Consider the following 57,671-nt stretch of genomic DNA (forward strand, 5'->3'; position numbering starts at 1 on the left):
ATTTTGGTTTCTAGTTCACCAATCTTACTGTTATACATATCAATAACATCTAAAATTTGTGCCAATAAAAACTTGTGATGACTTCTGAAAAAGCCAGTAAGTCCTTCCACTAATTCCGGCACTTTAAATTTTAAAGAAGTATAAACAGCCGCTTCAACTTTTTCTGCAGTAATATCTTCCTCATTAATCAATAGATTTAATAAATTTCTTCCAGATAATCCGAATATATCTGTCATGTAAGAAGTTATTTTAATTCCGGCAGTCTGTAAAATTTTGTGCGCGCGATTCTTTTCTCGATTTCTAGATTCGATCCACATTTTTCTTAACCGTGTGAGTTCACGCAAATCTTGTATAGGTTCCTCTGGAACAAAACTTTTGGGAATCAAACCTACTCGCAGCAACTTAGCAATCCAACTTGCATCTTTTTTATCCGTTTTTTGCCCAGGAATATTTTTAATTTTATACGGATTAGCTAGAACTAAGTCGAAATTTCCTTGAAGAATGTGCCAAACCGGTTTCCAATAAATACCTGTACTTTCCATAGCGACAATCTCACAATCAAAATCCGTTAGCCATTCATGTAGGGCTAATAATCCTTTGGTGGTCGTATCAAATTTTTGTAGATGTTTTTTTGGTCTGGTAGAAGTAAGCGGACCTTGTAAAACACAAGCAACAACATTACTTTGATGGACATCTAATCCAGCACAGCATTCGTAAATGATTTCCATAAAAAGGCACTCCTTTCCCATGATTTTAGGAAAGGAGTGCTTTATTTCATGTAAAATCAAATTTTTATACACATGCTCATTGGCAATATTTCAAGGTTCTCGAGAAATAAAGCAAGCCAGTTTGACAATCGGCATCACTTGCTTTTCCAAAATAATGGCGGCTTTTTTCCTTTCCCCTATAATTGTACTACAATCTTACCTTTCATTCTTCAGGGTGAATGAGTTTGCGAATTCATGTGTGTTTGACAAAGAGCCAAGAATAATAGGATTCAAATAAACAAAAAACTGATCTTCCATAATGGAAGATCAGTCGATCAGTTATCGTTTAATTAAGCTTTAACGATGTTTACTGCTTGTGGTCCACGTTGACCATCTTCAACATCAAATGTTACTGCTTGGCCTTCTTCTAAAGTTTTGAAGCCTTCGTCTTGGATAGCTGAGAAATGGGCAAATACATCATTACCATCTTCCGCTGTGATAAAACCAAAACCTTTATCTGCATTAAACCATTTTACTGTACCGTTACTCATGTATATTTCCTCCTGTTACGTATCAATTTACGTGTTTGATTGCAATAACTTTGATTAGCAAAAGGAGTCCTACACAGATTAACTGTTATAGCTCAAATTACATTTCAAAATAGATTACTTATTTACTATAGCATGGGTAAAATGAAAACACAAGTATAAACACTTGTCTTACGAACTCTTTTTAGCGAATAAAAGCACTGATATCGTAGGTGAAAATAATGAACACTCATCCTTTGTTGAACAGCAAGCTGTCTTTACCATCTTTGTAAGCAGAGGTTTAACATATCCCACTAAATGGAACCCTTTCCTCTGTAATTAAGTGGCGACCTCCTTATCTGGCAGCTTTATACCGACATTTTGGAACTATGCTAAATTAAAACACAACCTATTTTTAGTTAATTTATAGTTATGTATGGTTAAAGTTGCGACTGTAACTCTTTTTTTTTCTTGCCTGAACGTTGGCTCAAAGTGGTTTTATTTCTAATATTGCTTTCTTCTATACTAGTCACTTTAAGATTTAAAAAACTTTTCATCCTAGTGGTCGTTTGTTTTATCTCACTAGATGTCGAGTTGCCAGTTATACTTGACGAAATAGCACTTTCTGACGTCACTTCTACTTGTTCTTGTGACTTGATTAATTCAAGATCCTTCTTTAATAGTTGGTAATTGTATATATGATCCAAAGCTAGTAGTTGAATCATAAAACCCTTTCCTAAGCCTAGCTTATCCGTGTTTCTTGTGACACGAGTTGGAACTAGGTCGTCATAGCTTCTCCCCTCAACAAAATCTCTGAGAATAATTGTAACAACTTCCGCATCCGTCAACAAAAAATTAACCTTTAACATTGGATCTACATCAATTGCTCGAGCAACAGCTTCTTTTGATAAATTCGGTAATTTTAGCTCCTTAGCCAATTGTGCAACAAATCGTTCGAAGCCCTCAGATTCTACTACGGCTTGAAAATTTTCATGGATTGAAGATAATATACTTTTTCCAGAAAAACGAAAGCCTTTGCTTGGAAAACTGTATCTCATTAAATCGACTGTTTTTGAAGTAAGATGTGTCGTTTCATGCATAACTGCTTCTTCTATAGGTGTTTTCAGCTCAATTGCTGGGTCAAAATCTGGATTAAAATGGAATGAATCAGCTAAAATCATCATTCGACATTCACTATCATATCTCATTGCGAATGCCCGCGGTATAAACTTATTAAGTGATGTATAATAGACTTGTGAGTCTCCTTGCTGAACCAAGTCACTTGAGACAACCCAAATATTTTCAAAACCCCAGTCCCTGGTTTGTTGAAGGAACTTCTCTCCTTTTTCCGCTATCGCTAACAATCGTTCGAGGCTTTCTCTTAAGATTTCTTCTTTATTGACCACTTCCTCCAAGTTAAACATTTTTGTCAAATATTCTCCTAACCTAGTTTCCGAAATGGTTGCTTGACAGAGAGTAATATTACACTTTAGTATTGCTCGATCGAAATAGTCCTGAGCTGTTCTAAATTCTTCTGACAGTTCTTCGATAAACGGCTTGAGAAAGGGTGGGACCGTATTTGACTGAAGCCCAGTAAATACACGGAAATTTATATCATAATATTCTTTAATCCTTTTAATAATACCCTCTCTAATCGGTGCATCGTTCACTAGATAAGCAGGAGTTGGTGTCGAGATAAATCCAGACAACGGCGGAAGTACGACATTAGGATTTTCCGTTCTTTCAGCTACTTCTTCATAAACTATTGCGTTTCTGTGTTTGGTCCATTCCTCTCCTTTCCCAGCGGATGGTGGAAGTTTATTATAGTCCGTAACCACCCCAGTTTCACTCATCTGTAATGACCCTCCATGTGAAGTACTTGGCATTTCTCCTAGTGAAGAACTGCTGGACGATTTTTTTTTAGTGTCACTTTTCCCTCCATAAAATAGAAGTTCTCCCTCCTCTTCAATTCCTCTCATCATTTGTTGCTTTTCCAAGGCTGTTTCCATGCGAAATTGAGTCATTTCCGTATCAAATTTCAATACAGTCATCGCCTCATTAAAATTTTTTTTGACTAAGTGATACCGATTTCTCTCCTTATTCAATAAGATTAACGGAATGTAGTGATCTACGATTTTGATATAAGACCTTCCTAACTCATTCCATAACAATCCTTTTTCATCTGGAGCAGAAAGTCCACTTGGATTCTTCAACGTCTCAAACTGGTCTAGCATCCCAGCGATTTGTTTCTCTAATTCCTTCGACACAAAAGGAGAAGTTGGTGCTTCGAAATACCACTCAACTCCATTATAGTTCACCGAAAATATCTTTTCCCCATCATATACATCAAACCGTACTCCGTGCTCCTTGATAGGTGTGATCTTCACAGGAATCAATTCCCCATTCATTGTAATAAAATGCTGTGTTTCTTCTCCTTCCTTTGCCACTGTCAGGATTGGACCCTCTCCATAAGCCTTTGAATTCATGTTTTCTACGATAACAAACACTTGCTTTTCATCTAGTTTGACTTTTAGTCGATGAAGCAACGCAATTTGATCGGCCCTAAAGGTCACAGGCCCTTTAAAAGTTTCTAATTGCTTTCCCTTTAGCATATATAACTTTCCAAATACATCCTCAGTTTCTAGATTCGTCACTTGCATATATAGATGATCTTTCACTCGCCTCACCGGCACCTCCAGTCCGTTGCCCGGCAAATGTGCCATCACAATTTTTTGAGAAACAGGCGCTCTGTTCTTTTCCAGTGCTTCCAGTCGTTCTAAAAGTAGTTTGATCTCACTACTCACACGTGCTTGGTTTTGCCATTTCAATAATGCCTTGGTAACGAGTCGTCCCCCATCTATTACTAACTCAACCCCTGGATCGAAGTATCGTACAATATTGATCAAAACTTTCCTGATCTCAGCCATTTTAGGAACAAAATGCGCACTCTTCTGAATAGCATTTTTTATTCCTCCTTGTATAATAGCTCTTGCCATCCCTAAAGCGAATTTCGTATTAAGGGCGGTAATCTGCCCTAAAACTGGGATCAAGAGTATGGCATCGATTATACAAGAAGGAACTGCTTCAGCCGCATCTTGATTGATGATCCCAGTTACACAATCATAAAATGGAATAAAATGCTTGATTACATCCCAAATTTGTTCATTGCGTGTTTTGTCATTTCCCGACTCATACAGTTGTTGATACAGATGATCACTATGCGTGCGACTAAGTGTCTCAATCAGCCCTTGCATCTCCGTACCATGGGATAACTCCTTGTCTCGATTCACACGATTGGTAAATGTGTAGAGATTTTTCCCAATCCGGATCATATCTCCTTCTTTTTTGTAACCATGGATCCATATGTCTTGATGATCTAATAATCCATATTTAAGGTATAACAGTGGATCCTTATCGACTCGATATATGACATAGCCACCTTCTTTATCCAATCTTTTCAACGCATACCAGCGCTCTTTATCTCCCTGAATTGCCACGAATAGATCCGTTTTGTCTAGATTCAGCGTTGTATCCCACCACGTCACTCGCCCCTTAACATTAATAAGAAGCATTCCACCTGTCCCAGGTGCACCACCTGTATAATGAATTTCATTTTTCAACTCGGCTTTCCCCTCGTAAAGATGGGTCTCTTCGGAAAAAATAAAATCGATTTCCTGTTGATCGATCGACCTCAACGCAAATTCAATCAGTTTTTTATCAAAAAGAAAATAGGATTCTGACACGGCTTTGGTCAAACGAGTATACCATTCTTCTAAATTAGGTGGTGTCCATTGCTCAGGACAAGGCTCTCTTCCACCAAGATATACTTGCTCTAACATATACTTGGTGTAAGGAAACCCACGTTCAAGACATATATTCGCTACCTCTTCTGCTAACGCCTTTTTACGGCGCCATTCAAGCATCGCTTCTTGATATTTTTTAAACAGATTATTGATTATCTCTTGATTTTCCATGAGTTTGAAATAACCTCTTTGCCAATAGCCTATAAATGTTTGAAGGATGACTTCTTGATGGTTCCCATTTTTTAAAGCCTCACGTAACAAATCCGGTTCTAGTTGTACAGTGGCGAGCAATGCTGGTATCAGGAGAATCCGCCACTCTTCAAGAGTGTTTGCTCCTGCTTCCATCACTTTTTCCAAGAAAAATGCGCCTAAGATACGAATCTCTGTTTGGTTGAAGTGCGTGAGGTGCCCAGAACTTTTTAAAAAAGTTGCCCCCATCAACTGCATCAAAGAACCATAATCAGAGACCAACAATTCATCTGCCAAAGCACTTGTCTCAAGAAAATAATTGGGTAACACTTGATTGACACATGCTACCCACAGCTTTTTAAAAATGATTTCTTCTTTTTCTAAATTCTTTTCCTGCTGTAAAGAGACACTAAGAGGATGAAAACTAACAAAACCTGTCTTTTTCAATTCATCGACCTCAAATAAATTTCTAAGATGACCAATGGTGAATTGAGATGGATTTTCGGGTGACTCAAGGATCTTCTGTAGCATGTACGTTTCAACCGAGCTTCCTAACACATTTTCAATGACCCATTTCATCACTGTTGATTTAGCATCATTGACAGATATGTTCTCTCCTACTTTTCCCCCATAAAGATTCAATTCATAAAGGATCACTTTCGTTAATGGTTGGAGCTTCTCATTCGTAAAAACCATTCCGCTACCTTCTTGTGTGAACCATTTCCCCACAGCGACCATTATCTGTTCTTTTTTAGGATCTTTAGATAGTAACCCTTTATTGATAAAAAAATGTTTGACTTGTTTCATCACATTTGGATTACGCCATTGACCAGTATCATACGTAGCGTTTGTTGTTTTTTGGGGATTCTCTGTGGTTACTGGAATTTGTGTACTCGTCACTTCTTGTTGACTATCTTCATATGGTTTAGGAGTACTCAAAGAGGAATTATCATTTTCAGCTATGCTATTCATCCATTTGAGTAAAGTTGATTCTGCTTCTTTTTCTGAAATCACCACGTCCTCTTTCAATCCAAGGAGGCGTTTAGCTAATGGCTTCACTTTAGTGAAATCCAATGTCTTTTGCGTTTCTTTTTCAAGTAATACCCAATGCGTGATCGTTTGAATCAGTTCATTTGGACTATCTCCCTTGAGTTCTACGCCTCTTTCAATTAAAAAATCAATGACACTTTTGCGTAACTGACTTTTTTGTTTCTTACTTAATTTAGTAAGGGGAGTTTTCTTAGGTTCACTTGCTACTTGCTTGATGGGATCATCCGCATTTTTACTTAGAAATGTCCTGATTTTTTGATTTATCTCATGATTTTTTTTGTTTCCCCCTGCTTGTACCTTGTCAATCTCAGCGATACTGATTTCCTTGTAGGTATAACCTGCCTGGGCATTGTTATTTTCCCATTGAAGTAAGAGCTGTCGTGCCTCTTCTTCTGTTACTTCTTTCACTATAATTCCGTACTCCTTTTGAAGGAGTTTTGCGACCTTTTTTTCTCTTTCTGAAATGGTTGCGTATGTTTTTCCTTCAAGGATCCAGCCTTGCATTCCTCGAACCAATTCACTTGCGGACAGATTCCTAAAAGTAACATCCTGCTTAATGAGTAATTTTCTAACAGCCTCATTCACTGCTGATGTTTTGTCTCGCTCCTTAAAGAGAAGTTCATTATAATAAACAGCGATGATTGGTTGAGACTTATCAATTGTCGGTGGTCGATCATTGATAAAGTCTACATAAATTTGATCACTTTCTTTTTTTTGATTTTGATATTGAGTAATCAGAGAGGTCTCTAATTGCGATAATTTATATGGGAGCGTGCCCTCAGTGACTTCTTTATAAACATAGTCTTCTAACAGCGTGTTGACTTTCCATTGCATAAAAATTCTCTGTAGTCTTGTAGGTGATATAAATTCCCCCAATCTTAGATTTTCAATGCCATAAGCTTTCAAAATGAAATACATCCAAAACTGTTCTTTTGCTGTTTGGTCAAATTTTTCCTTCCTAACCCATTTCTGATACGCTCCCACTAGTTCATTTACAGAAATATTGTGGATCTCAACCCCTTCGTTAAGGAAAAAATCCTTCATTTTTTTATTCACACTACTGGTTTTATTTCGTTTTTGAAAAAGCTCATAATCATAATAGAATATTGGCAGGGGCTCTTGAAACCGTGTCGGTGGAATAGCAGAGGTTATAATACTTCCAACGATTTTATTGACTTGTTCCAATTCAGAGTCGCTTGTGGACGTTTGGTTTACATTCGCCTGACTGATTACTTTGGTTGTCTCCGCATAAATTTGTGGTTCGTTTAGGGACGCTTGCATCTCTTCTTCAAATGTAAAACCCATCAAAGCATTATTATTTTTCCATTGTTGGAAAATATCTTTTCCTCTAGTATCTGAAAGGTTTTCTTCAGCAAGTCCTGATGATTTGAGAATCATACGAGCTATCTGGTTACGTCTATCTTCTGCATTCGTTCCACCTTCATCTACCCATTTCTGTGCAGATAAAATGATCTCAAGATTGGACGAATCATTACACAAGATCTTCTGTTCACATAGAAACGACTTGATGTTTTGATTAACCGTATCTGTTTCACCACGCTTTTGAAAAATATCAGCATCATCCCAGACAGGGCTCAGTGACTCACTCGTTGATAATAAAAGTGTTTGATTATTTAAATAAGCACTAACTATGCGATTTATTTTTGCTTTTAATATGGTATCTATAGAAATTTTAGCAATTTTCTCTTCAGAAATTGGACTTGCTTCAGCTCCTAAGAATTGAAGAACATCTAAATGTTTTATGTATTGATCCATCGTTTTTGAAAAATCCTCTGCCAACTGCCAAAGTTGAGTAAAAAAACTCACTTCTTCAACATTCAACACAGGTACATTTTTCCCAGTCGTCTCTCGTAGTTTTCTTTTTTGCTTGTTTCTTTTTTGTTTGTTTCTCTCTTGATTTTTCCACTTTTGATTTTTTGGTTTCTTTTTTGAATTATTTGTTGACATCGAGTAGTTAACTGGGAGAGTATTCACTAAATCTGTTAAGTTCTTTTCTCTTTCTAAACTTGCCGATACTTGTTCCCCATAGTCCCCTGAAAAGCTTCGACTTAGCAACTCTAGAAAATAATGGATCACCGATCCACTACTTCTTCCTACTGGCTCTTGAGTATAGGATGTATGCTCATGTTGATTAAGAAAATGAGCAAATAGGTCAGCTAATCCGCCCCAAAATATTTCTATTAGCTGATTATGTAAGTTTGTAGGCATACCTTTTATGTCATATATACTTTGATTTTTCCTTTTTTCTAAGTATGTTTGAAAGGTGGCTCTTAATTTTTGAACCAAATCCCCAGCAAAAAAATAACTAGCCCCTTGATCGGGCATATTTGGCTTGCGTTCAAAAGAAAAGTGTTGATTTCCACTTCCTTGTTCCGGTAGTTGATTATTTTTTTGCTGAGCTTTAGCAATTGCTTTCTGACAAATCGTTTGAACATGGTATTTTCCACTAGGATCTTTCGAATCATATTTTTCCCAAAGTCCCCATTTTTTCTCTAAATCTGCTCTAGTAGTCGTACGACATTCTAACAGTTCTGCAAGCTGATGGGCTTCCTTATGGATATGTAGACTCCAGTCATGGGTTGCATCAACTAAATTGAAAAATAGTTGCGTGAACGTTTGTTGGTGAAGCATTACTTGGGTGGTATTCTCTGGAAAAGGAGGAGTGATTCGAGTGCGATTTACGATAGAATGTGAAGCAAAGGAACGGATATTTGTTTGATTGTCTTCATGTCTGACAACTATATATGTATTGGCTTCAAAAGCTGCGGTGGTTTGTTTGACAGCAGTTTGTTGATTTGGTCGATCCCTTACTGGTACAAGTGTACTCAAAAGGAGGCTGGTATAAAAAAGCCCCACTGGCGTCCTAATTCCTTCAGATGACAGCTGTTGTCCAGAATGTTTAGCAATAAAGTTCAACGTCTTTTGTGCGTTTTTCGAACCATTTTTATCATTAAGTATGTTGTTGTACAAACCGATTACTTCTCTGTGATTTTTCCCTGGCATTTTCTTCATTCCTTCCATTAAGTTTAAAAAGGATATTTTGTTACTAAAAACTTAACCTGTTTTAAAGCTCCATACAATTACTCTCCTAAAATTAAGTGTTTTATTACTTGATTTAAAATCTCTGATTAGAGATTATCCAAAAGCATCATTTATTTTTGCGTAAAAACAGGGTTCAACAATGAAAAAGCAAAGATTAAATAAACGTTTATATTTCCTTAAACAATCGAACGTATCCAGTACTAAAATCTATGGCTCACATTTCCTTTCTATGTTTTTTTTTTAATGATTCTTTTTTAATCTGTATTCATACCAATTATAAAACAAGCAGCATCAAACGGCCTTCTAGAATTTGTGACATTTTTTATCTTTGAGATAAGTCATATGAGTCACTAAAGCTCCACTAATATGAATGAAAACTTAGAATTTTCCAACTGATTATACGGTTGCAAGGGATTTGACACTCCCCTCTTAAAGCCTTGAAAATAAAGGACTTATCGTAATGTTCTCGTCATATTTCTCTATACGATTTCGCAACATTTTATACTTCCCACACCCACTCATAAGAGAAAAATCATGGAAGAAAAATCTCACAACAAGCTATAACAGGTTGTGGCAATCTGGAAAATGTGAGGTATGAACAGATTATTTTAGAGGACAGCGCAATGGAAAAATACATCTATGGCAGCGACAACGGTTTATGGTAAGAATTACAAGTCGATTGTTATATGCCTTCCCTGACACTTTCCGAAGAATAAAACAATCCTATCGGCATTTGGGAACAGCGACATAAGGCATACTTAAAAGAACATAGGAAAACCTCCTACACTACAATGCTGATGGAGGACAAGGTGAACAGTTTCTAACCGACATTTATAAACAGGTAAACAGGCTCAGGAGATGTCTCTCTGTCTGATTTCAGAGATGGCAAACGAACAGGACGTGGCGGAACAGCTTAAAGCAGAGAAGCTTATGGAATAGATTGCAAAGAAGGAAAATATTTAGAGCTGTGCAACGGAGATTATCAACAGTGAATTGATTTACGCATAGCATAACAACAAGGCGAAAATACTTTTTACGGTATCTTCGCCTTGTGTGATATTCTCGTGAATGTAACAATTTTGGGTTCGTTTTTCCAATATATCAACGCATTTAAGGCGTATTTTCAGATGGGTAATGTATTTCGCTTCCCATTCAATTTTCACCTTTCAAAGCGTTACAAAGAGGAGGTAACACATACTGCTTTTCGTACAACTATCTTATACATTATACATATAATACATGAGAAAACAAAGAACGAATCGCGGTAAGTCAAGCGATAATTCATCTTTTTTCCCTGCCCCATGGAGAAACAACAGAGGAAATAGGCTTTCTCTATGTAATCATCACCACCGCTTGTGTCGGTGTTGTGGTAATGACGAACTCACCTTTATCTGTCTTGAGACTTCTTACGTTGTTTGCCTTGCTCTTGTATTGCTCGACCTTCAATATCTGTTCTTACGATATGCTTGTGATAAGTGCCATATCAGCGGTACGGTTCCATTTTATTGATTAAAAAAAGAAAAGTGGCTCTATACTTTTTGATGTTGGTGGATTCCACTGACATCTTTTTTATTGAGAAAAAAGATAGAAAAGACACCTTGAAATCCTTTAGAATTGATTTGGCTTAACCATTCATAAGGAGGATTCAAGATGTCTCATACTCAGCTTATCAAAGATACTCGTCTCTTATACACATCTAGATGTGTATAAGAGACAGGTTAAAAAGCGGGAAATTGACACGTTTAAAGAATATTTAAATGTGGGAAAAACAGACCTTCCTGAAATCTATGATCTGTCTCTTATACACATCTAGATGTGTATAAGAGCTCTGGTTATCAACTCTATCAAAATCTACTTTATGCAGTTAAAAAGCGGGAAATTGACACGTTTAAAGAATATTTAAATGTGGGAAAAACAGACCTTCCTGAAATCTATGATAGAACTTTGAAAACCTTTAAAAAGTTTCTTCCACAAATCGAGAACGCCCTACGTTATGGCTACTCAAATGGCCCTTTGGAGTGTTTGAACAATCATATCAAGGTATTAAAACGAAATGCCTATGGGTTCCGAAGCTTTTACAACTTTAAATTACGAATCATGACTCGGCATGGGAAAGCATTACTCATAAAATAAAAAAAGGAACAGAAAGAAAAATAGTTCTTTCTGTTCACCAATCATTCTAGGATTTCTCTTCACCAACATCGTTTGACAAAGAGCCAGAAAAGTACAAAGCCAAATTTGTACTTTTCTTTCGTGGAATGCTTCGCTATTCATCTTAAGAATGTATTCATTGTCACTGTGCCGTTCCCACTAAACATGCTTTGGCAAAGAGCCTCTAGTTTCTAGATATGTCAAATAAGTTTTACTAGATGCTCATCCATCACAATACAAAAGATACATTGGAATTGGCTTAGTGTCACTTAATTTTTTGACCAATTCTCAGGATCTTGTTTCCATTCTTTTAGTAATTCTAGTTCTGTTTCGTCGATTGTTTTATTTGCTAAGGCAAATTCAATCAATACAGAATAATTGGTTAAGGTAACTAATGGTAGCCCTGCTTGTTCGAAATTCATTTTTCCTTTTGGTAGTTCGTACGTGAAAATCGCAGCAACACCTAAAACGTTGGCTCCTTCTCTTTTCGCTGCTTCAGCTGCTTCCAAGACACTACCACCTGTCGAGATCAAATCTTCAATGATCACCATTTTTTGTCCTTCGAAGATTCTTCCTTCAATTTGATTCCCTTTTCCATGATCCTTTGCCTTGCTTCTGATGTAAACCATCGGTAGATCTAAAATCTCAGCGACCCAAGCAGCATGAGGAATACCCGCAGTAGCTGTACCAGCGATCACTTCTACATCAGGAAAAGTTTCTTTGATTTTAGCTGCCAAACCTATAGCAATTTCTCTTCTTACTTTTGGATAACTCATCGTAATCCGATTGTCACAATAGATAGGACTTTTAATTCCACTCGCCCACGTAAAAGGCTGGCTTGGACTTAAAAACACTGCCTCAATTTCTAATAAGTCTTTAGCAATTGTTTGTTCAATATTCATTTGATTGGCTCCATTCTGCTTTTATTGTTTGGTATGCTTGGTAAGGATCTTGAGCTTGTGTGATTGGTCTACCAACAACGATGAAGGTAGATCCGATTTCTTTTGCCTGCGCAGGGGTCACAATTCGTGTTTGATCCCCAGCTACTGTTCCTTCTGGTCTGATCCCTGGTGTTAAACAAACGAAGTTATCTCCTGCTTGTTGTTTGATGGCTTGTACCTCTAAAGCAGAAGAGACTACCCCATCTAAGCCTGCTTTTTTAGCGCAGTTCGCATAATGGATCACACTTTCTTCCAGTGGTACTTCAATCAGTTGATCCTGATGCATTTCTTCTTCGCTAGTGGAAGTCAATTGCGTAATCGCCAATAACAATGGTCGTTTTTTTCCTTCAGGCGTGCCTGCATTCAAGCCGCGCATCGCAGCTTCCATCATCCGTACTCCCCCTGCAGCATGGACACAAGTCAGATCAACTCCCAGTTTGGCTAATCCTTGCATCGCTTTTTCGACAGTGTTAGGTATATCATGTAGTTTCAAATCCAAAAAGACATCATGTCCGGCATCTTTCAACCAGCGAACAATGACTGGCCCTTCTTGATAAAATAATTCCATCCCGATTTTCACAAACAGTTTTTCATCTTCTGGAAAACGTTGCATAAACGTTTCAACCTCTTGCCAAGATGAAAAGTCTAACGCAATTATTGGTCGTTGATTCATTCTTCTCGTCCCTCTCTCACTTCTTTGATCAGTTGCTCTAGTGACTCTATCCCCAGTTCATTCATCCGTATCGGTAATTCCTCAATCAGTTTGGGACAAATATATGGATCCGTAAAATTTGCTGTTCCTACCGCTACAGCACTCGCTCCAGCCATATACATTTCCAATACATCATCTACGGTTTGGACACCACCCATACCAATAATCGGTAGTTTCGAGATACTCGCAACTTGATGGATCAAACGGATTGCTACTGGCTTAATTGCAGGACCAGATAAGCCACCTGTTTGATTAGCTAAAATGGGCCTTCTCGTTTTGAGGTCGATCCGCATGCCTAATAATGTGTTGATCATTGAAAAACCATCTGCTCCACCAGCTTCAATCGCTTGGGCAATCGGGACAATATCCGTTACATTCGGTGATAACTTGACATAAACGGGAACTTTTGCCACTTTTTTGACTGCTTGGGTTAGCTGAAAAGCAATATCTGGATCCGTTCCAAATGCAATCCCACCATGTTTCACATTGGGACAGGAAATATTTAATTCAATCGCATGGACATTTTCTACTTCTGAGATCTTATTACATACGGCTACATAATCTTCTTCACATGCTCCAGCAACATTGGCAATAATAGGCAAATCTTGGTATTCTGCTAATTCTGGCAATAACTTATCCATCACCACTTCCAAGCCCGGATTTTGTAAACCAATAGCATTCAGCATTCCCGAAGGTGCCTCCGCCACTCTAGGTGTTGGATTTCCAAAACGTGCTTGTGGAGTTGTCGCCTTGACCATGATTGCACCTAATTGATTTAAATCATAATACTTCCCATACTCTTTGCCAAATCCAAAACAACCACTTGCCGGCATGATCGGATTTTTCAAATCCAAGCCTGGGAGCTTGACAGTCAAAGGATTCTTACTCATAAAACCACCTCTCCTGCTTGAAATATCGGTCCTTCATCACAGACTTTCAAACTCTTCGTTCCTGTCTCATCATTGGGCACATGGCAAACACACGCATAACAAGCGCCTATCCCACAAGCCATTCTTGATTCTAGTGACAACTGGACATTTGAGTGCTGCCTGAAAAGCTGTTCGACGGTTTTCAATAACCCATTTGAACCACAAGCAAAAACAGCATCTGGGATTTTGTTTGTCGTCATCAAAAGATTACCGACATTCCCATGAATCCCATAGGTACCGTCATCCGTAGCAATTCTTGTGTCTCCGAGTTGCTGAAATTCGTTCTCATAATAAATGACCTCTTTTGAAGCAAATCCCAAAAAGTGGGAGGTCTTGACGCCACGTTCATTTAATTGCTTTGATAATTCATAGAGTGGAGGTACACCAATACCTCCACCTATGATAAATACCTCATCCCCTATTGATAATCCAGATAAATCAAAGCCATTCCCTAATGGACCCAATACATCCAACGTATCCCCTGTAGTTAATTCTGAAAAATACTTTGTTCCGTCTCCTTCGACACGATAAATGATACGACAAGTTTTCTCGTCCTGATCAATATGATTCAAACTAATTGGTCGGCGCAATAATAAATCAGCTCGTGGTACGCGGATATGAATGAATTGTCCAGGATGCTTCATTTCTTTCACTAATTCTCCCGTCAAAGTCATCTCATAGATTCGTGGTGCTAACTGACGTTGCTGAACGATTTTCATTAATTCTTGTTTCATAGCTACACTCCTAAATCGGGAACTTATTTTTTCACATTTATTTTTCTCATTAACTACAGCCTCTCTTCTTAGAGAGAGACTGGAACAGAAGTGGCTAACTCCAAGAAATAAGAAGAAATTCACGAAAATTATTTTTCAATTTTTTGCGAATTTCAGCTTATTGTCGAAGGAGCTGCTTCTGTTTCCGCCATTTATACGTATTTAGAGCATGAAACAAGAGTAAATCATACTTTTAGTCCAATGCTCGGAGAAATCAAGAGTATTGATTTTTTAGGTCTATTTCCTTTTTATTCTCCTATAAGACATATTCTTCTAATTCTTTAAATGGCTTGGGTCGAAAAGGCGCGAGATTCCATTACTCGAATGATCGCATCTGCCGTATCTAAGGAAGTGAATAAAGGAACGCCATGTTCTACTGCTTCACGTCGAATGATAAACCCATCTTTTGAAGCATTTCCTCGGTCTTTATCGATCGTATTAACTACAACTTGTGCTTGTTCATCACGAATCAAATCAACCACATTTCTTTCTGACGTTTTTTCTGAGATTTTTGCTACCGTTGTGACAACCAATCCATGTTCTCTGAAAAAATCCGCAGTATGTTTTGTGGCTAATAAACTGTAGCCGATCTCTGTAAAGCGTCTTGCCAATCCTAGTGCTTCTTCTTTCGTCTCATCGGCAATGGTAAACAAAACTGCGCCATAATCAGGCAACCGTAAGCCAGCAGCTTCAAACGCTTTATAGAGTGCTTTGTCCAAACTGCGATCAGATCCCATCACTTCACCTGTCGATTTCATCTCTGGTCCTAAGTAAGTATCTACTTTGCGAAGTTTAGTAAAGGAAAAGACTGGTGCTTTAACATGGACATTTTTGGATTCAGGATATAACCCAGTTTCATAACCTAAGTCCTTCAGTTTTTCTCCTAAAATGGCTTTCGTTGCAAGTTGTGCCATTGGAATATTTGTGACTTTGCTTAAAAACGGAACCGTTCGACTCGCCCGAGGGTTCACCTCGATCACATAGACCTGATTGTCATGGATCACGAACTGGATGTTCATCATACCAATACAGTTCAAACCTTTTGCTAGACGAATCGTGTATGTTTCAATTGTTTTTTTGATTGCTTCAGAAAGTGCTTGCGGAGGGTAAACAGCCATTGAATCCCCTGAATGAACCCCAGCTCGCTCGATATGTTCCATGATTCCAGGAATCAAGACAGTCTCTCCATCACAAATGGCATCTACTTCACATTCACTACCTATTAAATAGCGGTCGATTAAGACGGGATGCTCTGGCGAAGCTTTAACTGCATGTTCCATGTAATCTTCCAAATCACGCTGATTTTCAACGATTTCCATTGCTCGTCCGCCTAAAACATAACTTGGTCGAACTAAAACTGGATAACCGATCTTTGCAGCAATCGCTACGGCTTCTTGTTTGCTTGTTGCTGTATCACCAAGCGGTTGTAAAATCTCAAGTTCTTGCAATGCTTGTTCGAATAAATCTCGATTTTCTGCACGATCCAAATCTTCAATCGTCGTTCCTAAGATTTTCACACCAGCTTTAGCTAAAGGCTCTGCTAGATTAATGGCAGTCTGTCCACCAAATTGGACGATCACACCAATAGGTTGTTCTAATTCAATGACATTCATGACATCTTCAAACGTCAATGGTTCAAAATAAAGCTTATCCGAAATCGAGAAATCGGTTGAAACAGTCTCAGGATTGCTATTCATAATAATCGCTTCATATCCTGCTTGCTGGATTGCTTTTACGGAATGGACAGTCGCATAATCAAATTCCACCCCTTGGCCAATTCGGATCGGTCCAGAACCTAACACTAAAACAGAAGTTTTTTCTGATTTTTTGCTCTCATTTTCTACTTCATACGTACTATAAAAGTAAGGAGTGTTCGATTCAAACTCTGCCGCACAAGTATCGACCATTTTATATACTGGTTGAATGTGATTTTCCTTTCGGATCTGACGGATCATTTCTGCGGTAGTTTTCCACAAGCTTGCGATTTTTTGATCCGTAAAACCGTTTTGTTTCACGCACTCAAGTAAAGCTAAATTTTGGGACTGTTGACTTAATTCATTTTCTAATTCGATGATATGCAGTAGTTTATCCAAGAAGAAGATATCGATTTTCGTCAACTCCGCTAATTCTTGGATTGGGTAATCTCTGCGAAGTGCTTCAGCCAGATAGAACAACCGATCATCTTGTGCGCGCACGATTTTTTCCATCAATTCTTCTTCACTAACTTCTTTTAATTCGGCTAATTCAAGGTGATGAGTCCCGATTTCAAGGGATCGAACAGCTTTCAGCAATGATTCTTCGATATTTCTGCCGATAGCCATCACTTCACCAGTAGCCTTCATTTGCGTGCCTAGTATTCGCTCACCATTTTCGAATTTATCAAATGGCCAACGGGGGATTTTTGCTACGACATAGTCAAGTGCTGGTTCGAACTCTGCATAAGTTGTTCCAGTTACTGGATTTTTCATTTCATCTAAGGTCAGGCCAAGCGCGATTTTTGCAGCAAGTTTTGCGATCGGGTAACCGGTTGCTTTACTTGCTAAGGCAGAAGAGCGTGAAACACGTGGATTGACTTCGATCACATAATATTTAAAACTGTCAGGATCAAGAGCCAACTGCACATTACAGCCACCTTCAATTTCTAATGCACGGATAATGGATAACGATGCATCTCGAAGCATTTGATATTCGTTATCAGACAACGTTTGGCTTGGTGCGAAAACGATGGAATCCCCTGTATGGATCCCAACTGGGTCAAAGTTTTCCATGTTACATACCACGATGGCATTATCTGCCGAATCACGCATCACTTCATATTCGATCTCTTTGAATCCGGCAATGCTTCGCTCGATCAGACATTGCGTAACTGGAGATAAACTCAAGCCATTTTCGGCAATTTGTCGTAATTCTTCTTCGTTATCACACATTCCACCACCGGTCCCCCCTAAGGTAAAGGCTGGACGAACAATGATAGGATAACCGATTTTATTGGCAAATTGGACTGCTTCTTCAACGGTAGTGACAATTTCAGATTCAGGAATCGGTTGATTCAATTCTTCCATTAATTGTTTGAATAAATCACGGTCTTCAGCTTGATCAATCGCTGATAATTTCGTTCCTAATAGTTCGATCCCCAACTCATCTAAAATACCTGATTCTGCTAGTTCCATAGCCATATTTAGACCCGTTTGTCCTCCTAAGGTTGGTAGCAGAGCATCTGGTCGCTCTTTGCGTAAAATCCTTGAGACAAATTCTAAAGTGATTGGTTCCAAATAAACTCGATCTGCAATTTCTTTATCCGTCATGATCGTAGCAGGGTTGGAATTGACCAAAACGACTTCATAACCCTCTTCTTTTAATGCTAAACAAGCTTGTGTTCCAGCATAATCAAATTCAGCAGCCTGGCCGATAATGATCGGACCTGAACCGATCACCATGATTTTTTTGATATCTGTACGTTTTGGCATTAGAACTGCTCCTTTCCTGCATCCATCATTTCCATAAATTCATCAAACAGATGTAAAGCATCATGCGGTCCTGGTGCAGCATCCGGGTGGAATTGGACACTGAAGGCAGGATAGTGGCGATGACGAATTCCTTCCACTGTGTGGTCATTGACTTCTACATGAGTCACTAGTAAATGCTTAGGATCAATTGTTTTTTCATCCACCGCATAGCCATGATTTTGGGAAGTAAAATCGATTCTACCTGTAGCTACTTCTCGTACTGGATGATTCAACCCACGATGACCGAATTTCATCTTATACGTGTCCGCTCCGTTCGCAAGAGCGAATAATTGATGGCCTAAACAAATACCGAAAATTGGGATCTTCCCTTGAATTTTTTTGATCATCTCGATTGCTTCTGGTACATCTTTTGGATCGCCAGGACCATTGGTCAACATGACACCGTCGGGGGCCAATGAAAGAATCGTTTCGGCATCAGTATCATAAGGCAATACTGTCAGATTACAATTTCGTTTACTTAATTCCCGTAAGATACTATGCTTCAATCCGAAATCGATCACTGCTACATTTCTTCCTGTTCCTGGACTTGGGTACGGCTTATTCGTTGATACTTGTTGCACTTGATTCGTGGCTAGAACAGTCGCTTTTAGTTGGTCATAGGCATGTTCAAAAGAATCCCCTGCATCCACGATACTTGCTTTCATCGTTCCTACTTCACGAATTTTTCGTGTCAATGCTCTCGTATCGATTTCCGATATCCCTGGGATCCCTTTTTGTTTTAAAAATTCGTCTAAAGTCATTTGACTGCGCCAGTTAGAAGCAACTCGTGCGTGTTCCTTTACTACGACCCCTTTACAAGTAGGCGAAATCGACTCGTAATCATCTCGATTTACCCCATAATTTCCGACCATTGGATACGTAAAAGTGATGATCTGTCCATTAAAACTTTGGTCTGTAATTGTTTCTTGGTAACCAGTCATACTGGTTGTAAAGACGATTTCTCCAAATACATTGACCGCAGCGCCAAATGATTTTCCTTTAAAAACTGTGCCATCTTCTAAAATCAGCAACCGTTCCATCCATTTACTCCCCCTTAAACCAAGCAATTTTCCCATTGACAAATGTCATCAATGTTTCACCTTTGACTTTCCAGCCAACAAATGGTGTGTTTTCTCCTTTTGATAAAAATTCATCTTTATCAATGACTGATTCATGTGCAGTAGCAAAAACAGCCAGATCTGCTGGTGCACCAATCCTTAACGTTCCTACATCCAAGCCAAAAATCTCAGCTGGTTTCACAGCCATCCAATCAATGACTTGTTCTAACGTGAATCTTCCAGTTTCGACAAAATGTGTATAGATGAGCTGAAAAGCTGTTTCACTCCCAACGATCCCAAATGGTGATTGTAAGAAACTCCGACTTTTTTCTTCTAGTCCATGAGGTGCATGATCAGTGGCAATACAGTCGATTGTTCCATCTAACAGACCTTCGATCAGTGCTTCTCGATCTTCTTTTCCTCTTAATGGTGGATTCATTTTCCAAAAGCCAAAATCTTCTGGGATGTCTTCATCAATCAAGATCAGATGATGCGGAGACACTTCGGCAGTGACATGTATCCCGGCTTTTTTTGCATCACGAATCACTCGAACACTTTCTTTCGTTGAGACATGACATACATGATAATGGACCCCTGTCGCTTCTGCTAAAAGTAAATCTCGTGCGATCTGTGAGGATTCTGTCACGCTTAAGATCCCCGGAAGTCCTAATTCTTTTGCTCTTTTTCCTTCATGCATCACCCCACCAAACAACAAGGATTCATCTTCTGTATGTGCTACAAGGGCTTTGTTGTTTTTAGCTGCTTCTTTCATTGCTAAGTACATCGTTCCTGCTGTCTGTACACCCACTCCGTCATTTGTAAAAGCAAATGCGCCTTCTTCAATCAACGCTTCTTGATCCACTAACTCTTCACTTCGAAGATTTTTTGTAATCGGAGCATATTGTAAAACATTGACAACCGCATCTTGCTTGATTCTGTCATAGACTTGTTTTAACTTCTCGGCTGTATCGGGAACTGGATCCAGATTAGGCATCGCACATACCGTAGTGAAGCCACCACGTGCAGCAGCCTTTGTTCCTGCTGCGATTGTTTCCTTATAGGTGAATCCAGGCTCTCGTAAATGGACATGGACATCCACTAATCCTGGAGTGATCAATTGCCCTTTGGCATCAAACACTTCATCAAATTCGGCCTCAGGAAATCCAGTGCCGATCGCCTTGATTTTGCCAGCTTCGATCCAAATTTCTGCTGCTGTTGTTTCGTTATTTCGGGTATTGATTCGACCGTTTTTAATGAGTGTTTTCATGATTATTCCTCCTATTGTTTTATCTCTAAGCTTTACCGTTTAAGACTGCTTCTAAGATGGCCATCCGTATAAAGACCCCATTGCTCATTTGTTGAACAATACGTGATTGTAAGCTTTCTACTAAAGAATCTGCTAATTCGACATCACGGTTGACAGGTGCCGGATGCATGATGATCGCATGTTTTTGCATTTTCTTAGCACGTTCAACTGTCAAGCCATACTCTTGATGATAAGCCTCCTTGGAAAAGCTTTCCTTGCCATCATGACGCTCATGTTGGACACGTAGCATCATCATGACATCGACTTGATCCAATAGTTCATCTAACGGAAGATAGTGTCCGTAAACTTCAAACTCTTCGTCATACCATTCTTTCGGACCTGAGAAAAATACTTCTGCACCTAGCCGTTTTAACATCTGCATGTTTGATTTCGCCACGCGTGAGTGGGTGATATCCCCCACGATAGCTATTTTCAATCCTTCAAAGTAGCCAAATTCTTCATAGATCGTCATTAGATCAAGTAAACACTGGGTCGGATGTTGTCCACTTCCATCTCCACCATTGATGATCGAACATTGGATCGTCTTACTTTGGATCAACTCATCATAATAATTCTCGTCACCATGACGGATCACCGCCACATCTACTCCTAATGCTGACATGGTCAAGACAGTATCATAAAGCGTTTCTCCTTTTGATACAGAACTTGTACTTGCTTCGAATTCAATGACTTCAAGACCTAATTTCTTTTCTGCCACATCAAAACTTTTGTGCGTCCTTGTACTATTTTCAAAGAAGAGATTTGTGGCAAAATATTGTGATTTTTGTGGTGTCCAGTTTGCGCCTTGTTTGAATTCTTGTCCGCGCCGGATCAGCCCCATGACTTCTTGGTCAGTTAGTGCTTCAACCGTCAATAGATGTTTTAAACTAATACGTTCTGATGTGATGATCATCGAGTAGTTCCTCCTTAGTTTTCCTCGCTACGAGAAGTTTCTGGTAAGATGAGATTTAAAATAATTCCTAACACAGTAGCTAAAGCCATCGCTGACAGTGTAAAGGTTCCTACTTCAAGAACCAATCCACCAATCCCTACAACTAAAATGACAGAAGCAATCAACAAGTTTTTCTTTTTATCAAAGTCGATTTTATTTTCAATCAGGATCTTCATTCCACTAGCTGCAATGACACCGAATAAAATGAAACTGATACCTGAGATGACTGGTCCAGGGATACTTAAAATCAACGCACTTAGTTTCCCTACGAATCCTAAGACTACCGCAAAGACTGCAGCGCCACCAATCACGAACACACTATGGACCCGTGTGATAGCTAATACACCGATATTTTCACCATAGCTTGTCACTGGTGGGCCTCCTACGAAAGCTGCCACTAATTGAGCCAACCCATCCCCAGTTAATGTTCGATGCAATCCTGGTTCCTCAAAGAAATTCCGTCTGGTTAATTTATTCAAGACCATTAGATGACCGATATGTTCTGTCATTGTTACAAAAGCAATCGGCGCCATTGTTGTGATCGCTCCAAGATATAACTTCGGTTGATATTGGACAAAAGGTATTTCAAAGTTTGGCAGGGCAAACCACGGAGCATCGACGATTGGTTGGGTATCCACGATGCCAAAGAGTAAAGCAACGATGTAACCAGAGATGATTCCTAATAAGATTGGGACTAATCCTAAGAAACCTCGTAAAAACATATTAAAGAAAATCGTCAAGCCTAATGTAATCAGCGCAACCGCTAAATATTTGAAGTCATAGGCATTACCATGATACATCGCATTGTTCGCTGCATTCGCTGCTAAACCAAGGCCAATGACCATGATCACTGGACCAACAACGATCGGTGGTAAAATCTTATCTAGCCAAGCAGAACCGATTTTTTTAATGATCAAAGCAACGATCAGATAGACAAGCCCTGTTGTCATGGCTCCCTGCGCAATGGCAGGAAGACCGTCTGTTTTCATCAATAATTGCATGGCAGCAATAAAAGCAAAGCTGCTTCCTAAGTAAGCAGGAATTTTTCCTTTCGTTGTAATTAAATACACTAAGGTTCCTAACCCCGAACTGACTAAAGCGATACCCGGATCGATCCCTACTAAGATGGGCACCAAGACAGTTGCGCCAAACATCGTGAATAAATGCTGTAAACTCAAGCCTACCCAGTGACCCATACTTGGTCGATCATGAATATCTAAAACAACGTGATCATTATGAAATTCTTTTTTCTCCGACATGTGAACTTTCCTCTCTACTCTTCATCTTTTAAGATCATGATTCGATCTTGTCCATCTAGTTCCTGCATTTCAACTAGTATTTCTTCTGCTCTTGACGTTGGAATATTTTTACCAACATAATCTGCACGGATCGGTAATTCTCGATGGCCTCGATCAACTAATACAGCCAATGAGATTTTTCTTGGACGTCCAAAGTCCATGACTGCATCCATGGCTGCACGGATCGTTCGACCAGTATACAGGACATCATCAATCAAGATCACTTCTTTTCCTTCTAATGACACAGGAATATCAGAAGAATGTAACTCAGCTTCTTTCGGTGTTTCTTTTTTATCATCCCGATAAAGGGTGATATCTAGTTCTCCCACAGGAACTGCGATATTTTCTAATTGCTGCAGTCTTTCAGCGATACGCGCTGCAATGTAGATCCCTCTTGTTTTGATTCCTACTAGCACGATATCTTCGATACTTTGGTTTCTTTCAATGATTTCATAGGTGATTCGAGTAATCGCACGTTTCATTGTTATTTGATCTACTACTTCTTTTCTTTGCATTTTTTCCCCTCCAATTTTTACACAAAAAAACTCCTGCCCTAAGAGGACAGGAGGAATGTTTAGACTGAGCGTATACTTATATACGGATCGCTGACTATGCGACGTCATTGAGTAATCGTCCATATGGCGCACCATATTTCTTCTTACTCACACCCTTCTTAGCCTCACGGGACTAAACTTAAAGGACTTCTCTATTAAGTTTTTCTTTCATTTGATATTACTATACAGAAAATATTCTTAAAAAGCAATATCTTTTCTTAACTTCTCTAAAGTTTTTTCAAACACTTCGGGTAAAGGCGCTTCAAAGACCATATTCTCTTTTGTTACTGGATGAGTAAAACCAAGCAATTTTGCATGGAGGAACTGTCCATTGCCCTTCAGCGTCTTCTTCGGTCCATAGACCGGATCGCCTGCTAAAGGATAGCCGATGTATTTCATGTGCACACGGATTTGATGTGTTCGACCTGTTTCTAAGCGTAATTCGATCAAAGTAAAGTTTTCAAAGCGTTCCAATACCGTAAAATGTGTCACTGCTGGCTTACCGTCTTCTCTGATTGCCTGCATTTTCCGATCGACTTTTGAACGGCCAATCGGTGCATTGATTGTCCCCTTATCATGAGAGATCACTCCATGAACCAGTGCTACATACTTCCTTAAAGAAGTCTTGTCTTTCAACTGTTGTGCTAAAGATTCATGAGCCAGATCGTTTTTAGCAATCATCAAAAGTCCAGACGTATCTTTATCAATCCGATGCACGATCCCTGGACGGATAACTCCGTTAATCGAGGATAAATTTTTCATGTGATACATCAAGCCATTGACGAGTGTCCCATGTGTATGGCCTGCGGAAGGATGAACTACCATTCCTTGAGGTTTATTGACTACTGCCACCGCATCGTCTTCATAGACGATCTCAATCGGTAAATCTTCTGCTACAATCGTTAGTTCCTCAGGTTCAGGGATTTCCACAAAGACAGCATCTTTTGGTTTCACTTTATAGTTAGCTTTCACAGGATGACCATTGACAAAAACAGCCTCTTCTTTTAACCACTGTTGAATTTGTGATCGACTATAAGTAGAAAACAAATTTGTTAGGACTTTGTCAATACGTCCTTTTTCTTGCTGAATCGTTGCTTTTAATTGTGTCATTTTTTTCTTTGTTCCTTTTCATCTAAAATAATATAAATCAATACACAGATCACACCACAAACAAGGGAGATATCTGCTACATTAAAAATCGGGAAATTCATAAAATCTGTTTGGAACATATCAACGACATAGCCTAAACGGATACGGTCAATAAAGTTTCCTACAGCTCCTGCTAAGATCAGACTTAAGCCAATCATTAACCAGCGGTTGCCGTTTTTTCGATTTTTGAACATCAATGTTATGATCACTATGACAGCTATCACTGTCACTATAGTGAAAAACCACATTTTCCCTTCAAGCATGCTCCATGCAGCCCCTGTATTACGGATATGGTTCAACGATAAAACCCCTGGAATCAATGATTTTGTTTCTCCTAAAGATAAATCATTCACGATCCACCATTTCACCCATTGGTCCAATCCAATGATCGATGCACTTAAAATCCAGTATATCACTAACACACAATCAATCCTTTTCTACTTGATGATAAATATCTCTTGGTCGAATAATACCTAATAAATTTCCATTTGGATCGCCATCTTTAGTAATCAATACTGCTTCAAGCGTTCCTTGTTCACGAAACATCATTTCTACGTCAAAAATCGTTGTCTGTGCGGACACGAAACGATAATTCGTGTACTTGCCATCTTTGATGATCAAATCAGACGCTTTTTTCGAAGTTAGATCGATAACTCCCTTTTGACTTTCTCTAGCTAACCAGAAACCGAGCATACGCAAGGTAATTAATGCTTTAAATTTTCCTTTATGATAAAGAGGAAATTGAGAATATCGTTTGTTAGCTACGGTATCCAATAAGTCTAATAAAGGAATATCTTGTTCAAATCCTGTCACGTGTTTTGCAAACCGTGGCAAGATAGTTTCAGGTCGCAACAACTCTTGTTCGATTTTCTGGATCCGCTTTGTTGCCCACTCATTTGGCTCAGCAATGATAAAATCAACAGCAATACGGTCATGCACAATGGCGTTACGCAGTTGTGCCAACTGTAAAAGATCTTCTTCATAGTTACGTATACTTTGATGCTTTTTTTGAGCCAAACGCCGTACTAATTCAGTAAAACCCATATTTCGTGGATTTCCCATTTCTTCTTGCATCCATTTTTCGATACGATTAAAGCTACTTAAAAACACATCAGAGTTTTTCATCTTGTTCCTCCTTGATGGTATATGCTTGGTTTTTTATATAAAAAAAGAAACCGATGACAATGAAAACCATCATAAAATTATAAAGGATACTTTGAAAAACGAGGGCAGTTATTCCCGAAAAGAGGAATAAAAATGGATAGATCTGAAGTAATAAAAGATTCATCGTAATGATATATCGACGTCCTGGTTCTGTCACATGATAAACTGGACTTTTCAGCCAAAAAAATGAGGCTTGCATCATAAACGGTGCCTTTAAATCTAAAGTGATCGTCTGGTTATGGTTTAAACTGATTTTACGCTGATCGATCCGCAAAGTAATGGGACTACCCATAGCGTAAAAACCTGTTTTTCTAGTAAACGTTACTTCCATTTCGTACCTCCTATTATGCGTTAATCTATGGTAAAACACAAGTGCAACATCTGTTCAGAGATTTGTTTTGAGCCAACAACGACTAGTGTTTAGTGGTGATTTCCTATTCCTCTTCTTGATTGATTTTTTTCTCCAATCTTTTTTGCCCAAATTGATTGACTGAAGAAACAAGAAAGAATATCAATGTAGTAAATAAAATAGACGAACAGAATGTGATACCTAATACTGCGAGAAAGTAACCATCAAAAATCCCTGTATATGCCTCTTCATACAGTAGATAGTTTCTGATTCCAGTTGAAAGTGCTACAAGTAGACTGATTCCTAAAATCCCAATGATACGTAATTTCTTCGCATGTTTTGATGGATCCATCATCTCGTGTCCAATCATCACACTACGTACCATTAAATAAATCAATGCAACACCGACAATCAACAACTCTGCCATATAATCAGAAAGCGTGAGATCAAGAAGATTACTTTTGACAAATAGGGAAATACCTATTAAAGCTAATACCAGCAAGAAGGCTTCGCTTTGTATTTTATGATTCATTTGGATGATACGCTCATCTTTGATTTTTTTATGATTCACTTAGTTTCCCTCCCAAAATAATTCATCCAATGTTTTATTTAATGCCTGACAGATTGCCATACATAGTTTAAGTGTCGGATTATATTTCCCTGCTTCAATCAGGCCGATTGTTTGTCTTGTTACTCCGACAGATTGCGCCAACTCTTCCTGGCTCATGTCTTTTGCAAGACGTGCCATCTTTATTCGGGTATTTTTCACGTTTTATATAGACCCTCCTTCTCAGTTCTTATTCCCCATTGTAAATTATATATTACTTTATGTAAACTATATTGTACATAAAGTAATATATAATTTACTAAAAAAGACCATCTCTCAAAAAAAAATCAATTGGCATCTAGATTTTTCCCTAGGAACTAAATAAATAGGATACCGTCACTTGTTAGAACAAGGCTAGTATTCACAAAAAGTTGCTACTTCCTCTGGATGATGTAGCAAGCTATCAGCGAACCACTTGTTTATAAATCGTCTTCTAACAAAATAAGCTGAAACATTACTAGATATTTTCTAGTGAATGTTTCAGCTTCATAATTGGATAACTAGAGTTCAATAGTTAATCGCCCCACCGTAAAAACTGTAGGAAACGAACCTTTTTTTACTAGTATCGAAAGACATGTTTTCATTTTTCGCCAGAATCTGAACACGTGCTTTCATAATCTAAATGATCTTTATGCCTTTGGATTTTAAAACAACCCCTCAACTTCTCCGTCTTTCGTCACATTCATGCCTAATGCTGCTGGTTTTTTTGGTAAACCTGGCATCGTCATGACTTCTCCCGTCAAAGCAACGATAAAACCTGCGCCTAACTTCGGTACGAATTCTCGGATCGTAAGAATGAAATCTTCCGGTGCTCCTAAAAGCGTGGGATCATCAGAGAAAGAATATTGAGTTTTTGCCATACAGATAGGTAGATGAGCCCACCCATTTTTTTCAAATTCAGCAATTTGATTTTCAGCTTTCTTAGTGAAAGACACACCTTTTCCGCCGTAAATCTTTTGAACGATCCTGTTTGTTTTTTCTTTGATCGAAGCAACTTCTTGGTATAAAGGAGTATAGTCAGCTTTATTGGTATCAATCACTTCAATGACTGCTTTGGCTAACTCCGTCCCCCCTTGTGCACCTTTTTCCCAAACGCTAGTTTTTTTTGCTACAACACCCAATCCTTCACATAATCGGATCAATAAATCCATTTCGGCAGCGGTGTCTGTGACAAACTCATTGATTGCGACGATAACAGGGATGCGATAACTTTGCATATTTGCAATATGTCGTTTTAAGTTTTCAAAGCCAATTCTTAACGCCTCAAGATCTTCTGTTTGTAATTGGCTCTTACTCATTCCTCCATGCATTTTTAATGCACGAATCGTTGCAACGATCACAATCGCATCTGGGGCTTTTTTTAAATTAGGCACTTTGATATCAAGAAACTTTTCTCCACCTAGATCAGCACCAAATCCTGCTTCCGTTACGACATAATCCGCTAATTTCAATGCGGTTTTCGTCGCCAATACACTATTGCATCCATGAGCAATATTCGCAAAAGGACCCCCATGAATAAATGCGGGAGTGCCATAAATCGTTTGAACTAGATTAGGCTTGATAGCATCTTTTAACAGCAAAGCCAAAGCGCCTTCTACTTTTAGATCACCAGCACTGACAGGTTGACGATCATACGTGTACCCGATAATAATTCGAGACAAACGTTCTTTTAGATCTTCTAAATCCGTTGCTAGACATAAGATCGCCATAATTTCACTTGCCACAGTGATATCAAAGCCATCTTCTCGTGGCACACCTTGAAGTGGTCCACCAAGGCCTACGATTACTTGTCTTAAAGCTCGATCATTTAAATCCACCACTCGTTTCCAGATCACTCGTCGAGGATCAATATTCAGTTCATTTCCTTGATGGATATGGTTATCAACTAAGGCGGCTAAAGCATTATTAGCAGATGTTATCGCATGCATGTCTCCGGTAAAGTGTAAATTGATATCTTCCATCGGCAAAACTTGTGCGTAACCTCCACCAGCTGCTCCCCCTTTGATTCCCATTACTGGTCCAAGAGAAGGTTCACGCAATGCAATCACTGCTTTTTTTCCCAATTGATTTAAAGCATCCCCTAAACCCACTGTAACAGTTGATTTCCCTTCTCCAGCTGGCGTAGGATTAATTGAAGTGACTAAAATTAACTTTCCATCAGGCTTATTCATCACTTTTTTAATCAATGGAAAATTGATTTTTGCTTTGTATTGACCATATAATTCCAGATCTTCAGGATCAATTCCAATCTTTCTTGCCACTTCAACGATCGGTTCTAACTCTGATTCTTGTGAAATTTCTAAATCACTCTTCATATTTTACCCCTTTTCCCGAACTTTAAATAAAAAAAATGAATTTTCGTTAAGTTATAATCATTATACCTTTTTTTATTCTAAAAAAAAACAGAAAAAATTTAGTTTTAAAATTATTTCATGTATTTAAATTTATTTGACGTACTTATAATTACTCTTTATAATGTAAGCTATGATCAGATTTAAGAAAGGTCGTGAGTGTTTTGACCACAGGAATGGTAAAATGGTTCGATAACAAAAAAGGATATGGCTTTATCCATTACGATGAAACAGAAGAAATCTTTGTTCATTTTACAGCAATCGAAGAAGAAGGATTCAAAACACTTGAAGAAAACCAAGTGGTCGAATTTGACGTTATTGAAGGTAATCGTGGCAAACAAGCGGCTCATGTCAAAAAGATCGACCAATAAATAATGAAAGAAATACGTAAGCGGTTCGCCTATAGGCTGAACCGCTTTTTCTTTCTATTTCTTTTCTCCAGTAACTTGTTTTTCAGATATAAGTTGCTCTTTCGAAGCATCCATCTCTGTCAGATAGTCGAGAAAAATCTTTCGGGCTTTCTTTTTCATTAAATACTTTACTGGTTCTTTATCTCTATCTATATATATTGTTATCCCATACTTTTCTGATTGAAAGGATTTGATTTGCTCAATCGGTACTTCTTTGTCTTTCCAAAATAATGTATATCGAATTTTGATCGAATCTTGCTTTAATACAAAAGACCGTCGCAATCCAAGAAACAGGCAAATAAAAAATAGCCCCATTACTAGATTACTTTTCCAATAAGGTCTGGTGTTTTCCAAAGACATGATCAAACTAAGAAATAAAACAAAAAACGTGAATGACCAATAGATGATCGACTGTGCCATTTCTGGCTGCCAGTGAATAATTTTTTTCATTCTTCAACCTCGCACCTATTCCAGTAATGATATAATTATAGTACCATACTGTTTTTTAAAAAGGAGGACCTTTCCATATGTTAAAAGTATACATTGATGCCTCCACAAAAGGCAACCCTGGACCTAGTGGTGGTGGAATAGTAATTGTGACTGACCAGCAACAGGAACAATTAGCAATTCCACTCTCATACGGAACAAATCACCAAGCAGAGTTTGAAATCTTTGTTAAAACTTTAGAAATTTTAAAGAATAAGAAGGTTATGGAGGAAACAATTCTTTGTTATTCCGATAGTAAAACCCTTGTTTCAACGATTGACAAGAATTATACATCAAATAAAGATTTTATCCCTTACTTGCTTAAAATCCAAACATTACTAAAAGATTTTTCTCTATTGATCCTTCAATGGATACCTGAAAGCAAAAATAAAGGCGCTGATAATCTTGCTAGACAAGCATTGAGAAAAACATTGGAAAAATCATAAAAGTACTGTGTAATCAGGTGAAAATCAATTATCTCTCTACTTGCACTTAATTTTCACCTGATTATTGAAGTGCAACCAAAGGATTCTATTTGTGTCATCCTCTCCCACATTATCTTCCTCTTCTTCCAACACAGCGCCCTATTTCTCCATGACATTACCTTATCTATACAAGCACGAGATTTTCAAAAAACTTCTTAAAGTTTTTTTGGAAACCAGATATCAATAAAGCAAATAGTTATGGTCAAAGGTAATATCTAAGTGATAATTACCGATTCGCTTTTCAATCTGGGTGCGAAGCATTCTTTCTAATTCTTCATCAGATAGACTAAACGACTCTGGTACCACCACATCAAATTGTAAAACCGTTCCTTGATGCATGATTCGCAAATCATGGATTTTCAACCCATTGCCTGTTTCATCAATGATCTCAATTAGCCCCTTTAGAATTTTACGATAGTTTTCATTTTCGATAGGTACAGGGTCTAAATGACAAACTAACTCGACATCCAGAGACTTTTTAAAATCTTTTTCAATTTGATCCATAATTTTATGTGCTTGATTCAAGTTCAAGCGATCATCTACTTCAATATGGACGGAAGCAAAATGTTTACTTGGACCATAATTGTGAACAAGAAGATCATGGTAGCCTAAGATCTCCGAATAGTTATTTAAATGCTTTTCCATCTCTTTTACTTGTTGCGGGGTTGGTCGACTACCTAACAACTCATACACAAATTCTCTCAACATCATAATACCACTATATAGAATATAAAGAGCAAGTAAAAAGCCAATATAACCATCTACTCGCCAGTCAGTTAACCACTCGACACCAGCAGAAATCAATACAGCTAACGTTGTGAAAACATCATTATAACTATCCTTGGCTGTCGCCACCAATGCTTCTGAATCAATGGTAGTGGCTATCTTGAGATACATTCGTCCTTGAAAAAATTTAAGTAAAATGGAGAACACCAGCACAAGAAAAACGATTGGTGAAAGATAAATATTTTCTGGATGGATGATTTTTTCTACAGAAGATTGTAAAAATTGAAACCCAACATACGTAATAATAATCGAAACAAATAAACCACTGATGTATTCAAAACGTTCATGTCCATAAGGATGTTCAGGATCTGCTGGCTTAGCTGCTATCTTAAAGCCAATCAATGTTAACACAGAAGATGCAGTGTCAGATAAACTATTGATGGCATCAGCCATAATGGAGACACTGCCTGAAATCAAACCAATCATGAATTTTGAAAGGAATAAAATCAGATTTGAGATCAATCCTAGTGTACCTGCCAAAATTCCTTTTTTCGTTCGCTGCCGTGGGGTGAGAATTTCTTGTTTCTTCGCCAATTTTTTTTACTTCCTTTGTAAGCGAGGAGTCATCCTCTTTATTTCATTTTGATTATTCCGGTTTTAAAGGTGTCGCTGCAAACAACGCTTTTGCAAGCAGTGGTGTAATGATCCCTGCACCAATTGCTTCAGGAATACCATTGATTGCTGCAATCCCGGCTAAAGTCTTGAATAAAACAGATGTATCTACTCCATAGGCCTGAGCGGTTGCATTTGTATAAAAAAGACCCATAAACCCTAGAACAAGAATGGTATTGACCAAAGATCCTAACACACCTGCAAAAATCGCTGCACGCGTTACAGAGGCATATCGCTGATAAAGCCAATGAAAGACGAAACCAGCAACAAGACCTACCAAAATTCGCGGAACAACAGAGATGACGGGATTAGTAAAAACTAATGTATCAAAAGGAGTAGTCGGCATGGCATAGGCACGCACGATTGTCGCAATTCCCCAGAACAAACCAATCAACATCCCATCTTTCGGTCCTAAAACGACTGCTGCAGTGATTACTGTAATATGAATGATTGTTAAACTGATAAATCCTAGTGGGATAAACCCTAACCATGGTACCATCGCTTGGACAATGATAATTGCTAATAAGATAGCTCGTAGAACTAAGCGAAAAGTTTTATTTTTGCTATTCATTTTGACGCCCCCTTTTATTTTATACTCATCATAAACAGTTTTCCCTATTTGTCAACAAAAGCAACGACATTCTGTCACTCAAAAGAATGGACGAGTCTAGGTATCTCTCCCAAACTCGTCACCTCTTTTATTATATACTCTAACTTAAATATTTGTTACTGTTTTTTCAACCATTCTTTGGCTTCTGCTAAAGCATCAGGAATGCCAGCCGGATTTTTCCCACCTGCTTGAGCCATATCTGGTCGTCCACCTCCGCCACCACCAACTTTTGGTGCAATAGCTTTAATCAAATCGCCTGCTTTTAAGCCAGCTTGATTAGCTGTTTGAGTCATTGCCGCTAATAAGCTTACTTTGCCTTCTTGCTCGTTCGCAAGGACTAAGATATCTGAAACAGCTTTTTGTTTCCATTGATCGGCTAATTGGCGTAATTGGTTCATATCTTTTACTTTTACTTGAGCAGTGATCATCGTTTTACCATTGATTGTCTCTGGATTTTTGAATATATCTCCTGCTTGTTGGTTCGCTAATTTGCTGGCTAATTGTTCATTTTCTTTTTGAAGTTCTTTTAGTTGTTGTTGCAGTTGTTCTACTTTTGTCACTACTTCTTTTAGTTGTGGTGATTTCACGATGGCAGCTACTTCTTTTAATTGTTGTTCTTCACTTTCTAACATTTCATAAGCTTCTTTGCTTGTGACTGCTTCAATACGACGAACTCCCGCACCGATTCCTGATTCAGAAACAATTTTAAAGATCCCAATATTTTCAGTATTCCCTACATGGGTTCCTCCGCATAGTTCGATGGACCAGCCACCGATATTTACCACACGGACTTCATGACCATATTTTTCACCAAACAAGGCCATTGCTCCCATATTTTTGGCTGTATCGATATCTGTTTCGATCGTTTCCACTGGGATAGCTTCCCAGATTTTTTCATTGACGATTTGTTCCATTTCCGCTAATTCTTCTGTCGTAATCTGGCCAAAATGGGTAAAATCAAAACGTAAATGTCCTGGAGCTACAAGTGATCCAGCTTGGTTGGCATGTTCGCCTAATACTTCTTTTAGTGCTTTATGCAACAAGTGAGTGGCTGTATGGTTTTTAATGATACGATTACGTCTAGGTTGATCAATCAACAGATGATAGGTATTTCCTTCTTTGATTGAAGAAAGGACTTCTACTGTGTGTAAGAACTGACCATTTGGTGCTTTACGTACATCCACCACATTGGCAACAGTTTCTCCCGAAGCATCAATGATCCACCCTTGATCCGCTACTTGTCCTCCCATTTCTGCATAAAACGGTGTTTGATCAAAAATCAATTGTGCTTCACCTTGGGTAAGTTCATTGATGATTGCTTCATCTTTAACGATCACTAATAATTCGCTATCAGATTCCATATATTCATATCCAATAAATTTACTATCTACCTTGATATCTGTTAATAAAGCAGATTGAACACCCATTGATTTTTCAGTACTACGGGCTGCACGGGCACGCTCTCTTTGTGCTTGCATTTCTTTTTCAAAGCCTGCATGATCCACTTTTAATCCTTCATCTTCAGCGACTTCTTCTGTTAACTCTACTGGGAAACCATACGTATCATAAAGTTTGAAAATATCTTTTCCGGCAAGTGTTGTTCCTTGCTCTTGTTTTACCTCTGCAATCACTTGGTTCAAAATTTCTAAACCTTCGTTGATTGTTTCGTTAAAACGTTCTTCTTCCGTACGTACGACTTTTTCGATGAATTCTTTTTGTTCCAATACTTCTGGATAGTAGCTTACCATGATCTCACCGACCACAGGTACTAAGCGATATAAGAATGCTTGCTCAATCCCTAATTTCTTTCCATGCATGACTGCACGGCGTAATAAACGGCGTAAAACATAGCCACGTCCTTCATTAGATGGTAATGCCCCATCACCGATGGCAAATGATAATGCACGAATATGATCGGCTATTACTTTATAAGAAATATCTGTTATTGGATTTTCACCATAATTTACTTGTTTACTTAATTTTTCCACCGCATGGATAATTGGTAAGAACAAATCAGTTTCAAAGTTGGTTGGTGCATCTTGGACGATCGAAACCATCCGCTCTAAGCCCATCCCCGTATCAATGTTTTTATGTGGTAGTGGTTCGAATGTATCATCTGGTTTATGATTGAATTCAGAGAAGACTAAGTTCCAAATTTCCAAGTAACGTTCATTTTCCCCACCTGGATAATTTTCTGGATCATCTTCTGCCAAATCATTATAAGCTTCGCCACGATCGTAAAAAATCTCTGTATCAGGACCACATGGACCAGCACCAATATCCCAAAAATTGTCTTCCACATCTACAATATGATCAAGTGGTAGTCCAACTTCTTCATGCCAGATACGTTTTGCTTCTGTATCTTTCGGATAAACAGTCACGTATAGTTTTTCTGGATCAAAGGCCATCCATTCAGGGCTTGTTAGAAATTCCCATGCCCAGTGAATCGCTTCTTCTTTAAAATAATCACCGATTGAAAAATTCCCTAACATTTCAAACATGGTATGATGGCGAGCAGTTTTTCCTACATTTTCGATATCATTTGTTCGAATCGATTTTTGTGCATTAGTGATTCTTGGATTTTCAGGTACAACTGAACCATCAAAGTATTTCTTGAGCGTTGCTACACCTGAATTGATCCATAGTAGTGTTGGGTCATTGACAGGTACAAGTGACGCACTCGGTTCAATCGTATGTCCTTTTTCTTGGAAAAAATCTAAAAACATCTGACGAACTTCTGCACTGCTTAATTTTTTCATTATTTTACCTTCTTTCTGAATAATAGACGACAAAAAACATCATTACAGCCAAGGACGAAAACTCGCGGTACCACCTTGATTGCAATGATGTTTAATCATTACCTCTTCAACTCGTTAACGCTGAGTCGCGTTGATATTTCTATCAAATAAAAAGGGAGCAGTTTGAATAGTGACTATTCTTTTTTCAGCCTAGAAAGAATTTTCTGTGAGTCTTGCTAGAAACAAACCATGTCCTTTTTGTACTTTATCAGTATACGTATTCTTTTTCATACTGTCAATAAAACTTTTATTTTTTCCTCTTCTCTTTTCCTGTTCCTTTCTTTTTGCTATGATCAAAATAAGATAGGGTTGGAGGAGAAAAACATGGAGTATTTTTTTGGAAAAGAGGAATGGCTGAAAGCTGCCAGTTATTATTTACGTTATCAAGTATTCGTCATGGAACAAGAGATTTTAGCTGAGTTGGAGTTTGATGGAAAAGATGCGTATTATCCAAATTTATTGTTCTTTGAGAACAATCAACCGATTGCTACTTTGCGTTATCAAAATCAAGAGACCAATCGAATACAATTCGAACGTTTTTGTGTGGCCAAAGATTTTCGTAAGCAAGGGATCGGTCAAAAGATGTTAGATTTTGCCGAAAATAAAGCAAAGACAGAAGGATATACGGAAGCTTTTTTAATTGCAGAATTGACAGCCGTTCCTTTTTATGAAAAGCAAGGATACATTAGTTGTTCGCAACCATTTTTAGAAGATGGGATCTTATGTATAGAGATGCAAAAACCATTAAAAAATAGATAAGAGAAATAATTTTTCTGCTAACAATATTCCTATAGCATTTTCGTATCTTCAACATACTTTCAGCACTAACACTTATGCAAAGATGAGGCTGGGACAAGTAGTTAATTCCAAGCAATAAGAAGAGACTCACGAAAAGTGCTTTTCAAATTTTATGTATTTCAGCTTATTTTCGAAGGAGTTGTTTCTGATTCTGCCCTTTATATGTATTTAGAGCGTGAAACAAGAGTAAATCACACTTTTGTCTCACGCTCATCTCTTCTATTAGGATTCATTACTTCTTTTTACTTTACAAGATCAACCATTCGCTGATCCTTGGCATTAAACAAAGAATCGCGAAATATAAAGAGCTATTTCACGATTCAGCTTAAGACCATCCTCTAAGTTTACTCCTTAAAGTGATCAACGGTGTTCCATCAGCTGACCCTCGGCATTAAACAAAAAAATCGCAAACTATAGAAAGCTATTTCACGATTTTTTTGTTTAATGCTCAGGCCATAACACTGATGTCACAACCTCTTTATTTATTCGAATTTTTTTTATTTTTTCTGGCTGTTCTTGTTTGTTGTCTGCGTTCGATTTTACGTTCTTTCTTATTCTTCTCTGCGATTGCCCAGTCGATTTTTTTCTTGTAGCCTGGTTTGATTTTTTTCTTCTTCTTTTTCACTAGGCCGATTAATGTTGGGTCTAAGACATCTTTTGATTTTTCTCGTTTAGTCCGACGGTTACGATCATATGTTTTAACGATTTCTTGGTTTTTGATCTCCATTGGTTCAAATACCACACCGATTTTTTCGATTCCTTCAATCGCTTGTTCATCATTCGGTGAATACAAAGTGATGGCTGTTCCTTTCAAACCATTTCTACCTGTTCGGCCGACCCGATGAATAAAGAAGTCTAATTCTTCTGGGACTTCAGCATTGATGACATGGGAAACACCTTCAATATCGATACCACGAGCTGCAAGGTCAGTGGCTACCACATATTGATACTCTAGATTCTGCACTTGACGCATCACACGTTTACGTTCTCGTGGGGTGATATCTCCATGGATTTTTGCAACTTTTAACCCTTGACTCTTTAAATAACTAGCGATTTCATCCACATGTTGCTTTGTATTGGCAAAGACAATAGCTAAATAAGGATGTCCTATCGTCAATAACTGATAGATCATTTGATTCTTGTCTTTTCCTTTGGTAGAAATCAACCAGTTTTCAATATCTTCAGAAATCACTGCTTTTGGTTTGATTTCTTCAATAATTGGATTCTCCATATATTTACGTAGGAATGGACGTAATTTTTCTGGGATTGTTGCTGAAAAGACTAAAAATTGTAGTTTTTCAGGTAATCGGCTAGCTATTTGATCGACTTCATTTAAAAAACCCATATCTAAGGTCATATCTGCTTCATCTACGACAAAAGCAAAAGCAGTATGGATCTTCAATGCTTGCTCATTCATCATGTCTAGGATCCGCCCAGGCGTCCCTACCACGATCTGAGGTTGTTGGTGATGCAGACGCCCGATTTGACGTTGCTTATCCGTTCCTCCAACAAAATTAGATACACGAATTTCTGGATCTGAAAACTTCGCGATTTGTGTAGCTGCATCAAAGATCTGAGTTGCTAATTCTCGGCTTGGTGCTGTGATCACCACTTGAACTTCAGCTTTATTTGCATTTACTTTTTGAAATAGAGGCAAAAGAAACGTATGCGTCTTACCTGTCCCAGTTTGTGATTGACCGATGATATTTTTACCTTTTAAAATTAAAGGAATCAATCGTTCCTGAACTTCAGTCGGTTGCTCGAACCCTTTTTCTGCTAACGCTTCATTGATAAACGGTTGGAAATTGAATTGTTTAAAATGACTCATTTCGACACCTCTTCTCCTATTTTTTTACGACTTTGGAATTATACCATAATTTCGACTTTTTTGCTTGGAAACCTTAGTCTTTGCTCTCCATAATCGTACTGATTGTATGTGTCCGACTGGCTTTTTCGTAAAATAATACTCTTTTTTTTCGTACGTATGATAATAAAATGTTGAGAATAAAGACTAATTGAGCAATGAGTGTTCCTAAGAAGACAAACAAAGCACTCACTTGGATCACCCCTGTTGAATGATTCATCACCGGCCCCACTAGCTGACCTAACCAGCTTAGTCCAAAAAATAAGAGGTATAAGTAAGCATAACGAATGAACAATGCCCGAAATGATACTTTCTCTCGTTCATTTTCAACGATTCTGATACGAACGATTTTTTTCCCTATTGTTTGCCCATTCGTTACGTAAGGTACGATCATGAAATAAAGAATGACTTCAATAAACAGCCACCAATTATAGGAAGTGAAAGATCCTCCTCCGAAAAACAAGGCCGATATGCTTCCAATCAACAAATTGACAAGTGACAAAAAGAACCAATCAATAAGATAAGCGACAGCTCTTCGTGTAAGTGAGACAGTCTTGCCTTTTTCATAGGCTACCTCATCCATTCGAGCTCTCGTAGGCAACATGAAAGTAAAGACGGGAGCCAACCAAAAACCAAGCATTCCTCCCACCGTATTGGTGACTAAGTCATTGACATCAAACAAACGATATGGTCTGGGATAAATAAAATACAACCCCGTCAATTGAGTCAATTCAAAAAACAAAGACAAACAAAAACTAGCCAATACTGTCTTTAAAAACGACAAGCGGAAATAATACCTCAAATACACACCAAACGGCAATAGTAAAAAAACGTTGAAAAGCGGTTCTAAGAACACACTTTGTCGCATAGCTGGTAAATACGTGCTTGGATCAGATAAAACAAGCACTGTATTGGCTTTGAAGTGTTCCCATGAAGCCAGTAAGTGAAGTTCAATCTTTGGTCCGCTCATTTGCGCCACTGTTTCTTTTGGAGGCAATGGTAAAATAACTAAAAAGTAAGCACATAATAGATAAAAAACAAATGAATACAAAACAAGCGCTCTTGTAAGTAAAAACGTTCCATATCTCCGATATTCATAAATAAAAAATACCGTGGAGATGGCTAAAGCTAGAAAAGGAAAAACAAGCAGTGCAAAACGGATCGGTTCAATATAACTAGCCATCCATCCCCCTCCTATCCATAAATCTTATCAGAAATTTTCTAGAAACAATAAACAACGTATTAAATTATTTTTCAATTCAAATCAATTGAAGTATGATTAGTAAAAGGGGGCGATCATTCATGCTTAATGTTTATTTTGTTTTCGGTGTTCCAGCATGTCTACTTTTTATTTACTTTATTTTTGCTTATATTCGTAAACGATCAACGATCCATTATCTTGGAATTATTTTATTTATCATCTCAAGCTTTATGCTCATGTTCAATTTACAAACTTGGCAACAAGCGACAACAGAGTTAGCTTATTTATCTAGTGACCAACTATCTGATCGGATCGGTTATCCCGTCTATTTGATTTGGCTACCGATTGCTATCGCTACTTGTTTAGTTTTACTGAATCTGTTTCGAGCATGGCGACGGATCAGACAATTACGTGAAAACAAGGCATGAAGCAAATAATCGACTGATCGAGTTCCCCTTTTTCAAGGATCGATCAGTCGATATTTATTCTACTAAAATCTTTCAGATCGTTTATTCATGGCTCTTATTCGATAACCAATTTTCTGGAGTGAATTTCGGATCATCCACAGACCATTCTTGAAAGAATTCCTCTAAAAACTCAGTCATAAAGCGCTCACGGCGTTTTGCTTCTTTTTTCGCAAATACTGTATTCATTTGATCAGCCAATAAAAGTAATTTTTCATAAAAATGATTGATCACCGTTGACCCTTTACGATAAGTCTCCTTATCTGTATAACTGGTTGGTAAAAGTGTTGGATCAAAAATGGGATGTCCATGTCCACCGCCAAAATAAGCAGTTCGTAAAATACCAATTGCACCGATTGCATCCAAACGATCTGCATCTTGCACGATCTTTCCTTCTAAAGTCAATTCATGTTTTGAAGAACTGAAACTTTTTGAAAAAGAAATATTTTCAATAATGAAAAAGACCGATTCAATTTGTTCCTTCGTCAAATTGATTTCAACTAGATAATCTCTAAGTTGTGCTTTGGCTCGATCAATATCAGAAACGACTTTATCATCGATTATATCATGTAAATAAGCCGCCACAAGAGTTATAAATGGGTCAGCTTGCGGTTCTGTTCCTAAAATTTGTTGTGCCAATTTCACTACTCGATTTGTGTGGTCAGCACCATGTCCGGTCTGATCGTTTTTTAATTGTTGTTCGCTGTAACTGGCGATTTTTTTTAATTGGTCCACTTGGTTCCTCACTTTCTTGTGATTAGATGGAATGTCTTACTTACTATTCGTTTTTTCGACACCGTAAACATCAAAGTAAATTTTTTCCATGTAGTCAATCAAATACTGAGGATTTAATGGCTCTTTTGTGGTATCTTGAATCAATTGATTGGGTTTTCGTGAGGCACCATATTGATGGATATGTTCAGTCATCCATTCTCTAATTGAAGAATAGTCATCAGAGGCTAAGATCTCATCCACAGCCAAATCTTTGCCCATAGCATGATACAGCTGAGCCGCATACATATACCCTAATGCATAAGAAGGAAAATAACCAAAACTTGCCCCTGACCAATGAACGTCTTGCAAAATACCTTCTAAATCATTTTCAGGACGGACTCCTAAATATTCTTCATATTTTTGATTCCAAACTTCTGGTAATTTTTCAACAGCTAATCCTTCATTGAAAATCATTTTTTCAATTTCATAACGAATAATAATATGCAAAGGATAGGTCAGACTATCTGCTTCGATCCGCACTAGACTTGATTTGGTATGTTTCAAGGAACGGTAGAAATCATCAAAAGATACATCATCAAATGTTCCTTCTGCACATTCTTGGAAAAATGGATATTGTTTTTTCCAAAAACTGCGATTACTTCCTACGATGATCTCGTTGAAAAGGGATTGTGATTCATGGATCCCCATAGATGTTCCTTCATAAATCGGTGTATGTGCATATTTCAAATCGATGTTTTGTTCGTACATACCATGTCCAGCTTCATGGATCACACCTAAAATCGCCATCTTGAAATCATGTTCATCCCATCGAGTGGTGATTCGAGCATCATTTGGGCTGATACCGATCATAAAAGGGTGAACCGTATCATCTAATCGCCCACGGGAAAAATCATAACCTAGCTGTTTGATCACTTCCACCACAAATCGTTTTTGTTGTTTTTTTGTCATTTTACGTGAAAGAAAGTCTGTTGCCGGTTCTTTCCCTTTTTCTTTCAAGGTTTGACGAATCGACAAGATTCCTTCTTTGACTTGGGCGAATACCTGGTCTAAAATTTCCACAGTCATACCAGGTTCATATTGATTTAATAACACATCATAATCCGTTTTTTCTTCTTTTCGCCAATAAGGAATCAGTTGCTTAGTAATATGGATGTTTTCAGTCAATGCTGATTGAAAATCAGAAAATTGTTTAGATGCTCTAGCTTCTTGCCATTTTCCATGGGCTTTAGAAGTGGCAGCAGTCAAAGCGCTCATTAACTCTTCTGGCACTAAATGTTCCAATTCATAGTTTTCTTTTACTTTCTCAAATACTACTTGACCAACTTCTGACAATTCTTCAGGGTGTTGGGGAAAATAATCGATTGCTTCCTTGATTTTAGGACCGATTTTTTTTGAAAAATAAAGTCCATATAAATAGCTATTAAGTTCGCTACGGTCTTCGTTGGCTTTTTCGGGCATGCCTGTTTGGATATCCCAATCTTGTAACTTCAGCGCTTGATTCAACAAGTCGATTTCTTTCAGCTCATCTAAAAATTCTTTTTCGTTCATCCAACCATCCTTCCACTTATTTCAAACAACTTATTCTTCTTTTGCTTTTCTTGGCGGGCGGGTGCCCCAATATTGAAATAGATCCGTTCGTAAAGCTCCGTTATATAATTTGCGTTTTTTAGTTGCTTTTTGTCCATAAAATTCTTCAAAAGCTAAATCACTTGTTAGAATATACTTGCTCCAAGTCTTCAAAGGTCGAAATACCTGGCCCATTTCTTTGTATAATCTTCTGACAGATTCTTCTTCCCCAAGACGTTCTCCGTAAGGCGGATTGGCTACAATGACACCATACTCTTTTTCTGTTTTGAAATCTTTGACTGCTTGTTGTTTGAAGGTGATCGAATCACTTAATCCGATTTCTTCTGCGTTTTTTCTGGCAATATCGATCATTTGACCGTTGATATCTGCACCGGTAATGTCAAGTTTAATATCATAATCAGCTTTCTCATCCGCTGCATTGCGAACAGATTCCATCACTGTTTGGTCAAACCAGTCCCAAGTTTCACAAACAAATTCACGATTGAATCCTGGTGCAATATTGTGACCGATCAAAGCGGCTTCAATACATAACGTTCCTGATCCACAAACTGGATCATAAAATGGCCGATCTTTCCGCCAATTTGTCAGCATCACTAAAGCAGCAGCCATATTTTCTTTTAGCGGTGCCCCACCTTTTTCTAAACGATATCCCCGTTTGAACAAACTTGGACCAGTCGTATCTAGTGTGACTAACACATGATCTTTTAGTAAAGCGACTTCTAATTGGAAGTGCGCGCCTGTTTCTGTCAAAGGGACAGAGGCTGGGCGATGATAATAGGTTCTCAAACGTTCAACAATTGCTTTTTTTGTAATTGCTTGACAATCAGGTGTGCTGTAAAGAGTTGACTTGATTGATTTTCCAGCTACAGGAAATTCAGCATCTAACGGAAGATAATCTTCCCAAGGCAAAGCTTTGACTTGTTCAAACAATTCATCAAATGTTCTTGCATCGAATTCACCTACAATAATTTTGATTCGATCAGCCGTTCGTAACCATAGATTCGCTGTAGCGATCGTTTCCATGGTTCCCTTAAAGCGCGCACGCCCATTTTCCACTTGACATTCGATTCCTAAATCTCTTAATTCTTTTCCTACTAATGCCTCAAGTCCGCTTGCTGCGGTGGCAATCAAATTAAATTCTCTGTTTTTGTCCATTGTTTTCTCCTTATTAATGAAAAAAAGAGGGACTGTGACATATGTCATCCCCCATCTTCTTCAACTCAAATATCGTTTAAAAGCCAATATTTAACGAGTTAGCCTCGTCGTGTAAAAAACTCTTTCACAAATCAGGCTTATAGATGTTCCATCGTTTTGGCCAACTTTCAGTTCATTCATTTTTCAAATGTATTTCTTAAATAAGCTGGGAAATCCCAAAATAGGAAATGCTATTTTCGGATTCACCAGCTTATTTTAAGAAAAGCTGGACATCAGATGCCAACCTTTTTTAACTTTCCTCAAACCGTATAAGTTTTATTAACAGTCGGTCTTTTAGAAAAAATGTTCTACTTGATTTATTCCCCTGTTTATGTGGTTTTCTGTAAGCCATGTTCTGTACTTTGTTTTTCCAGGGAGAAAAAACAAAGCGGTAACCATCTATCTGCAGTTAAACTGCCTTTTTGTCTCGTTCTGTTTCCTGACAAAAAGCGCCCCTACCGTTGTTTGGGTTGCTCGCTCGAGGGGTTTACCGCGTTCCACCGAATAAGTTTCCCTATTCGCTTCGTCACTGTGGCACTTTCAAGGATACTTAAGCATAACCGAAGTCTTAGCTTGTTTTCCTGCCGTTACTCTAAAAGAGTACCTTAGCTTATTTTTTCGCTAAGCACGAACACTACAGGCATCACAGCCTGTGCGAGCATGGACTTTCCTCAGCCTGATCAAGCCAGACCGCGATTACCCGAAAACCACAAAAATTTTATTTATTGATTAAAATTGACGTGTTGCCTCATTATCATCTTCACTTGTCGTTGTATAGTTATTTGGATTTGGATTTGATGTTGCTGTAGGACTTGCTTGTTGATCCAATTTTTTACCAAATACTTCTCGTTCAAGATTTGACAAACGTTTCAAAATATCGAAATTCGTCACTGCTGCACTTTTTGGTGTTTCTGCTTGTTGCGTACGTGTTGGAGCGGCTCCTTGTGTTTTAGATAACTGTGCTACTTTCGCACTCAACTTATCATTTTCTTCTTGTAAAGCAAGGAGTTGTTTGCTGTATGTTTCGTAATCTTTAATAATATTGTCTAAGAATTCGTCCACTTCTACGGGATCATAACCACGCATCTTTGTTTTAAATTCTTGTTGTAAAATGTCTTTAGGACTATAAATCAAATTCGCCATATTTACACCTCTAGTTCTCATTTACGTAATAACGTTTCTACTTTTTTCATTGTATCGGAAAAATGTTGATAAATCAAACACTATATTAGTTATTCGCTAAAATTTTGCAGATCATCCATACTGATCGATCGAATTTCATAAGGATGGGTTTGCTGAAATTTTTGTGCATCTCGTAAAAAATAATCAGCTTTTCCTGGAAATTCTGGATCATAGATCAGTAGCGAACCGTTGGTATGCTGTAAGATAAAATTTGTATGATTTTTCAATTGTGCAGGTGATTGATACGGTTGATGACTGACTGACTCCACGTAATCAGCAAGTTGCTCTATCAAGCTTTTCTTCTCTTTGTTCCCTTCATTCCAACCACTGCCAAAATCAGCAAATGGGTAAATGATTCCTAACTGTAATTCTGGGTAATCCCCTTTCAATTCAGCGGTTACTTCTCCTGCCCATTGTTCCACTCCTAGGTTTCCGCTAATGATCACCCACTCCAATCCTTCTTCGCAAAATTGACTCAATTCATTTTTTAAAACTTTTTTAACAACTGTTATTTTCGGGTCATTTTCTTTGAAAATCCCTAATTCAAAACTACGATATCCAGAAACATACATCACTTTTACTATATCCATTCCAGTTTCCTTTTCTTTCTTTGTGCTTTTTTGCTATAATGTGGCCTAGGAGAGTGATTAATCATGGTTTTGCGCTATCCAAATGGCCGTCCTTATATCAAGGATGCCTCGCCTAACGAAAAAAAACAAGTAAAAAGTAAACAAACAACTGAGTTCGGCAACCGTGGGATGCGGTTTGAAGAAGCTATCAATGAAAGCAATGAGTATTATCTTGCGCATCAATTGGCTGTCATCCACAAAAAGCCAACACCAGTTCAAATCGTTAAAGTTGACTATCCTCGACGTAGCGCCGCTGTTATCAAAGAAGCTTACTTCTCGCAAGCTTCTACTACAGACTACAATGGTGTATATCGAGGTTTCTATTTGGACTTTGAAGCAAAAGAAACTAAAAACAAAACATCGTTTCCTTTTAAAAATTTCCATGCTCATCAAATCGCACATATGGAAGCATGTCTTCAACAAGGCGGAATCTGCTTTGTTCTATTATGGTTTTCTACGCTGAAGCGCTGTTTTTACCTTGACAGCTCTCATTTAGTAAATTATTGGCATACTCAAAAAGAACAAGGGCGAAAATCCTTGCCACTTTCGTTGATCGAAGAATTAGGAATCGAGATCAAAACAGGGTATGCGCCTCGTATCCCTTACTTAATTGCTATTGACCAACACTTACAATCAAATGAAGGAGAACCACAGAATGGCAAATAAACAAACCAGAACTTCCAGACGAAAGACTTCCTCTTCTTCTGCAAAAAAGAAAGGAACTTCATCTAAAAAAGGAACAGGAGTTAGAAATAAAGGGCTGATCACAAGAATCTTACTGATCCTCCTCTCGTTCATCTGTGTGGCTTTTCTCGCAGGTGTCGGACTTTTTTGGTTCTATGCCAAAGATGCCCCTAAACTAACAGATGAAAGCTTGGATGCCACAGTATCTTCAAAACTTTACACCCAAGACGGTGAACTTTTTGAAGATCTAGGTGCAGAAAAAAGAGAAAAGATTTCTGCCAATGAGTTGCCTAAGACACTAGAAGATGCGATTGTTTCCGTCGAAGATCGCCGCTTCTATAAACATATCGGAGTCGATCCAGTTCGGATCATCGGTGCTGCTTTATCGAATTTCACTTCCGGTGGTTTGCAAGGTGGTAGTACGTTGACTCAACAATTGATCAAGCTTTCCTTTTTCTCAACGAGTGCGGAAGATCAAACGCTCAAGCGTAAAGCCCAAGAAGCTTGGATGGCAGTCAGACTCGAACAGAAAAAATCTAAACAAGAAATTTTGACTTATTACGTGAATAAGGTCTATATGTCCAATGGTCTATATGGAATGGAAACTGCAGCAGAAACCTACTATGGGAAAAAACTAGCAGATCTTTCACTTCCACAAACAGCCCTTTTAGCCGGGATGCCACAAGCACCTTCATCCTATGATCCATATCAATTTCCGGAACAAGCAAAAAAACGCCGCGATACCGTCTTATACACGATGTTACAAAATGAAAAAATCTCACAAGCCGATTACGATCAAAGCATCAACACGCCGATCACTGAAGGTTTACAAGAAATCAAACAAGATTCAACGAATACCAAGATCGTAGATAATTACGTCAAAGAAGTGATCAATGAAGTCCAATCTAAAACAGATAAAAATGTTTACACAGATGGCCTTGACATTTATACGAATCTTGATTTGAATACCCAAAAACAACTTTATGACATTGTGAATACCGATCAATACATCAACTATCCAGATGATCAACTACAAGTAGCAACAACTTTGATAGATGTGAATACTGGTCAAGTCAAAGCACAGATTGGTGGGAGAAATGTCCCAGATGATGTCACTCTCGGAAATAACCTAGCAGTGAATACTTCCCGTGATTTCGGTTCAACCATGAAACCGATCACTGATTATGGCCCTGCATTTGAGTATTTAAATTATTCCACTGGTAAGATGATTGCTGATGCACCATATGATTATGAAGGAACCTCTATCCCAGTTGGGAACTGGGATAATCGTTTCATGGGGATGATTACTTTGCGTCAAGCATTGTACCTATCACGAAACGTGCCAGCTGTAAAATTATTCAATGAAGTCGGTGCTGATCAGGTTGCCTCTTTCTTAGGAAAATTAGGGATTGAATACAGCACGATCCATCAATCCAATGCCATTTCAAGTAATACCGAAAAACAAGATGGAACTAAGTATGGTGCTTCTTCTGAGAAAATGGCTGCAGCTTATGCTGCTTTGGCAAATGGTGGAACTTATTACAAACCACAATATGTGAATAAGATTGTGTTTCAAGATGGAACCGAAGAAACCTATGAACCAGATGGTCAAAAAGCAATGTCACCAGAGACAGCTTACATGGTCACTGATATCTTGAAGGATACGATCACTCGAGGAACTGGGACAAATGCATTGATTCCTGGTTTGATCCAAGCAGGAAAAACAGGAACATCGAATTACACAGATGATGAATATGCCAAACTAGGAACAACGACTGGTGTTTACCCTGATATTCTTTTTGCCGGTTATACGCCAAACTATGCCATTTCCGTTTGGACCGGCTACAACGATAAGATGACCCCTGTCACATCAGACGCCACCCATGTTGCTTCTGATGTTTATCGAGAGCTTATGCAATACGTTTCACAAAATGTTACAAATTCCGACTGGACGATGCCAAGTGGGTTAGTTCGCTCAGGAACAGAACTGTACTTTAAAAATCAAAAAGCTTCAAATAACACAACGACGACTGTCCCATCGACAACGATTCCTTCTTCTAGTGTTGTCGATGTTCCAGAAAGCACAGTTCCTGAATCCTCAACCAGTGAGTCAATCCCTGAGTCAACTTCAACAACTAGTTCATCGTCTCAACCAAGTTCAGAAGAGTCGACAACGCCAAGTACAGAGCCTTCAAGTACACCAAGTAGTGAGCCTTCTTCTGAACCACCGGCTTCATCTTCGATTGCGGAAAGTTCTACTCCATCATCCTCCACACCGACCTCCTCTGAGGAGGCCAGTCCGGCGGACAATCGAAACAATGGTACTTCCTCTGCGAATACTGGATCGCAATCGAATAGCCAATAGTCACTGCTCAAATTTAGAAAAACGAACCGGAGAACCACGAAAACAGTTTCCCTATTTTCGTGGTTCTCCGGTTTTTTTGACAAAAGTATTTCCATCCTCTTATTTACCAAATTTTGGAAAGAGGAGCAATGAATATTATCCATACAGTAACCTCTAACTATTGAGTTAGATCTTGGTGACTGCTCATTTTGTTTCAGTCCTACTTTTATCTATTCATTTATCGGTTCAAGAGACCCTTATTCAAACTCGACATAAATCGTAACGAATTTGGAATGCCCAATAGCAGGGATCACTAAGTGGTTATCTGCTACTACTAAAGTTTCTTTTGTCTGCTCTTGCAAATCCACTAACTCTGCCATTTTGATTGATTTTTTAAAATGGATGCTTTCAGATAATTGTTTTCCTTTTCCACCATTGTAGAAGCGGAAAATCATCCCAGGACGTTCTTCTGCATGTTTGGCGAGACTAAAGGACAATGTTCCAGTTGTTTCCAACAAACTAAAACTTATTGGCAAGTTCTTTGGAACATCTGATAAAGTAAAGCGTAGCCGTGTATTTAAAAATTCTGCCAATTCATACACTTGAATCGGTGTATTTACCGCTCTTGTCACATTCGAGACATTCCCCTTATTAACGTCTCCTTGGTAATAATAAACAGACAAATCAAAAGTCATCTGCTTATGACACTGTGCCGCAGGTGTCTCGATCACCGTTTCGCCAGATGCTCTCCCTGGACGATACATTAGATTTTCTTTCCCCATAAATCCATATGTTCTAAAAATTGTCATACGAATGATTGAATATTCTCCCCCAATAATCTCATATTCTCGAACCGCTTTAGGCATGACTGCTACGCCACGCTCCCCATTGGTCAATGTCACAAAACTTTGACAAGTCTCAATAGCAATTGGCATTTCATTCCAATTTTCTTGATTTTCTTGCCATCGTTTCATCTCTTCTTCAAAAACGACTGGACGTTCGATCAAACCAAATTGGTGATCGGCAATAGAAGTTTTGGATTGGATGGCTGAATCAAATAAGATACATAAACGATGACTATCCACCCGACGATTATCTACGTCAATCGTGAAATCAATTACTGGATGATTTGCTTTCAATCTAATGGTCATAGCGACGGGTAAAATTACGGAAGTGATTCCTTGCTTCCGCTCTTCTAATGTTTTCGGTACTTCTAATTCAAAAGACAGCGTTGCTTTTTGGAGGATCTCCGATTTTTCAACGTGTGCTCCTTTAAAATAATCAGTTGAACGAATCACCATATCCACTTCAGGTGGGGAATAATTGAAAGAATCACCGTCGTCCCCATTTTCTTCCAAGATGGCTTGATTTTGATAACGATAGTTGGTTTGCTTGTCCAAAATAGTCAAACTTCCATCATTTTCAATATCAATCTGATAATAGTCATTTTCTAAAGAACGATCAGCTACTTCTGCTAATGATTTATAAGTATCACCAGACAAATCAATGGTATATTGCGTGTAGCCAAAGCTAGGAATTTCATTTGAATGAATCGCGATTTTTGCTTTGAATACTTGTTCAGGTACGTACATTTTTTTACTAGGATCTAAGATATTGCCCTGATTTAAGATATAAGCCGTCTGATCGACTAGATCTAACAATGTATAATTGATTTCACGGCCTTTTTCATCGTAGATGGCAAATTTTTCTTGTGTCACATAGACTTCTGTCTCAATTACTTCCCTACGTGTCACATCCATTGGATTAAATAGCGTGAAGGTAATCTGTTTCGCTTGATCGTTTTGGATATGAGTCGAGATTTGTCGTAAGGTCAGTTCCACTAGATTCTCTGAAATATCTCGTGCTTGTTTATAGCGCATGTATACATCTTCATTCGTTGTATCCGATACACATGAACCGATGGAATCATGAGCAGCATTTTCAAACATTAATTTCCAGATTTCACAAACTGTTTCCACTGGATATTCAAACCCCAAAGCTTCTGCCATAACCAAAGTAGGTTCCATGATATTCACTAGATAAAATTGGATTTGTGTATTTAATTTCTTCAGATCTGAACGAGAAGAAAAGATAGTTTTATGGATACGCATCAATTTTCCATTGATCAATTCTCCACTGATCTTTTCTAACTCAGGATGACGTTCTTTGACAGAGTGAATATAATTTTCAATAGTTGAGATTTGCAAAACAAACTCATCCTCATATTCTTCATTCATACGCTCAATCAACTCTGGCAGATTTTCACGTGCTGGGGCTTGGTCAAAACCATTCGGAAAATAGACTTGATTTGTTGTGCTTCTGCCCCATGTGGTCTTGAAAGGTTCTTCTTGTAGAAATGATCTTAAGGCCTCTTCGCCTTCAGGGATTGCTCCACCAATATAGTAACCACTGGGAATTTGATACACATTTACGACTGATCCATCTTCTCCTTGCCATTGATATTCTGTGTGTTCGATGTCATCATCGCTGACCCCACGCCAAAACATCGTATCTTCCATACCAAATTCCTGATAGATTTGCGGCATACTAGCAGCTTGCCCAAAAGAATCTGGAACATATCCCACATTCATATATTTCCCAAATTCTTTACATATACGTGTCCCATATAGCAAATTTCGTACGATGCTTTCGCCAGAGATGACTAATTGATCCGTTTGGGTATACCAAGGTCCAATAATCAGCTTACCCGCTTGAACTAACGATTTGATACGGTCTCGATCTTGTGGACGCCATTGTAAATAATCATCCAACAACGATGCTTGACCATCTAACACGAAATGATCATACCCTGGTTTTGTTTCTAGCAATTCGATCACTCGCTTTAAATCATGCATCAAATAAACTTTTGAACGACTTGTCGTAAAATACCATTCCCGATCCCAGTGAGTATGTGGGACAACGTGAACTGTTTTTTTCATTTCATTCATTCCAATCATAGATTATTGTGACTAGTTTTCAAATTGAATCTCGATATCAATCTCTTCTTCTACCGATGAGTCTGTTTCATCTTTACTAAAATTGACAACGATTGGTGCAATAAACCCAATGAACGCCGCTCCTAAGAACAGACCAAGTAAATAAGCCCAACCATTTCCAACAGTGAAAAATCCGTAGATTCCTCCAACTGGTGGCATTTTTTCATACATTCCAAATATTATGCCAAATCCAGAAGCAAGTGCGCCTCCAATCATATTGATAGGAACTAATTTCAATGGATTCACTAAAGTAAATGGGATCGCTCCTTCTGTAATACCGATAAAGCCCATAATAAAATTATTCCGACCTGCGTCTAATAGCTCTGGATTGAAGCGCTTTTTATGGAAAACTGTGGCTAGTGCATAGCCTAAAGGAACCGCACAGATGGCAACATTAACAATAATTGCTGGCAAATAAATTTGTTCGGTTAATAAAACATTTCCAGCCATCCATGCCGCTTTATTGATAGGACCACCTAAATCAGAGCCAATCATCGCGCCCATGATCACTGCCAATAATAGTTTGTTCACATCGTTTTCGATCATATTTTTGATCCATTCAACCAAACTAGTATTGATCCATGAAAGCGGCCCGGCAAGTAATGCACCCATTACGATAGCTACTGATAACGTTGCAATCAGAGGTAAGACAACCAATGGCATCACGCCAGAAAATGATTCCGGCAAATGAATATGATTTTTTGCCCATTTCACCATATAACCTGCTAAAAATCCGGCAATCACAGCGCCTAAGAAACCGGCGTTGGTGCTAGTGGCTACCGCCCCACCGATAAAACCTGCACCCAATGCTGCTTTGTCTCCAATTGAGTAAGCAATGAACCCTGCTAATACAGTATTGATTAATCCGATACCGGTCCAACCAACCTGTTCGATCAAATATAAAGAATGTCTGAAACCCTCTGCATCTGCGTATGGATCTAAACTTGTCAACCCCATACCTAGACCAATCATTTTTGGAATGGCAACGACTAATGATGCCCCAATAATTAGTGGTAACACAAAACTGATCCCACTCATTAAATGTCCTTTCACTTTTGATAATTCCCTTTTCATTACGATCCCCCACTTAATTTTTATTTTGTTGTTCCACTGCCTGTACACATTTTTTCAATACTGCCTCAGGTGCTTTGATACATGTATTGATATTGACACGTATTTGTGGCTTACCCTCAAAACGTTCTAAACCCATGACTTTTTGATCTGTTGCTAGTAAAACAAAATCTGCTGTTTCTGCTTCTGCTTGGGAGATTTTATTGACTTGTCCCAGTGCTCCTTGTTGCTCGATTTTCACCTCATATCCTAATGATTTACCCGCTTTTTCTAAGGCCTTTGCGGCAATTGGTGTATGAGCTAATCCTGCGGGACAAGCTGAGATTCCTACGATTTTCATTCTACTTCCACTCCATTCATTGCTTGTTCGATAACATCTGCTAATTCTTGTTCATTCATGCTATTTGAAACCTTTTGTTTGAAATGATCTTCCATCAGTGCGGTCGCAAGTTTGCTTAGCATTTCTATATGCTTGGTTCCTTGTTCTGCTATTGGTACCAATAAAGCAAATATGTGCTTTACTCCTTGTTCATCGAATGTTTCCCAATCAAAAAGTACGGATTCATTTCGAACATAGAACACTGTGACTTGGTTAACTGCAGACGACTTTGCATGAGGAATCGCAAAACCATCTTGAAGACCTGTCATCCCTTCTTCTTCACGAGCGATAAAATCAGTGAACAGCGCTCTAGAATCTGTTGATACACCAATTCGCTCAGCATGGTCAGCAATAATAGAAAGTAATTCTTTTTTTTCTTTTGCGTGACAATTTAATAAAATATTGTCTAATGTAAATTCCATGAGTCAACCTCCTTTCAACTACACTTGCATCATAAACTTTCACCAAACCTAAGTAAACCCTTTCATTTTCCAAAACATTTGGAAACCAAGAACACTTTTTCTTTACTAAAGCGTTTCCTTTTCTTTTGGAAAAAATCTGTTTTGACTGGATGAAACCTTATAGCTTAGAATAAGGGATGATGAAAGGAGACTGATGTTATGCCAAATTTAGCTTACCAAAGACTTGATGATATCGTTGAGTATCTCTTGTTGCACCCTCATCATCCTGTTCCTTTAAAACAGTTCGTTCAGCAATTACAAGTATCCGACCGAACGATCCGTAACGATATTTTGTCTATCAACGAAACGATCAGTCAAAGGCACGCAACTGTGAAACTACATAGAGGAAAAGGTTATCAGCTTGTATACTCAGATAAGCATTGCTTCCTCGAATGGTGGCAAAATGAAAAAAGAATTTCCGCTTCTTCTTTGGTAACTATGGAAAATCGTCAAGATTATTTAGTTTATTTACTATTGACCCAATCAAAGCCTTTCTCCTTGGAACATTTATTAGACACTTTATTTATTAGCAAGAACACATTCTATTCTTATCTAAAAACAGTCAAAGAATTATTCGAACCTTTCCATTTAAAAATTTATAACCGTCCAAACATCGGGTTTGAGTTATTGGGAATGGAATTCAACAAAAGACAAGCCATTATGGATTTGCTGATACGCAAGGATTTGGAAAATTATATTTTAAACTTTTCTGAAATGGAATATCAATTGTTTCAAATAATCGATTTGGAAAAACTACAGAAAATGGAGATAGAGGAACTTCAGATCTTAGAGTTATTCGAATCGGACTATTATCATAAAAATCTACTGTCTAGTTTGGCCTTAACGATTACGCGAATCAAGCAAAATCATACACTGAAGTCTGTACCTGTGAAAGTTCCAAAAATAAAAGAAAGAGTGAAACTAGCATTTGATCAACTGTTGGAACAGTTGGAAAAAGAATTTGCCGTTATATTTTCTGAATCAGAAAAAGAATATCTTTATTTCCATCTTTTAACAAACTTTCCAAGACTCGCAGATACTAATGAAAATTCCCTTGCTACACAAAAAACGGCTCGAGAAATCGTATATGATCTACTTTATAATATTCAAAAGTCTACTGCATATAATTGGACCACAGATGGAACGTTGAAAAAAGATCTGATTGCCCATATCGAAGCTTTCATAGGACTTGAACTATACAACAACAACCGAGGGAATCCATTGTTAGAAACAATAAAGAACTCTTTCCCGTTAGCTTATGATTTAAGTCTGATCAATTTAGAAATGATCGGAAAAAAATATGGATTTTATTTTTCCGAAAATGAAATCGGCTACATTGCTTTGCATTTAGCAGGTGCTATTGAGCGAAATGAACCGTCTTCTCTTGTGAAAATGAGGGTGGCAGTTGTTTGCGGAAGTGGAATGACCATGAGTAAGCTGATTTCGTTGAAGTTAGAAAAAAAATATGGTGATTTCATGACGATTATTGGGAACTATTCTTGTCTTGAACTAACAAAAAATGTGCCAAAAGATATTGATCTCATTATTTCTACAGTACCGCTGACTGAATTGGCTATCCCTACACAAATCATCGAGATCAATAATTTAGATCGGGATTTGAATGAGCTAAACCGTTATTTTTCAAAAGATCAGCTTTCAGATAATTACTTAAACAAACTGTTTTCAGCTGCCCATTTCCATCGTTTTGATGGCTCTGTAACTAAAGACCACGTTTTAAAGATGATGACTGATAAGCTTGTTGAAACAAACCACGTGGGCACTGACTATCTGGCCAGTGTCTTGGAACGAGAAAAAATCGAAACAACGAATATTAGTTCCTCCATTGCCATTCCTCATCCAATGGCATTGATTTCAAAGAAAACAGTAATTTCAATTGGTATCATCCCAGAAGGCGTATATTGGAATGATACCGAAAAAATCCAATTTGTGTTCCTATTCGCCATTCGTAAAAAAGATTATGAAGAAACTGAAACAGTCTATGACTTGCTCCTATCTTTTTTAGATGATAGCGAAAGCCAAAATTGTCTGATTAAAAATCCATCATTTACGAACTTCCTTAGAGTGATGAAAGGATTGAGCATATAAAATAAATGCATAAAAATCCGCGAATAGACTTGGTTTCTCATCTTTAAAATGAACATAATACATCAATAAACTAAAATCATGATAATGAAAAATATGTCATGAAAGGTTATTTTCTATTCAACTTATCATACTTTTCTCGCTACGATCACCTAGAGAACTAGCAGCAATTCATTCATTGATAAGCCAAACAAATAAGCCTAAGAATCAAAAATAGACAAACTATTTTTCAGATTCTTAGGCTTATTTATTGAAAGTTCAAAAAGATGGATACTTTTAGTAAAGAAAGTACTTTCGAAAAAAGACGTCTTTATTTTTTGAGGACCTTCGTTGTTGGATTCTTCATCCGATTCTTTCCTTCTTGACACATCGTCAATAATGGACAGACCTCACAACGAGGACTTCTAGCTGTACAATGATACCGGCCAAAGAAAATCAAGGTATGATGTGTTTTGACCCACAGTTCTTCCGGTACCTTTTTCATCAAGGTCTGTTCTACTTCTAGGACAGATGCATCTAACTTACAAATTCTTAATCGCTTACTAACTCTTTCCACATGGGTATCTACAGCAATCGCCGGAATCCCAAAGGCATCTCCAAGCACGACATTGGCTGTCTTTCTACCTACCCCGGGAAGGGAAACAAGTTCTTCTCTTGTACGAGGTACTTGTCCGTCAAAACGATCAAGTAATTGTTGAGCACATGCTTTAATGTTCTTCGTTTTATTCCGATATAATCCGATAGTTTTAATCTTAGAAATGATTTCTTCTACTGAAGCATTTGCTAAGTCTTGAGGTGTTGGGAAAGCTGCAAATAAAGCTGGTGTGGCTTTGTTAACTGAAACATCCGTAGCTTGTGCGCTTAAGATGACCGCAATCAATAATTCATATGGATTTTTATGTTGAAGTTCCCCATGTGCTTCAGGAAACATCTCATACATTTTTTCAATGGCTTCCATCGTTCGTTGTTTACTTAACATATTACTCCCATTCTTCCAACCAATTTTTCAAAGAAACTTTTGGAAGTTCCTCTTGTTCTTCTGGTTGATCTATTTCTTTTTGAAGTAGTTGTTGCTTTCTGCGTTTTTGTTCCTCTTCCACTTGTTGCTTGGTTTTCAGATTCTTCCGTTCCCATGACAACAAAATACGATCAATGTAATTAAAACTATAAGCTTGATTTAAAACTGCTTCTCGCAAGGCTAATTTTAGTATTTCAGGATGATAATGATCTTCTTCCAACCATTGACCAATACGCTGAAACTCGATCGAAGAAAGCGGACGACCAAATTCTTGCTCAAATAACTGATAGACAGATTGAGTCACTTTCTCTTGTATTTGTTCCGCTTTATTTTGTGCTTGTTTACTCATTAGTTTATCCAGATAATCATAAACCGGTGTTAGATCATAGCGATCCACTTTTCGGCCATCTATCACCGTCGTTTCTATCGTAATAAACTGACCACTGACTAGACGGTTCAAAATTTGGAATACATCTTCTTGCTTCACCCCCATATTTTGGGCAATCATATTCAGATCAGGAAAGGAATCTCCTTGTGATTGTGCCATATGAAGCTGTAAAATAAATAAAAACTCTTCAGATTCGAGTCCAATGTGATGATAGTTTTTCAGCAAAAGATTAGATATAATCGTTTGCCCTGCTTTTAAATAATTTTCTAAATTCAACATTCTTTTCCCCCGCTTTGATTTTAGTATACGTAAAAATAGTAGAGTAAGCAAGGTAGGATCATTTGATTATTAAATTGTAAATATATTGAGTTTATGATTCACTTTTCAACTTTTCGGAATAAATAAATATTCGAACTGAAAAAATTTTACTTACAATTCTTGGTTTTATCATACGATTCATGCTTTCTCATATCGAGCTGTCCTTAACAACTATCGTATAAATAAAAAATAATCGTAAGCAGAACAATCGTCGTGAATAACACCTTTTTAATCAGCAGAATATTTATACCATTGATTAATTTAATTCCTTTTTACAAATGAGCTAGACAGCCATTATTGTAATTATATTTACAAACAATTGATTGTTTCCTAAAAAGAATAGAGGCTGGGACAGAAGTGGTTAACTCCGAGAAATAAGAAGAAATTCGCGAAAATTGCTTTTTACATTTTTGTGAATTTCTTCTTATTGTCGAGGGAGTTGCTTCTGATTCCGTCGTTTATACGTATTTAGAGCATGAAACAAGAGTAAATAATACTTTTGTCCCATGCTCTTCTCATCACATCAAAATTGATTTTACAAAAAAGAAATCCCTAACAGGACAATAAAATTCTTTTTCTAATAATTGAGTCTTCTCTAAAAATGTTCATTGTTGACTAACCGCTATAGTGTTTTTTCAACTAGAGAATCATTTGAATCTAATCCTAAAAAATGAGCAACCATGAGAAAATGTGTCGGATACTCTCTTTAGATTCAAAATCATCTAGACTAGCAAAGGGATAAAATACTCATAGATTCGTTATTTGAAGGTTGCGTATGCTTAAACTACATAGAGGAAATCATGATGAAAAAGGACGACTCAAAAATAAAAAAAGAACAGAAAAAAGATTTCTCTTTCTGTTCCTCAAGTATTGTGTGGTTTCGCTTCACCACTATCATTGACAAAAAGCCATATTACTTGTCTGTTATA

The 57,671-nt window shown here is 37.9% G+C and carries 45 protein-coding genes, 1 other RNA gene and 1 pseudogene; 9 read left to right on the forward strand and 38 right to left on the reverse strand.

Features of this window, described 5'->3' with window-relative positions:
• The 3 genes from A5844_RS00605 to A5844_RS00615 form a co-directional block, all read right to left on the reverse strand.
• The coding region (locus A5844_RS00605) for an IS110 family RNA-guided transposase (protein ID WP_179190508.1) at nt 1–728 on the reverse strand (728 nt) is incomplete at its 3' end.
• Nucleotides 729–1,057: 329 nt separating this feature from the next.
• Nucleotides 1,058–1,258: a cold-shock protein gene (locus A5844_RS00610; RefSeq protein ID WP_086283137.1), complete on the reverse strand. Its 201-nt coding sequence runs from the start codon at nt 1,256–1,258 to the stop codon at nt 1,058–1,060.
• Nucleotides 1,259–1,674: 416 nt separating this feature from the next.
• Nucleotides 1,675–9,300 (reverse strand): QWxxN domain, encoded by a 7,626-nt coding sequence (locus A5844_RS00615; RefSeq protein WP_086283138.1) that lies wholly within the window; start codon nt 9,298–9,300, stop codon nt 1,675–1,677.
• Between the two features lie 770 nt (nt 9,301–10,070).
• On the opposite strand from A5844_RS00615, the gene A5844_RS14380 reads away from it, so the two are divergent.
• On the forward strand, nt 10,071–10,163 hold the full coding sequence (locus A5844_RS14380; RefSeq protein ID WP_244610775.1) for a TnpV protein: 93 nt from the start codon (nt 10,071–10,073) through the stop codon (nt 10,161–10,163).
• A 1,006-nt stretch (nt 10,164–11,169) separates the two neighbouring features.
• A pseudogene (locus A5844_RS00625) lies at nt 11,170–11,472 on the forward strand (transposase); the annotation flags it as partial.
• A gap of 287 nt (nt 11,473–11,759) precedes the next feature.
• On the opposite strand, the gene pyrE reads toward A5844_RS00625, so the two are convergent.
• From pyrE to A5844_RS00715, 17 genes are all read right to left on the reverse strand, one after another.
• Complete coding sequence (pyrE, locus tag A5844_RS00630) at nt 11,760–12,392, reverse strand: orotate phosphoribosyltransferase (RefSeq protein ID WP_086283140.1); 633 nt, start codon at nt 12,390–12,392, stop codon at nt 11,760–11,762.
• Nucleotides 12,382–13,104: an orotidine-5'-phosphate decarboxylase gene (gene pyrF / locus A5844_RS00635; RefSeq protein ID WP_086283141.1), complete on the reverse strand. Its 723-nt coding sequence runs from the start codon at nt 13,102–13,104 to the stop codon at nt 12,382–12,384. The genes pyrE and pyrF overlap by 11 nt, the downstream gene beginning before the upstream one ends.
• A complete protein-coding gene (locus A5844_RS00640) occupies nt 13,101–14,033 on the reverse strand; it encodes a dihydroorotate dehydrogenase (RefSeq protein WP_086283142.1) in 933 nt (310 codons plus the stop codon). Before A5844_RS00640 ends, pyrF begins: the two co-directional genes overlap by 4 nt.
• Nucleotides 14,030–14,806, reverse strand: a complete 777-nt coding sequence (locus tag A5844_RS00645; protein WP_086283143.1) for a dihydroorotate dehydrogenase electron transfer subunit — start codon at nt 14,804–14,806, stop codon at nt 14,030–14,032. The genes A5844_RS00640 and A5844_RS00645 overlap by 4 nt, the downstream gene beginning before the upstream one ends.
• Nucleotides 14,807–15,126: 320 nt before the next feature.
• Nucleotides 15,127–18,312, reverse strand: coding sequence for a carbamoyl-phosphate synthase large subunit (gene carB / locus A5844_RS00655; protein ID WP_086283144.1), 3,186 nt, complete (start codon nt 18,310–18,312; stop codon nt 15,127–15,129).
• Nucleotides 18,312–19,391, reverse strand: coding sequence for a carbamoyl phosphate synthase small subunit (locus A5844_RS00660; protein WP_086283145.1), 1,080 nt, complete (start codon nt 19,389–19,391; stop codon nt 18,312–18,314). The genes carB and A5844_RS00660 overlap by 1 nt, the downstream gene beginning before the upstream one ends.
• 4 nt (nt 19,392–19,395) lie before the next feature.
• Entirely contained in the window at nt 19,396–20,676 is a 1,281-nt protein-coding gene (gene pyrC / locus A5844_RS00665; protein ID WP_086283146.1) for a dihydroorotase, read from the reverse strand.
• A 25-nt stretch (nt 20,677–20,701) separates the two neighbouring features.
• Nucleotides 20,702–21,628: an aspartate carbamoyltransferase catalytic subunit gene (locus A5844_RS00670; protein ID WP_086283147.1), complete on the reverse strand. Its 927-nt coding sequence runs from the start codon at nt 21,626–21,628 to the stop codon at nt 20,702–20,704.
• Between the two features lie 14 nt (nt 21,629–21,642).
• Nucleotides 21,643–22,926, reverse strand: a complete 1,284-nt coding sequence (locus tag A5844_RS00675; protein ID WP_086283148.1) for a solute carrier family 23 protein — start codon at nt 22,924–22,926, stop codon at nt 21,643–21,645.
• A gap of 14 nt (nt 22,927–22,940) precedes the next feature.
• Nucleotides 22,941–23,480, reverse strand: coding sequence for a bifunctional pyr operon transcriptional regulator/uracil phosphoribosyltransferase PyrR (gene pyrR / locus A5844_RS00680; RefSeq protein WP_086283149.1), 540 nt, complete (start codon nt 23,478–23,480; stop codon nt 22,941–22,943).
• Between the two features lie 237 nt (nt 23,481–23,717).
• Entirely contained in the window at nt 23,718–24,629 is a 912-nt protein-coding gene (locus tag A5844_RS00685; protein ID WP_086283150.1) for an RluA family pseudouridine synthase, read from the reverse strand.
• Nucleotides 24,626–25,090: a signal peptidase II gene (gene lspA / locus A5844_RS00690; protein WP_086283151.1), complete on the reverse strand. Its 465-nt coding sequence runs from the start codon at nt 25,088–25,090 to the stop codon at nt 24,626–24,628. Before lspA ends, A5844_RS00685 begins: the two co-directional genes overlap by 4 nt.
• A gap of 4 nt (nt 25,091–25,094) precedes the next feature.
• Complete coding sequence (locus tag A5844_RS00695) at nt 25,095–25,793, reverse strand: CBS domain-containing protein (RefSeq protein ID WP_086283152.1); 699 nt, start codon at nt 25,791–25,793, stop codon at nt 25,095–25,097.
• Nucleotides 25,780–26,163, reverse strand: coding sequence for a hypothetical protein (locus tag A5844_RS00700; RefSeq protein ID WP_086283153.1), 384 nt, complete (start codon nt 26,161–26,163; stop codon nt 25,780–25,782). The genes A5844_RS00695 and A5844_RS00700 overlap by 14 nt, the downstream gene beginning before the upstream one ends.
• A 103-nt stretch (nt 26,164–26,266) precedes the next feature.
• The gene (locus A5844_RS00705) at nt 26,267–26,752 is read right to left on the reverse strand and encodes a DUF6773 family protein (RefSeq protein ID WP_086283154.1); all 486 of its coding nucleotides are present in this window, start codon (nt 26,750–26,752) and stop codon (nt 26,267–26,269) included.
• On the reverse strand, nt 26,753–26,950 hold the full coding sequence (locus tag A5844_RS00710) for a helix-turn-helix transcriptional regulator (protein WP_086283155.1): 198 nt from the start codon (nt 26,948–26,950) through the stop codon (nt 26,753–26,755).
• A gap of 482 nt (nt 26,951–27,432) precedes the next feature.
• A complete protein-coding gene (locus A5844_RS00715) occupies nt 27,433–29,103 on the reverse strand; it encodes a formate--tetrahydrofolate ligase (RefSeq protein ID WP_086283156.1) in 1,671 nt (556 codons plus the stop codon).
• 200 nt (nt 29,104–29,303) lie between these two features.
• Between A5844_RS00715 and A5844_RS00720 the strand changes: the two genes are divergently transcribed.
• Complete coding sequence (locus A5844_RS00720) at nt 29,304–29,510, forward strand: cold-shock protein (RefSeq protein WP_086283157.1); 207 nt, start codon at nt 29,304–29,306, stop codon at nt 29,508–29,510.
• A 54-nt stretch (nt 29,511–29,564) separates the two neighbouring features.
• Here the strand turns inward: A5844_RS00720 and A5844_RS00725 are convergent, their stop codons facing one another.
• Nucleotides 29,565–29,999 carry an EbsA family protein gene (locus A5844_RS00725; protein WP_086283158.1) on the reverse strand — a complete coding sequence of 145 codons (435 nt, stop codon included), beginning with the start codon at nt 29,997–29,999 and terminating at the stop codon, nt 29,565–29,567.
• A gap of 77 nt (nt 30,000–30,076) precedes the next feature.
• Here A5844_RS00725 and A5844_RS00730 point away from each other — a divergent pair, with 77 nt between their 5' ends.
• A complete protein-coding gene (locus A5844_RS00730; RefSeq protein ID WP_086283159.1) occupies nt 30,077–30,481 on the forward strand; it encodes a ribonuclease HI family protein in 405 nt (134 codons plus the stop codon).
• A 219-nt stretch (nt 30,482–30,700) separates the two neighbouring features.
• Here A5844_RS00730 and A5844_RS00735 read toward each other — a convergent pair whose 3' ends face one another.
• The 3 genes from A5844_RS00735 to alaS all read right to left on the reverse strand — a co-directional run bounded on the left by A5844_RS00735 (nt 30,701) and on the right by alaS (nt 35,287).
• Nucleotides 30,701–31,840: a cation diffusion facilitator family transporter gene (locus A5844_RS00735; protein ID WP_086283160.1), complete on the reverse strand. Its 1,140-nt coding sequence runs from the start codon at nt 31,838–31,840 to the stop codon at nt 30,701–30,703.
• A 52-nt stretch (nt 31,841–31,892) separates the two neighbouring features.
• Nucleotides 31,893–32,489 (reverse strand): ECF transporter S component, encoded by a 597-nt coding sequence (locus tag A5844_RS00740; RefSeq protein ID WP_086283161.1) that lies wholly within the window; start codon nt 32,487–32,489, stop codon nt 31,893–31,895.
• 155 nt (nt 32,490–32,644) lie between these two features.
• Nucleotides 32,645–35,287 carry an alanine--tRNA ligase gene (gene alaS, locus A5844_RS00745; RefSeq protein WP_086283162.1) on the reverse strand — a complete coding sequence of 881 codons (2,643 nt, stop codon included), beginning with the start codon at nt 35,285–35,287 and terminating at the stop codon, nt 32,645–32,647.
• Between the two features lie 363 nt (nt 35,288–35,650).
• Between alaS and A5844_RS00750 the strand changes: the two genes are divergently transcribed.
• Complete coding sequence (locus A5844_RS00750; protein WP_086283163.1) at nt 35,651–36,085, forward strand: GNAT family N-acetyltransferase; 435 nt, start codon at nt 35,651–35,653, stop codon at nt 36,083–36,085.
• A gap of 517 nt (nt 36,086–36,602) precedes the next feature.
• Here the strand turns inward: A5844_RS00750 and A5844_RS00755 are convergent.
• Together A5844_RS00755 and A5844_RS00760 are read right to left on the reverse strand one after the other, a co-directional pair.
• Nucleotides 36,603–37,952: a DEAD/DEAH box helicase gene (locus A5844_RS00755; protein WP_086283164.1), complete on the reverse strand. Its 1,350-nt coding sequence runs from the start codon at nt 37,950–37,952 to the stop codon at nt 36,603–36,605.
• A gap of 73 nt (nt 37,953–38,025) precedes the next feature.
• Nucleotides 38,026–39,171, reverse strand: a complete 1,146-nt coding sequence (locus A5844_RS00760; protein ID WP_086283165.1) for a VanZ family protein — start codon at nt 39,169–39,171, stop codon at nt 38,026–38,028.
• Between the two features lie 119 nt (nt 39,172–39,290).
• Between A5844_RS00760 and A5844_RS00765 the strand changes: the two genes are divergently transcribed.
• A complete protein-coding gene (locus tag A5844_RS00765) occupies nt 39,291–39,617 on the forward strand; it encodes a hypothetical protein (RefSeq protein ID WP_086283166.1) in 327 nt (108 codons plus the stop codon).
• Nucleotides 39,618–39,698: 81 nt separating this feature from the next.
• Here the strand turns inward: A5844_RS00765 and A5844_RS00770 are convergent, their stop codons facing one another.
• From A5844_RS00770 to A5844_RS00795, 6 genes are all read right to left on the reverse strand, one after another.
• Nucleotides 39,699–40,388: an HD domain-containing protein gene (locus A5844_RS00770; protein ID WP_086283167.1), complete on the reverse strand. Its 690-nt coding sequence runs from the start codon at nt 40,386–40,388 to the stop codon at nt 39,699–39,701.
• Between the two features lie 36 nt (nt 40,389–40,424).
• Nucleotides 40,425–41,936: a carboxypeptidase M32 gene (locus A5844_RS00775; RefSeq protein ID WP_086283168.1), complete on the reverse strand. Its 1,512-nt coding sequence runs from the start codon at nt 41,934–41,936 to the stop codon at nt 40,425–40,427.
• A 30-nt stretch (nt 41,937–41,966) separates the two neighbouring features.
• Nucleotides 41,967–43,130, reverse strand: a complete 1,164-nt coding sequence (locus A5844_RS00780) for a THUMP domain-containing class I SAM-dependent RNA methyltransferase (RefSeq protein ID WP_086283169.1) — start codon at nt 43,128–43,130, stop codon at nt 41,967–41,969.
• A 378-nt stretch (nt 43,131–43,508) separates the two neighbouring features.
• Nucleotides 43,509–43,877, reverse strand: an RNA gene (rnpB, locus tag A5844_RS00785) — RNase P RNA component class B.
• A 21-nt stretch (nt 43,878–43,898) separates the two neighbouring features.
• The gene (gene gpsB / locus A5844_RS00790) at nt 43,899–44,312 is read right to left on the reverse strand and encodes a cell division regulator GpsB (RefSeq protein WP_086283170.1); all 414 of its coding nucleotides are present in this window, start codon (nt 44,310–44,312) and stop codon (nt 43,899–43,901) included.
• 89 nt (nt 44,313–44,401) lie between these two features.
• On the reverse strand, nt 44,402–44,941 hold the full coding sequence (locus A5844_RS00795; protein WP_086283171.1) for an SLOG family protein: 540 nt from the start codon (nt 44,939–44,941) through the stop codon (nt 44,402–44,404).
• Nucleotides 44,942–45,004: 63 nt separating this feature from the next.
• Between A5844_RS00795 and recU the strand changes: the two genes are divergently transcribed.
• On the forward strand, nt 45,005–45,646 hold the full coding sequence (recU, locus tag A5844_RS00800) for a Holliday junction resolvase RecU (RefSeq protein ID WP_086283172.1): 642 nt from the start codon (nt 45,005–45,007) through the stop codon (nt 45,644–45,646).
• Nucleotides 45,636–48,029, forward strand: coding sequence for a PBP1A family penicillin-binding protein (locus A5844_RS00805; RefSeq protein WP_086283173.1), 2,394 nt, complete (start codon nt 45,636–45,638; stop codon nt 48,027–48,029). The genes recU and A5844_RS00805 overlap by 11 nt, the downstream gene beginning before the upstream one ends.
• 236 nt (nt 48,030–48,265) lie before the next feature.
• Here A5844_RS00805 and mngB read toward each other — a convergent pair whose 3' ends face one another.
• From mngB to A5844_RS00825, 4 genes are read right to left on the reverse strand one after another with little or no spacing between them, the layout of a single operon-like run.
• Nucleotides 48,266–50,947, reverse strand: a complete 2,682-nt coding sequence (gene mngB, locus A5844_RS00810; protein ID WP_086283174.1) for a mannosylglycerate hydrolase — start codon at nt 50,945–50,947, stop codon at nt 48,266–48,268.
• Between the two features lie 30 nt (nt 50,948–50,977).
• A complete protein-coding gene (locus A5844_RS00815) occupies nt 50,978–52,078 on the reverse strand; it encodes a PTS fructose transporter subunit IIC (protein ID WP_086283175.1) in 1,101 nt (366 codons plus the stop codon).
• Nucleotides 52,079–52,091: 13 nt separating this feature from the next.
• Nucleotides 52,092–52,415: a PTS fructose transporter subunit IIB gene (locus tag A5844_RS00820; protein ID WP_086283176.1), complete on the reverse strand. Its 324-nt coding sequence runs from the start codon at nt 52,413–52,415 to the stop codon at nt 52,092–52,094.
• Nucleotides 52,412–52,876 carry a PTS sugar transporter subunit IIA gene (locus tag A5844_RS00825; protein ID WP_086283177.1) on the reverse strand — a complete coding sequence of 155 codons (465 nt, stop codon included), beginning with the start codon at nt 52,874–52,876 and terminating at the stop codon, nt 52,412–52,414. Before A5844_RS00825 ends, A5844_RS00820 begins: the two co-directional genes overlap by 4 nt.
• A 198-nt stretch (nt 52,877–53,074) precedes the next feature.
• Here A5844_RS00825 and A5844_RS00830 point away from each other — a divergent pair, with 198 nt between their 5' ends.
• Complete coding sequence (locus tag A5844_RS00830; RefSeq protein ID WP_086283178.1) at nt 53,075–55,021, forward strand: BglG family transcription antiterminator; 1,947 nt, start codon at nt 53,075–53,077, stop codon at nt 55,019–55,021.
• A gap of 307 nt (nt 55,022–55,328) precedes the next feature.
• Here the strand turns inward: A5844_RS00830 and nth are convergent, their stop codons facing one another.
• Both nth and A5844_RS00840 read right to left on the reverse strand, forming a co-directional pair.
• Nucleotides 55,329–55,997 (reverse strand): endonuclease III, encoded by a 669-nt coding sequence (gene nth / locus A5844_RS00835; protein WP_086283179.1) that lies wholly within the window; start codon nt 55,995–55,997, stop codon nt 55,329–55,331.
• A gap of 1 nt (nt 55,998) precedes the next feature.
• Entirely contained in the window at nt 55,999–56,703 is a 705-nt protein-coding gene (locus A5844_RS00840) for a DnaD domain-containing protein (RefSeq protein ID WP_086283180.1), read from the reverse strand.
• Between the last annotated feature and the right edge of the window lie 968 nt (nt 56,704–57,671).

The sequence above is a fragment of the Candidatus Enterococcus wittei genome (assembly GCF_002140175.1).
Lineage (GTDB): Bacteria > Bacillota > Bacilli > Lactobacillales > Enterococcaceae > Enterococcus_B > Enterococcus_B wittei.

Bases quoted from the DNA above. Each gene is read 5' to 3' on its own strand.
- A5844_RS00610 (WP_086283137.1), bottom strand. From the start codon at position 1,258: ATGAGTAACGGTACAGTAAAATGGTTTAATGCAGATAAAGGTTTTGGT.
- A5844_RS00615 (WP_086283138.1), bottom strand. From the start codon at position 9,300: ATGCCAGGGAAAAATCACAGAGAAGTAATCGGTTTGTACAACAACATA.
- pyrE (WP_086283140.1), bottom strand. From the start codon at position 12,392: ATGAATATTGAACAAACAATTGCTAAAGACTTATTAGAAATTGAGGCA.
- pyrF (WP_086283141.1), bottom strand. From the start codon at position 13,104: ATGAATCAACGACCAATAATTGCGTTAGACTTTTCATCTTGGCAAGAG.
- A5844_RS00640 (WP_086283142.1), bottom strand. From the start codon at position 14,033: ATGAGTAAGAATCCTTTGACTGTCAAGCTCCCAGGCTTGGATTTGAAA.
- A5844_RS00645 (WP_086283143.1), bottom strand. From the start codon at position 14,806: ATGAAACAAGAATTAATGAAAATCGTTCAGCAACGTCAGTTAGCACCA.
- carB (WP_086283144.1), bottom strand. From the start codon at position 18,312: ATGCCAAAACGTACAGATATCAAAAAAATCATGGTGATCGGTTCAGGT.
- A5844_RS00660 (WP_086283145.1), bottom strand. From the start codon at position 19,391: ATGGAACGGTTGCTGATTTTAGAAGATGGCACAGTTTTTAAAGGAAAA.
- pyrC (WP_086283146.1), bottom strand. From the start codon at position 20,676: ATGAAAACACTCATTAAAAACGGTCGAATCAATACCCGAAATAACGAA.
- A5844_RS00670 (WP_086283147.1), bottom strand. From the start codon at position 21,628: ATGATCATCACATCAGAACGTATTAGTTTAAAACATCTATTGACGGTT.
- A5844_RS00675 (WP_086283148.1), bottom strand. From the start codon at position 22,926: ATGTCGGAGAAAAAAGAATTTCATAATGATCACGTTGTTTTAGATATT.
- pyrR (WP_086283149.1), bottom strand. From the start codon at position 23,480: ATGCAAAGAAAAGAAGTAGTAGATCAAATAACAATGAAACGTGCGATT.
- A5844_RS00685 (WP_086283150.1), bottom strand. From the start codon at position 24,629: ATGACACAATTAAAAGCAACGATTCAGCAAGAAAAAGGACGTATTGAC.
- A5844_RS00695 (WP_086283152.1), bottom strand. From the start codon at position 25,793: ATGAAAAACTCTGATGTGTTTTTAAGTAGCTTTAATCGTATCGAAAAA.
- A5844_RS00700 (WP_086283153.1), bottom strand. From the start codon at position 26,163: ATGGAAGTAACGTTTACTAGAAAAACAGGTTTTTACGCTATGGGTAGT.
- A5844_RS00715 (WP_086283156.1), bottom strand. From the start codon at position 29,103: ATGAAGAGTGATTTAGAAATTTCACAAGAATCAGAGTTAGAACCGATC.
- A5844_RS00725 (WP_086283158.1), bottom strand. From the start codon at position 29,999: ATGAAAAAAATTATTCACTGGCAGCCAGAAATGGCACAGTCGATCATC.
- A5844_RS00730 (WP_086283159.1), top strand. From the start codon at position 30,077: ATGTTAAAAGTATACATTGATGCCTCCACAAAAGGCAACCCTGGACCT.
- A5844_RS00740 (WP_086283161.1), bottom strand. From the start codon at position 32,489: ATGAATAGCAAAAATAAAACTTTTCGCTTAGTTCTACGAGCTATCTTA.
- alaS (WP_086283162.1), bottom strand. From the start codon at position 35,287: ATGAAAAAATTAAGCAGTGCAGAAGTTCGTCAGATGTTTTTAGATTTT.
- A5844_RS00750 (WP_086283163.1), top strand. From the start codon at position 35,651: ATGGAGTATTTTTTTGGAAAAGAGGAATGGCTGAAAGCTGCCAGTTAT.
- A5844_RS00755 (WP_086283164.1), bottom strand. From the start codon at position 37,952: ATGAGTCATTTTAAACAATTCAATTTCCAACCGTTTATCAATGAAGCG.
- A5844_RS00760 (WP_086283165.1), bottom strand. From the start codon at position 39,171: ATGGCTAGTTATATTGAACCGATCCGTTTTGCACTGCTTGTTTTTCCT.
- A5844_RS00765 (WP_086283166.1), top strand. From the start codon at position 39,291: ATGCTTAATGTTTATTTTGTTTTCGGTGTTCCAGCATGTCTACTTTTT.
- A5844_RS00775 (WP_086283168.1), bottom strand. From the start codon at position 41,936: ATGAACGAAAAAGAATTTTTAGATGAGCTGAAAGAAATCGACTTGTTG.
- A5844_RS00780 (WP_086283169.1), bottom strand. From the start codon at position 43,130: ATGGACAAAAACAGAGAATTTAATTTGATTGCCACCGCAGCAAGCGGA.
- gpsB (WP_086283170.1), bottom strand. From the start codon at position 44,312: ATGGCGAATTTGATTTATAGTCCTAAAGACATTTTACAACAAGAATTT.
- A5844_RS00795 (WP_086283171.1), bottom strand. From the start codon at position 44,941: ATGGATATAGTAAAAGTGATGTATGTTTCTGGATATCGTAGTTTTGAA.
- recU (WP_086283172.1), top strand. From the start codon at position 45,005: ATGGTTTTGCGCTATCCAAATGGCCGTCCTTATATCAAGGATGCCTCG.
- A5844_RS00805 (WP_086283173.1), top strand. From the start codon at position 45,636: ATGGCAAATAAACAAACCAGAACTTCCAGACGAAAGACTTCCTCTTCT.
- mngB (WP_086283174.1), bottom strand. From the start codon at position 50,947: ATGAAAAAAACAGTTCACGTTGTCCCACATACTCACTGGGATCGGGAA.
- A5844_RS00815 (WP_086283175.1), bottom strand. From the start codon at position 52,078: ATGAAAAGGGAATTATCAAAAGTGAAAGGACATTTAATGAGTGGGATC.
- A5844_RS00820 (WP_086283176.1), bottom strand. From the start codon at position 52,415: ATGAAAATCGTAGGAATCTCAGCTTGTCCCGCAGGATTAGCTCATACA.
- A5844_RS00825 (WP_086283177.1), bottom strand. From the start codon at position 52,876: ATGGAATTTACATTAGACAATATTTTATTAAATTGTCACGCAAAAGAA.
- A5844_RS00830 (WP_086283178.1), top strand. From the start codon at position 53,075: ATGCCAAATTTAGCTTACCAAAGACTTGATGATATCGTTGAGTATCTC.
- nth (WP_086283179.1), bottom strand. From the start codon at position 55,997: ATGTTAAGTAAACAACGAACGATGGAAGCCATTGAAAAAATGTATGAG.
- A5844_RS00840 (WP_086283180.1), bottom strand. From the start codon at position 56,703: ATGTTGAATTTAGAAAATTATTTAAAAGCAGGGCAAACGATTATATCT.